Source organism: Arthrobacter sp. 10T425 (assembly GCF_056393985.1).
Genome location: NZ_JBFTGZ010000001.1, coordinates 54,651 through 111,441, shown reverse-complemented (window position 1 = coordinate 111,441; position 56,791 = coordinate 54,651). Strand labels below are relative to the sequence as shown.

At 67.3% G+C, this 56,791-nt stretch carries 51 protein-coding genes, 2 tRNA genes and 1 riboswitch (2 of these 54 only partly in view); of the genes, 11 read left to right on the top strand and 42 right to left on the bottom strand.

All coding sequences use genetic code 11. The features are described 5' to 3' along the window. From nrdE to AC1DDH_RS00540, 6 genes are all read right to left on the bottom strand, one after another. Positions 1–1,666, bottom strand: partial view of a class 1b ribonucleoside-diphosphate reductase subunit alpha gene (gene nrdE / locus AC1DDH_RS00565; protein ID WP_476947071.1) — the 5' portion only. It extends 455 nt beyond the left edge of the window; only the first 1,666 of its 2,121 coding nucleotides appear in the window; it begins with the start codon at positions 1,664–1,666; its stop codon lies off the left edge, out of view. Between the two features lie 68 nt (positions 1,667–1,734). After that, positions 1,735–2,139: a class Ib ribonucleoside-diphosphate reductase assembly flavoprotein NrdI gene (nrdI, locus tag AC1DDH_RS00560; protein ID WP_223916943.1), complete on the bottom strand. Its 405-nt coding sequence runs from the start codon at positions 2,137–2,139 to the stop codon at positions 1,735–1,737. A gap of 167 nt (positions 2,140–2,306) precedes the next feature. Further along, the gene (gene nrdH / locus AC1DDH_RS00555; protein ID WP_018773329.1) at positions 2,307–2,552 is read right to left on the bottom strand and encodes a glutaredoxin-like protein NrdH; all 246 of its coding nucleotides are present in this window, start codon (positions 2,550–2,552) and stop codon (positions 2,307–2,309) included. Between the two features lie 408 nt (positions 2,553–2,960). Next, complete coding sequence (locus AC1DDH_RS00550; RefSeq protein ID WP_476954611.1) at positions 2,961–4,403, bottom strand: class I SAM-dependent methyltransferase; 1,443 nt, start codon at positions 4,401–4,403, stop codon at positions 2,961–2,963. Further along, positions 4,400–5,161, bottom strand: coding sequence for a DUF1365 domain-containing protein (locus tag AC1DDH_RS00545; protein ID WP_476954610.1), 762 nt, complete (start codon positions 5,159–5,161; stop codon positions 4,400–4,402). The genes AC1DDH_RS00550 and AC1DDH_RS00545 overlap by 4 nt, the downstream gene beginning before the upstream one ends. Beyond that, positions 5,158–6,588 carry an NAD(P)/FAD-dependent oxidoreductase gene (locus AC1DDH_RS00540; RefSeq protein WP_476954609.1) on the bottom strand — a complete coding sequence of 477 codons (1,431 nt, stop codon included), beginning with the start codon at positions 6,586–6,588 and terminating at the stop codon, positions 5,158–5,160. Before AC1DDH_RS00540 ends, AC1DDH_RS00545 begins: the two co-directional genes overlap by 4 nt. A gap of 317 nt (positions 6,589–6,905) precedes the next feature. Here AC1DDH_RS00540 and AC1DDH_RS00535 point away from each other — a divergent pair, with 317 nt between their 5' ends. Beyond that, a complete protein-coding gene (locus AC1DDH_RS00535; RefSeq protein WP_476954608.1) occupies positions 6,906–7,826 on the top strand; it encodes a LysR family transcriptional regulator in 921 nt (306 codons plus the stop codon). A gap of 93 nt (positions 7,827–7,919) precedes the next feature. Here AC1DDH_RS00535 and AC1DDH_RS00530 read toward each other — a convergent pair whose 3' ends face one another. Continuing rightward, the gene (locus AC1DDH_RS00530; protein WP_476954607.1) at positions 7,920–9,317 is read right to left on the bottom strand and encodes an aldehyde dehydrogenase family protein; all 1,398 of its coding nucleotides are present in this window, start codon (positions 9,315–9,317) and stop codon (positions 7,920–7,922) included. Positions 9,318–9,427: 110 nt separating this feature from the next. On the opposite strand from AC1DDH_RS00530, the gene AC1DDH_RS00525 reads away from it, so the two are divergent. Beyond that, positions 9,428–9,934 carry a DUF2004 domain-containing protein gene (locus AC1DDH_RS00525; protein ID WP_026537142.1) on the top strand — a complete coding sequence of 169 codons (507 nt, stop codon included), beginning with the start codon at positions 9,428–9,430 and terminating at the stop codon, positions 9,932–9,934. 193 nt (positions 9,935–10,127) lie between these two features. Here AC1DDH_RS00525 and metE read toward each other — a convergent pair whose 3' ends face one another. Continuing rightward, positions 10,128–12,470, bottom strand: a complete 2,343-nt coding sequence (metE, locus tag AC1DDH_RS00520) for a 5-methyltetrahydropteroyltriglutamate--homocysteine S-methyltransferase (protein ID WP_476954606.1) — start codon at positions 12,468–12,470, stop codon at positions 10,128–10,130. A gap of 58 nt (positions 12,471–12,528) precedes the next feature. Further along, positions 12,529–13,503 (bottom strand): methylenetetrahydrofolate reductase, encoded by a 975-nt coding sequence (locus tag AC1DDH_RS00515; protein ID WP_476930808.1) that lies wholly within the window; start codon positions 13,501–13,503, stop codon positions 12,529–12,531. Between the two features lie 430 nt (positions 13,504–13,933). Between AC1DDH_RS00515 and AC1DDH_RS00510 the strand changes: the two genes are divergently transcribed. Then, positions 13,934–14,131, top strand: coding sequence for a hypothetical protein (locus AC1DDH_RS00510; RefSeq protein ID WP_018773338.1), 198 nt, complete (start codon positions 13,934–13,936; stop codon positions 14,129–14,131). A gap of 17 nt (positions 14,132–14,148) precedes the next feature. On the opposite strand, the gene AC1DDH_RS00505 is transcribed toward AC1DDH_RS00510, so the two are convergent. The 20 genes from AC1DDH_RS00505 to AC1DDH_RS00410 all read right to left on the bottom strand — a co-directional run bounded on the left by AC1DDH_RS00505 (position 14,149) and on the right by AC1DDH_RS00410 (position 34,600). Continuing rightward, positions 14,149–15,351, bottom strand: a complete 1,203-nt coding sequence (locus tag AC1DDH_RS00505) for an ROK family transcriptional regulator (RefSeq protein WP_476954605.1) — start codon at positions 15,349–15,351, stop codon at positions 14,149–14,151. Between the two features lie 155 nt (positions 15,352–15,506). After that, positions 15,507–16,652: a class I SAM-dependent methyltransferase gene (locus AC1DDH_RS00500; protein ID WP_476873740.1), complete on the bottom strand. Its 1,146-nt coding sequence runs from the start codon at positions 16,650–16,652 to the stop codon at positions 15,507–15,509. Positions 16,653–16,752: 100 nt separating this feature from the next. Beyond that, positions 16,753–17,868 (bottom strand): NAD(P)-binding domain-containing protein, encoded by a 1,116-nt coding sequence (locus AC1DDH_RS00495; protein WP_476954604.1) that lies wholly within the window; start codon positions 17,866–17,868, stop codon positions 16,753–16,755. Between the two features lie 14 nt (positions 17,869–17,882). Next, positions 17,883–18,242, bottom strand: coding sequence for a zinc ribbon domain-containing protein YjdM (locus AC1DDH_RS00490; RefSeq protein WP_476873738.1), 360 nt, complete (start codon positions 18,240–18,242; stop codon positions 17,883–17,885). 83 nt (positions 18,243–18,325) lie between these two features. Then, the gene (locus AC1DDH_RS00485) at positions 18,326–19,123 is read right to left on the bottom strand and encodes an amino acid ABC transporter ATP-binding protein (protein WP_476873737.1); all 798 of its coding nucleotides are present in this window, start codon (positions 19,121–19,123) and stop codon (positions 18,326–18,328) included. After that, positions 19,110–19,775, bottom strand: coding sequence for an amino acid ABC transporter permease (locus AC1DDH_RS00480; RefSeq protein ID WP_476856903.1), 666 nt, complete (start codon positions 19,773–19,775; stop codon positions 19,110–19,112). Before AC1DDH_RS00480 ends, AC1DDH_RS00485 begins: the two co-directional genes overlap by 14 nt. Before the next feature lie 36 nt (positions 19,776–19,811). Then, positions 19,812–20,633, bottom strand: coding sequence for an amino acid ABC transporter substrate-binding protein (locus tag AC1DDH_RS00475; protein ID WP_476873736.1), 822 nt, complete (start codon positions 20,631–20,633; stop codon positions 19,812–19,814). Between the two features lie 219 nt (positions 20,634–20,852). After that, a tRNA-Ala gene (locus AC1DDH_RS00470) sits at positions 20,853–20,928 on the bottom strand. A gap of 181 nt (positions 20,929–21,109) precedes the next feature. Then, positions 21,110–21,182 (bottom strand) — tRNA-Ala (locus AC1DDH_RS00465). Positions 21,183–21,344: 162 nt separating this feature from the next. Beyond that, positions 21,345–21,746, bottom strand: coding sequence for a ribosome silencing factor (gene rsfS / locus AC1DDH_RS00460; protein ID WP_018773346.1), 402 nt, complete (start codon positions 21,744–21,746; stop codon positions 21,345–21,347). A gap of 64 nt (positions 21,747–21,810) precedes the next feature. Then, on the bottom strand, positions 21,811–23,079 hold the full coding sequence (locus AC1DDH_RS00455) for a hypothetical protein (protein ID WP_476954603.1): 1,269 nt from the start codon (positions 23,077–23,079) through the stop codon (positions 21,811–21,813). Between the two features lie 7 nt (positions 23,080–23,086). Next, positions 23,087–23,770, bottom strand: a complete 684-nt coding sequence (gene nadD / locus AC1DDH_RS00450; RefSeq protein WP_476850133.1) for a nicotinate-nucleotide adenylyltransferase — start codon at positions 23,768–23,770, stop codon at positions 23,087–23,089. 55 nt (positions 23,771–23,825) lie between these two features. After that, positions 23,826–24,065, bottom strand: a complete 240-nt coding sequence (locus tag AC1DDH_RS00445) for a hypothetical protein (protein ID WP_230011093.1) — start codon at positions 24,063–24,065, stop codon at positions 23,826–23,828. Between the two features lie 80 nt (positions 24,066–24,145). Continuing rightward, positions 24,146–25,531: a glutamate-5-semialdehyde dehydrogenase gene (locus AC1DDH_RS00440; RefSeq protein ID WP_476850134.1), complete on the bottom strand. Its 1,386-nt coding sequence runs from the start codon at positions 25,529–25,531 to the stop codon at positions 24,146–24,148. Between the two features lie 26 nt (positions 25,532–25,557). Next, on the bottom strand, positions 25,558–26,745 hold the full coding sequence (gene proB, locus AC1DDH_RS00435) for a glutamate 5-kinase (protein WP_476850135.1): 1,188 nt from the start codon (positions 26,743–26,745) through the stop codon (positions 25,558–25,560). Beyond that, positions 26,735–28,324, bottom strand: a complete 1,590-nt coding sequence (gene obgE / locus AC1DDH_RS00430; protein ID WP_079555434.1) for a GTPase ObgE — start codon at positions 28,322–28,324, stop codon at positions 26,735–26,737. Before obgE ends, proB begins: the two co-directional genes overlap by 11 nt. Positions 28,325–28,441: 117 nt before the next feature. Then, positions 28,442–28,705, bottom strand: coding sequence for a 50S ribosomal protein L27 (gene rpmA / locus AC1DDH_RS00425; RefSeq protein WP_009372867.1), 264 nt, complete (start codon positions 28,703–28,705; stop codon positions 28,442–28,444). Between the two features lie 61 nt (positions 28,706–28,766). Beyond that, positions 28,767–29,075, bottom strand: coding sequence for a 50S ribosomal protein L21 (gene rplU, locus AC1DDH_RS00420; protein ID WP_018773353.1), 309 nt, complete (start codon positions 29,073–29,075; stop codon positions 28,767–28,769). A gap of 402 nt (positions 29,076–29,477) precedes the next feature. Continuing rightward, complete coding sequence (locus AC1DDH_RS00415; protein ID WP_476954602.1) at positions 29,478–31,103, bottom strand: bifunctional hydroxymethylpyrimidine kinase/phosphomethylpyrimidine kinase; 1,626 nt, start codon at positions 31,101–31,103, stop codon at positions 29,478–29,480. Continuing rightward, positions 31,086–31,183, bottom strand: a riboswitch (TPP riboswitch). (Overlaps the previous gene by 18 nt.) 147 nt (positions 31,184–31,330) lie before the next feature. After that, positions 31,331–34,600, bottom strand: a complete 3,270-nt coding sequence (locus tag AC1DDH_RS00410; RefSeq protein WP_476954601.1) for an Rne/Rng family ribonuclease — start codon at positions 34,598–34,600, stop codon at positions 31,331–31,333. A 482-nt stretch (positions 34,601–35,082) separates the two neighbouring features. Between AC1DDH_RS00410 and AC1DDH_RS00405 the strand changes: the two genes are divergently transcribed. From AC1DDH_RS00405 to AC1DDH_RS00390, 4 genes are all read left to right on the top strand, one after another. After that, entirely contained in the window at positions 35,083–35,754 is a 672-nt protein-coding gene (locus AC1DDH_RS00405; RefSeq protein WP_028277864.1) for a vitamin K epoxide reductase family protein, read from the top strand. A 165-nt stretch (positions 35,755–35,919) separates the two neighbouring features. Continuing rightward, a complete protein-coding gene (locus AC1DDH_RS00400; protein WP_476856908.1) occupies positions 35,920–36,465 on the top strand; it encodes a flavodoxin domain-containing protein in 546 nt (181 codons plus the stop codon). A gap of 64 nt (positions 36,466–36,529) precedes the next feature. Then, the gene (locus tag AC1DDH_RS00395; RefSeq protein ID WP_476954600.1) at positions 36,530–37,252 is read left to right on the top strand and encodes a dienelactone hydrolase family protein; all 723 of its coding nucleotides are present in this window, start codon (positions 36,530–36,532) and stop codon (positions 37,250–37,252) included. A gap of 41 nt (positions 37,253–37,293) precedes the next feature. Then, positions 37,294–37,914: a hypothetical protein gene (locus AC1DDH_RS00390; RefSeq protein ID WP_476954599.1), complete on the top strand. Its 621-nt coding sequence runs from the start codon at positions 37,294–37,296 to the stop codon at positions 37,912–37,914. Between the two features lie 141 nt (positions 37,915–38,055). Here the strand turns inward: AC1DDH_RS00390 and ndk are convergent, their stop codons facing one another. The 4 genes from ndk to ileS form a co-directional block, all read right to left on the bottom strand. After that, complete coding sequence (gene ndk / locus AC1DDH_RS00385) at positions 38,056–38,469, bottom strand: nucleoside-diphosphate kinase (protein ID WP_018773361.1); 414 nt, start codon at positions 38,467–38,469, stop codon at positions 38,056–38,058. Positions 38,470–38,542: 73 nt separating this feature from the next. Then, positions 38,543–38,998: a DUF4233 domain-containing protein gene (locus tag AC1DDH_RS00380; protein ID WP_476856911.1), complete on the bottom strand. Its 456-nt coding sequence runs from the start codon at positions 38,996–38,998 to the stop codon at positions 38,543–38,545. 3 nt (positions 38,999–39,001) lie between these two features. Next, positions 39,002–40,360 carry a bifunctional folylpolyglutamate synthase/dihydrofolate synthase gene (locus tag AC1DDH_RS00375; protein WP_476954598.1) on the bottom strand — a complete coding sequence of 453 codons (1,359 nt, stop codon included), beginning with the start codon at positions 40,358–40,360 and terminating at the stop codon, positions 39,002–39,004. A 3-nt stretch (positions 40,361–40,363) separates the two neighbouring features. Next, positions 40,364–43,726 carry an isoleucine--tRNA ligase gene (gene ileS / locus AC1DDH_RS00370; protein WP_476954597.1) on the bottom strand — a complete coding sequence of 1,121 codons (3,363 nt, stop codon included), beginning with the start codon at positions 43,724–43,726 and terminating at the stop codon, positions 40,364–40,366. A 444-nt stretch (positions 43,727–44,170) separates the two neighbouring features. On the opposite strand from ileS, the gene AC1DDH_RS00365 reads away from it, so the two are divergent. After that, entirely contained in the window at positions 44,171–45,232 is a 1,062-nt protein-coding gene (locus AC1DDH_RS00365) for an endonuclease/exonuclease/phosphatase family protein (protein ID WP_476954596.1), read from the top strand. On the opposite strand, the gene AC1DDH_RS00360 is transcribed toward AC1DDH_RS00365, so the two are convergent. The 3 genes from AC1DDH_RS00360 to AC1DDH_RS00350 form a co-directional block, all read right to left on the bottom strand. Further along, the gene (locus AC1DDH_RS00360) at positions 45,229–46,323 is read right to left on the bottom strand and encodes a glycerophosphodiester phosphodiesterase (protein WP_476954595.1); all 1,095 of its coding nucleotides are present in this window, start codon (positions 46,321–46,323) and stop codon (positions 45,229–45,231) included. The two genes, AC1DDH_RS00365 and AC1DDH_RS00360, sit on opposite strands and share 4 nt — an antisense overlap. Before the next feature lie 172 nt (positions 46,324–46,495). Then, a complete protein-coding gene (locus AC1DDH_RS00355) occupies positions 46,496–47,287 on the bottom strand; it encodes an SDR family oxidoreductase (protein ID WP_223917446.1) in 792 nt (263 codons plus the stop codon). Positions 47,288–47,314: 27 nt separating this feature from the next. Then, positions 47,315–47,704, bottom strand: a complete 390-nt coding sequence (locus tag AC1DDH_RS00350) for a DUF488 domain-containing protein (RefSeq protein ID WP_476954594.1) — start codon at positions 47,702–47,704, stop codon at positions 47,315–47,317. Between the two features lie 106 nt (positions 47,705–47,810). Here AC1DDH_RS00350 and valS point away from each other — a divergent pair, with 106 nt between their 5' ends. Continuing rightward, the gene (gene valS, locus AC1DDH_RS00345) at positions 47,811–50,429 is read left to right on the top strand and encodes a valine--tRNA ligase (protein ID WP_476954593.1); all 2,619 of its coding nucleotides are present in this window, start codon (positions 47,811–47,813) and stop codon (positions 50,427–50,429) included. A 90-nt stretch (positions 50,430–50,519) separates the two neighbouring features. On the opposite strand, the gene AC1DDH_RS00340 is transcribed toward valS, so the two are convergent. Beyond that, positions 50,520–50,813: a putative quinol monooxygenase gene (locus tag AC1DDH_RS00340; RefSeq protein ID WP_290370347.1), complete on the bottom strand. Its 294-nt coding sequence runs from the start codon at positions 50,811–50,813 to the stop codon at positions 50,520–50,522. 285 nt (positions 50,814–51,098) lie between these two features. On the opposite strand from AC1DDH_RS00340, the gene AC1DDH_RS00335 reads away from it, so the two are divergent. Together AC1DDH_RS00335 and AC1DDH_RS00330 are read left to right on the top strand one after the other, a co-directional pair. Further along, the gene (locus tag AC1DDH_RS00335) at positions 51,099–51,572 is read left to right on the top strand and encodes a DUF6325 family protein (RefSeq protein WP_243177222.1); all 474 of its coding nucleotides are present in this window, start codon (positions 51,099–51,101) and stop codon (positions 51,570–51,572) included. A 1-nt stretch (position 51,573) separates the two neighbouring features. Continuing rightward, complete coding sequence (locus AC1DDH_RS00330) at positions 51,574–51,720, top strand: hypothetical protein (protein ID WP_155855732.1); 147 nt, start codon at positions 51,574–51,576, stop codon at positions 51,718–51,720. Positions 51,721–52,259: 539 nt separating this feature from the next. Here AC1DDH_RS00330 and AC1DDH_RS00325 read toward each other — a convergent pair. The 5 genes from AC1DDH_RS00325 to tig form a co-directional block, all read right to left on the bottom strand. Beyond that, a complete protein-coding gene (locus tag AC1DDH_RS00325; protein WP_459386006.1) occupies positions 52,260–52,865 on the bottom strand; it encodes a mycothiol-dependent nitroreductase Rv2466c family protein in 606 nt (201 codons plus the stop codon). A 113-nt stretch (positions 52,866–52,978) separates the two neighbouring features. Beyond that, positions 52,979–54,262 (bottom strand): ATP-dependent Clp protease ATP-binding subunit ClpX, encoded by a 1,284-nt coding sequence (gene clpX, locus AC1DDH_RS00320; RefSeq protein ID WP_476856918.1) that lies wholly within the window; start codon positions 54,260–54,262, stop codon positions 52,979–52,981. Between the two features lie 131 nt (positions 54,263–54,393). Continuing rightward, complete coding sequence (locus tag AC1DDH_RS00315) at positions 54,394–55,053, bottom strand: ATP-dependent Clp protease proteolytic subunit (RefSeq protein WP_026266422.1); 660 nt, start codon at positions 55,051–55,053, stop codon at positions 54,394–54,396. 38 nt (positions 55,054–55,091) lie between these two features. Continuing rightward, the gene (locus AC1DDH_RS00310; RefSeq protein WP_028277848.1) at positions 55,092–55,730 is read right to left on the bottom strand and encodes an ATP-dependent Clp protease proteolytic subunit; all 639 of its coding nucleotides are present in this window, start codon (positions 55,728–55,730) and stop codon (positions 55,092–55,094) included. Positions 55,731–56,038: 308 nt separating this feature from the next. Continuing rightward, positions 56,039–56,791, bottom strand: partial view of a trigger factor gene (gene tig / locus AC1DDH_RS00305; protein WP_476850146.1) — the 3' portion only. It continues 642 nt past the right edge of the window; 753 of the gene's 1,395 nt are visible here — the last part of the coding sequence; its start codon lies off the right edge, out of view; its stop codon occupies positions 56,039–56,041.

Genomic DNA, 56,791 nt, shown 5'->3' with positions numbered 1-56,791 from the left:
CCTGGGTGGGGATGTGGATGTTCTTGAACAGCTCGGCGACCTTCTCGGTCTGCGGGACCCAGTCCTGCTCGGTGTATTTGTCGAAGAACTCGCCGGAGGCGTACTTGGACTTCTCGAAGCCGCCGAAGGTCTGGCCGGTCTGGATGGCCAGCAGGTTGGAGGCGCGGACCGCGTGGAACACCACCGAGTAGAAGTAGATGTTGGTGAAGTCCAGGCCCTCTTCGGAGCCGTAGTGGACCCGCTCGCGGGCCAGGTAGCCGTGCAGGTTCATCTGGCCGAGGCCGATCGCGTGGCTCTGGTCGTTGCCGCGGGCAATCGAGGGCACCGAGGTGATGTTGGACATGTCCGAGACGGCCGAGAGGGACCGGATGGCCGTCTCGATGGTCAGGCCGAAGTCCGGCGAGTCCATGGTCTTGGCGATGTTCAGCGAACCCAGGTTGCAGGAGATGTCCTTGCCGGTCTGGTCGTAGGACAGGTCATCGTGGTACGTGGTGGGCTGGGAGACCTGGAGGATCTCCGAGCACAGGTTGGACATGATGATCTTTCCGTCGATCGGGTTTTCCCGGTTCACGGTGTCCTCGAACATGATGTACGGGTAGCCGGATTCGAACTGGATCTCGGCGAGGGTCTGGAAGAACTCGCGCGCCTTGATCTTGGTCTTCTTGATCCGGGAATCGTCCACCATCTCGTAGTACTTCTCGGTGACCGAGACGTCGGAGAACGGCATGCCGTAGACCTTTTCGACGTCGTACGGGGAGAACAGGTACATGTCCTCGTCCCGCTTGGCGAGCTCGAAGGTGATGTCCGGGATGACGACGCCGAGCGAGAGGGTCTTGATGCGGATCTTCTCGTCCGCGTTCTCGCGCTTGGTGTCCAGGAAGCGGTAGATGTCCGGGTGGTGCGCGTGCAGGTACACCGCACCGGCACCCTGACGGGCACCGAGCTGGTTGGCGTAGGAGAAGCTGTCCTCGAGGAGCTTCATCACGGGGATGACACCGGAGGACTGGTTCTCGATCTGCTTGATCGGCGCGCCGACCTCGCGGATGTTGGTCAGCGCGAAGGCGACGCCGCCGCCGCGCTTGGAGAGCTGCAGGGCGGAGTTGATGGACCGGCCGATCGACTCCATGTTGTCTTCGATGCGGAGCAGGAAGCAGGAGACCAGCTCGCCGCGCTGGCGCTTGCCGGCGTTCAGGAACGTCGGGGTGGCCGGCTGGAAGCGGCCTTCGATGATCTCGTCCACCATCTGGGTGGCGAGCTTCTCGTCGCCGCGGGCCAGGTGCAGGGCCACCATGCAGACGCGGTCCTCGTAGCGCTCCAGGAAGCGCTTTCCGTCGAACGTCTTCAGCGTGTAGGAGGTGTAGAACTTGAACGCGCCGAGGAAGGTCTCGAAGCGGAACTTCTTCTTGTACGCGCGGTTGTAGAGCTCGCGGATGAAATTCATCGTGTACTGGTCGAGGGTTTCGCGCTCGTAGTACTCGTTCTTGACGAGGTAGTCGAGCTTTTCCTCGAGGTCGTGGAAGAACACGGTGTTGTTGTTCACGTGCTGCAGGAAGTACTGGTGCGCGGCCTCGCGGTCGGCCTCGAACTGGATTTCCCCGTTGGGGCCGTAGAGGTTCAGCATGGCGTTCAGCTCGTGGTAGCCCAGGCCCTTGTAGGCGGCCGGCATCTCGTGCTTCTTCTCAACAGCGGCGGCGGCGGCTGTGCCGGTGCCCGTGTGCAGGCCTGCGCCTTCAGTTACTGCTTTGTCTGCGACAGTCGTGTCCAAAACTCTTCCAATCCTTGTTGTACGCGGTTGACGTCTTCCGGCGTCCCCATGAGTTCGAAGCGATATAGGTGCGGGACCTTGCACTTGGCGGCGATGATGTCCCCTGCCATGCAGTAGTTGTCCCCGAAATTGGTGTTTCCTGCGCCGATCACTCCGCGGATCAGCTTCCGGTTGCCCGGATCGTTCAAAAACCTGATGACCTGCTTTGGAACAGATCCCTCTCCCCCGGTGCCTCCATAGGTCGGGAGCAACAAAACGTAGGGCTCCCGGGCCACCAGCGGAGCGTCCCTCGGGTAAAGGGGGATCCTGGCGGCGTCGACGCCCAGCTTCGCAACGAAGCGTGCGGTGTTTTCGGAGGTGGAGGAAAAGTAGATGAGCCGGCAGTGCGTGGTGGTGGCCGGTGCTGCTGTGCTGACCGCTTCCCCGCCGTCAGCCGTGGCAGCCACCCGATCTTCAGTTGTTACAACCACGGTGGTCACCTCATCTACCGTGAATTCTTCCCTGGTAGCGGCGTCCTGGGCTTTTCAGGCGACAGGGTGTTTCAGGCTACAGCGACGGCGGCAGCCTGCGCCAGTTCTTCGATCTTGTCCGGGCGGAAACCTGACCAGTGGTCCTGGTCGGTGACGACAACGGGGGCCTGCATGTAGCCCAGGGACTTCAGGCGCTCAAGGGCTTCCGCGTCCTGGGAAATGTCGACGCTCTGGTAGGCGATGCCCTTCTTGTCCAGCGCGCGGTAGGTCGCGTTGCACTGAACGCAGGCCGGCTTCGTGTAAACCGTAACGGTCATGGTCCTGTCCCCTTTGTTGAAGTCTTCTGTGGAGCGCAATCCCGGCTCCGGATGTCCCGCGCTGATGCTCTGCTGGAACTGTATGTCGATACTACATGTAGTGCAAGAGCCTCATGTGGACCCCAAGATGATGTATTACAAGTATGTCATTTAACCCACCTTTAATCCACAGGAGGGGGCCCTCCAAATGTCCGGATTTCCGCCATTTTGGCGGACGAAATCCACACCCTGTGGAGTAGTTAGCCACATTAATCACGCCCGCGTGTCGCACCGCAGACGGCGTGTCGCGCGCCGCCGCGGGGACCCGGATTGGTGGCGCCGGCCACTACATCTGGTGTCCGGGCACACGAAAGAGGCGGGCACCGTGGTGCCCGCCTCAAGCGATTCGTGATTGTTCTAACACCGGGGCTAGGAGGCGGAGTCGAGCACGATCTGCTGCACGTCGAGGTAGCCCGTTTCAAACCCGGCCCGGGAGTAGCAGAGGTAGAACAGCCACATCCGCTGGAAGACCGCGTCGAAGCCCATGGCCCCCACCTCGTCCTCGCGGGCCATGAACCGCTCTTCCCAGAGCCGCAGCGTCTGGGCGTAATGCTCACCCATGGCGAGGCGTTCGCGGACGCGCAGTCCGGTCTGCTTCGCCGTGATGTCCTCGATGGCGCGGACGGACGGAATGACCCCGCCCGGGAAGATGTACTTGTGCACCCAGGTGTAGCTGGTGCGGGTGGCCATGAGCCGGTCGTGGGCGATCGTGATGGCCTGGATGGCCACCTTGCCGCCCGGGGCCAGGACCCGCTCGATGGTCTGGAAGTAGGTGGCCCAGTATTCGAAGCCGACGGCCTCGATCATTTCGACCGAGACGACGGCGTCGTACTCGCCCTCCACGGCGCGGTAGTCCTTGAGCTCGATCGTGACGGCGTCGGCGTAGCCGGCCTCGGCCACGCGCTGGCGGGCCAGTTCCTGCTGCTCGCTGGAGAGCGTCACGGAGTAGACGGTGGCGCCGCGGGCGGCGGCGCGCAGGGCAAGCTCTCCCCAGCCGGTGCCGATTTCCAGGACCCGGGTGCCTTCCTTCACGCCGGCCTTGTCCAGCAGCCGGTCAATCTTGGCCCGCTGCGCTGCGGCCAGCCCGTCCCAGGCCACGTTCCGCAGGGCGTCGCCGCTTTCCGGGAAGAGGGCGCTGGAGTACGTCATGGTGCTGTCCAGGAACGAGGCGAAGAGCTCGTTGGAGAGGTCGTAGTGCCGGGAGATGTTGGAGCGGGTGTTCTTCTCCGTGTTCCGTTCCCTGCGCGGCTGGCGCGGCAGGTACAGGCCGCGCAGCTTCTGCAGCGGCTCGGGAACGAGCGTGCCGACGCGGGAGGCAAACACCTCCATGACGGCGGTGAGGTCATCGGCGTCCCAGTCTCCGGCCATGAAGGACTCGCCCAGGCCGATCAGGCCGCCGTCGCCGAGGCGGGTGGCGAAGGCAACGGGTCGGTTGATGGTCATGACGGGATAGCCGGCGGCAGCCTGGTCAGAGTCGGTGCCGGCGGGTACCTGGTCGGAGGGAGCCGTGCCCAGTGCTGCTTTGCCCAATACTGTGCCGTCCGGGTACCGGACTTCCAGCGGCAGCCTGCGCACGGCCGCCTTGAAGATGGCGTCCGCAGCGCGTCCGGCCACACGGGCCTTGAGGCTCGAGGGGACCGTGGCGATGCTGGGCCAGATGGCGGCGTCGATGGTGGCGGGAGGCTGGGGAACGGTGTACGGCACCCTGCTGGTGACGAGCCCGCTGTCGACGGCGCTGCCGTTTACTGCGCTGCTGTGAGTGGTGCCCTGTGCCCGTCCCGTACCGGATCCGGTCGCTTCGGTCATTGTCACTGAACTGCCTCCTGTGAAGGGTGGTGTGGTTTTTTGATGATGGGCAGGCGGCGCGCCCACAGTTTGATGCCTTGCCAGCGGATCTGCGCCGCGACACGCAGCGGGGCCGCGGGTACGGCGAGCGCCGCGGCCACGATGTTCCGCACGCCCGCTTCGCGCCGGACGCCGTCCATGGTGGCGATGAAGGGCTGCTGTCCCTCCCGTTCCAGGACGATCGATACGGCGAGCCGTTCGCCGGGTTCGGGGAGCTTCATGCGATATTCGCCGTCGACGTCGTTGAACGGCGAGACGTAGAACGCCTTCGGGACGCTCGCCCTGCCCGTGGCGTCGGTTTCGAGGAGATAGCAGTGCCGCTCCCCGTACGTGTTGTGGACCTCGGCGACGACGCAGCGCAGCTCACCGGAGGCACTATGGCACCAGAACACGCTCAGCGGGTTGAACACGTGCCCGAACACCCGGGCGCTGGCAAGCATGGTGATGCGTCCGCCGTCGAGCTTTATCCCCTGGGTGGCAAGGTAGCTTTCCACGTTGCCGCGCAGGGTGCCGTCCGGATCGCCGAGGTGGTCCTCCACCCGGAATCCCGCCAGCGGCCGCAGCAGGCGAGGCAGCTGCGGGAGATGGTCGACGTCGACATACCAGCTGTAGCTGCGGTAGGTAAACGCGTTGCGCAGCGGAGTCCGCCGCACATGGGCGATGGCAGTGCGGTAGATGGCCGCGCCGTGGAGGGCGGCCGGATGGATGGTGGCCGGCGCGCTCATGGCACCTCCACCGCGGCCGGCTGGACTGCGGCCGACTGGACTGCGGGCGGGGCGAGATCCGGGTCCACGGCCACCGTGCCGATGTTAACAGTGTCGCTGTTGACCGGGCCCCAGCCGCGGCCGAGCCGGGCGGCCGCCTTGAGACCGGACAGGGCGCCGTCCTCGTGGAATCCCCAGCCGTGGTACGCGCCGGCGAAGGCCAGCCGCCCGTCGCCGAGTCCGAGGATCCGCTGCTGCGCCGCCAGCGACTCCGGGGTGTACTGCGGGTGCTCGTAGACCATCCGGTCCAGGACCGTGGCGTCGTCGATCAGTTCGGATTCGCCGAGGCTGACGATGTACCGGCCGCCGTCGACGGGTTCCAGCCGTTGCAGCCGGGTCATGTCGTAGCTGACCAGGACCTTGTCCGGCCGCGCGTCGCAGGACGGCAGCCGGTAGTTCCAGGAGGCCTGGGCGTTGGGGCTGGCCGGCAGCACGGCCTCGTCACGGTGGAAGAGCGTCTGGTTCACCGAATACGGCATGCCGCCAAGGGCGGCCCTCTCGGCCGCCGAGGCGTCGGTGAGCATGCGCAGGGCCTGCGCCGGGTGGGTGGCGATGACGACGGCGTCAAAGGTCTCGCGCACGGTCCCGGCACCGAGCGCGGACGTGACGTCGACGCCGTCGGCGTGCCGGTGCACCGTGGTGACCGGGCTGGCGAGCCGGATGTCCGGCAGGGTCGCGGCGACCTTGTTGACGTAGCTGCGCGAGCCGCCGGTGACGGTCCGCCATTGCGGGGAGCCCTTGACGCCGAGCAGGCCGTGGTGGCCCAGGAAGGTGAACAGGTAGCGGGCCGGGTAGGCAAGCGCGGTGGTGGGGTCGCAGGACCAAACGGCGCTGACCACGGGGGTCATAAAGTGCGAGATGAAATAGCTGCTGAACTTCTCCTGGGCCAGGAACTCCCCCAGGGTGAGCTCGTGTCCGGCGAATGCCGTGCCTGTGGCGGGTTCGGCCAGCAGGGCGCGGGCCCGGCGGTGGAACCGGGTGATTTCCAGCAGCATCCGCAGGTAGCGGCCACGCAGCAGGGTGGACGGCCGGGGAATGATCCCGCGCCCCTTGGCCCGTGCGCCGGCGTATTCCAGCCCGCAGCCGTCGCAGCGGACGGACATGCTCATTTCGGAGTCCTGGGTTTCGACGCCGAGCTCGGCGAACAGGCGCAGGAGCGTGGGATACGTCCGTTGGTTGTGGACGATGAAGCCGGTGTCCACGCCCAGCGTGGGTCCGTTCTGCTGCGGCACATCGTGGGTGTGGGCGTGGCCGCCGAGCCGGGAGTCGGCCTCGAAGAGCGTTACCCGGTCCTGCCCGTTCAGCACGTACGCGGCGGTCAGCCCCGCCACTCCGCTGCCGATGACGGCGACGCGCCGGCCTGCCGGAATCCCTGCTGCTTGCGACACTGATCTGCTCCTGTTGTCTGGCCCGAAGTCTCTTATGGGCAATTCGGTGCCGTCGGGCGGCCGGATGAGTATGAATGTGGAATTTTTCAGTTCTGCTGTCAGACCCTCGCCAGTGACGCCGTCAGCTGCCACTCGAGTTGGGTTCCTCGGATTCTCCTGCATGTGCCCGGCCGCGCAGCGCAGACTTTCCGTGCGGACATTCCGGCAGACACATCAGCACGCAGACCAGCACGGCCGCCGGAGGGCCGGATATGCCACAATGAAGCGGGAATTCCGGTCCCGTCTCCGTGGACCCGCAACCAGGCGAAGGGCAGCCCTTGATCAACCCCGTCCATCTCCGGACCCTTGTGGAAGTGATCCGGCTTGGATCGTTTGCGGCCGCCGCCACCCGGTTGGGCTACACGGCTTCGGCCGTCTCCCAGCAAATGTCGGCACTGGAACGCGACACCGGCGTCACCTTGTTCCAGCGCGCGGCCCGCAGCATCCAGCCGACCGAAGCCGCCGTCGTCATGACCCGGCACGCTGCCAAGGTCCTGACGGACATCGAGACGCTGATGGCCGCCGCCTCCCGGGCGCAGGAAAGTCCCAGCCAGGAGCTGCGGCTGGGCATCTTCCCGAGCCTCGCCACCTATGTGCTGCCGCCGATCCTGCGGAACCCGGCCTGGAAGAAGCTCGGCATCGACCTGCGGGTCTCGGTCGCGGAACCGGCCCAGACCATCCAGGGGCTGCGGGCCGGCGGCGAACTCGACGTCGCCCTGGTGTACCAGGTGGGTCAGTCCGGCCTCGCCTGGCCGCACACCGTGGACCGGCAGTGGATCGGCGACGACGACTTCCGCGTGGTGCTGCCGGCGGCCTGGGGCATCGGGACGGATTCCAAGGTCGCCGCGCCGCATCTATCGGACATGCCCTGGATCATGCACCACCCCGGCACGTCCGACGCCACGGTGATTGAACGGCTCTTCGCGAGCTGCAACCTGCACCCCCGCGTGGTGGCCTACAGCGATGACTTCCACGCGAGCCTTGAGATGGCCGCCGCCGGGCTCGGCGCCGCCCTGGTCCCCGAGCTCGCCCTGCGGCACCGGCCTGCCGGCGTGGTGGTCCTCGATGTGCCGGAGATCCGGCTGGCACGGAATGTTTTCGCCCTGCTGATCAACGAGAAGCGGACGGCCCAGGTCCAGCTGTTCGTGGAGCTGCTGGCGGAGACGATGCACCGGCCCGGGACCACGGGAAGGGACTGAGCCGAAGGGCCCGGGCTGAAGGCGGAACGGACCGGGCAGCGGTTGGTCGAGGTCGAATGGGCCGGCGTGGAGGCCCCGTTAGGCCGGCGCCGTTCAGCGCCGCCTGGCCCGCTTCCCGACCGGCGCCACGAGTGCGTCGATGATCCGGTGCTTGGTCCGGGTGTACGGCGGGTAGATCAGTTCCAGCGTGTCCGGCCACAGCGGCTTGTCCAGGGTGGGGCGCTCATGCGAGAACGTCCGCACCGAATGTTCCCCGTGATAGGCCCCCATGCCGCTGCCGCCGACCCCTCCGAAGGGAAGCCCGGGGACTGACAGGTGGGCCGCCGGTACATCGAAGCACAGGGCCCCCGACGAGGTCCGCCCGGCGAAGGCGCGGCGCGTCTGCGGATCGTTGCTGAAGACGTAGAGTGCCAGCGGCTTGGCGCGCCCGTTGACCTCCTCGATGGCCGCGTAGAGCCCGTCCACGGGCACCAGTGGCAGCAGGGGTCCGAAGATTTCTTCCGCCATGACGGCGTCGCCGGGCGCCGGGCGCAGCAGGGTCGGCGCAAAGTAGCGGCTGGCGGCGTCGCGCTGTCCGCCGTGCACCACCGTGCTGGCGTCGGCGAGGGCCGCGAGCCGTGCGAAGTGGCGGTCATCGACGATCCGGCCGTACGACGGGCTCGCCGCCGGGTCAGGTCCGAAGAGCGCCGTAACGGCCTTGATCAGCTCGGCCTGCAGCGGCTCCAGGACCTCCTCCCGGGCCAGGACGTAGTCGGGTGCGACGCACGTCTGCCCGGCGTTCATGAACCGGCCCCAGGCGATGCGTTTGGCCGCCGTGGCCAGGTCCGTGGATGCATCGACGTAGGCCGGGGACTTGCCGCCGAGCTCCAGCGTCACCGGGGTCAGGTGCTCGGCCGCCGCGCGCATGACCACCTTGGCCGCGGCTTCTCCCCCGGTGAAGAAGATGTGGTCGAAGCGTTCGGACAGGAGGGCGGTGGTCTCCGGGATGCCGCCCTCAACCACTTCGGCGGCGCCGGCCAGGTATTCGGGAATCCAGCGGGCCAGTACGGCCGAGGTGGCCGGGGCATGTTCGCTCGGCTTGAGGACCACGGTGTTTCCCGCGGCCAGGGCGCCGGCGAGCGGGGCGAGCAGCAGTTGCAGCGGGTAGTTCCACGGCCCGATCACCAGCACCACGCCCAGCGGGGTGAGTTCGGTCCAGGCGCGGGCCGGCCGCACTGCCAGCGGCACCGGCACGCGGCGGGGCCGCAGCCAGCCTTCGAGGTGCCGCTCCAGGTGCGCCGCCTCGGCGTCCACGAACCCGATCTCTGCGAGCTGCGCCTCGGTGTGGTGCTTGCCCAGGTCGCGGGCGAGGGCTTCGGCGAAGTCCGCGTGCCGCTCCGCGAGCATGCGCCGCAGCCGGCGCAGCTGATCCAGCCGCCAGGTGAGCGGGCGGGTGGTCCCGGCGTCGAACGCGGCCCGGGCACGGCCGACGGGTGAGATTACATGCTGCATCCGATCAATGTACAGTCATGCGGCCGTCCGCCGGTCCGGTACCGGTGACTCCGGTACGGAAAACCCTGCCAACGCTGGAATGGTCCGGTTTTCAGGACTATGTTGAAGATATGAACAAGGTAGCGAGCAAGCACTTCGGCGAGGTCGAGCTCAACCACGGACGGGAGCATAATCTCACCGCCACGCATGAGCTGGCGGGCCAGACCGTGGAGCTTGACCTGAATGTCAACGCGCATGACCATTTCGATGAAGCGGCCATGCATAAAGTTGACTACCGCCTGCGCTTCCTGCCCGAACTCGTGGACCAGGTCCGCGAAATGATCGCCGAGGAACTGGACCAGGAAGGCACCAGTCCGCAGGAGTACCGCCACTTCCATTGCAACGCGATCAAGGACGAACACCTCAAGAAGGTCTTCGGCGTCGAGGACAAGAGCCAGCTGACCGACGAGGTCTTCCTCAAGGCGCTCAAGCTCGGCCACGTGGGCATCTACCCCGGCCAGCCGGAACGCTACTTCGTCCTCGATTTCACGCTGGGCCAGCACTTCACCGACGAGGTCCTCGTCGCTTCCGCGGATGAGGACGGCGTCGTCGACGACGAAATCCTCTGGGAGTCCTGACCCGGGCATCCTGAGTCGCTGGCAGTCCTGCATCGACTGCTCCGTATATGCCCTTCCGGGCGCTCAAAACGGCGGCTGCCCAGCAATCGATGATCAAGAACGTACGACGCCGGCCGGTCACCTTGGAGGGTGACCGGCCGGCGTCGTTTGTGCGTGGAGCGGGCTCCTTGACGGCTGCTTGCCTGGTGGCCTGTTACTTGGCGGCTGAGAGCAGTTCGGCGCGGACGGTCCTGGTGGCCGTGACGAGGTTGCGCAGCGACTCTTCAGTCTCGGCGTAGCCGCGGGTCTTCAGGCCGCAGTCCGGGTTGACCCAGAGCTGGCGGGAAGGGACGTGCTTGACGGCGGTGCTGAGCAGTTCGGTGACTTCCTGTTCGCCCGGGACCCGGGGCGAGTGGATGTCGTAGACGCCCGGGCCAACGCCGCGGCCGAAACCGTGGGACTCGAGGTCGTGGACGACCTCCATGCGGGAGCGGGCGGCCTCGATCGAGGTGACGTCGGCGTCGAGGCCGTCGATCGCGTCGATGATGGCGCCGAACTCGGAGTAGCACAGGTGCGTGTGGACCTGGGTGGCGTCCGCGGCACCTGCGGTGGAGAGCCGGAAGGACTTCACGGACCAGTCCAGGTACGCGGCCTGGTCGGCCTTGCGCAGCGGCAGGAGCTCGCGCAGGGCGGGCTCGTCCACCTGGATGACCTTGATGCCGGCCGCCTCGAGGTCGGCGATCTCGTCGCGGAGGGCCAGCGCCACCTGGTTGGCGGTCTCGCCGAGCGGCTGGTCATCGCGGACGAAGGACCAGGCCAGGATGGTGACCGGGCCGGTGAGCATGCCCTTCATCGGCTTGCTGGTCAGGGACTGCGCGTACTCGGCCCACTTCACCGTGATCGGGGCGCTGCGGGTGACATCGCCCCACAGGATGGACGGGCGGGTGCAGCGCGAGCCGTAGGACTGGACCCAGCCGTGGACGGTGACGTCGAAGCCATCGAGGTTCTCGGCGAAGTACTGGACCATGTCGTTGCGCTCGGGCTCGCCGTGGACCAGGACGTCGAAGCCCAGCTCTTCCTGCAGCTGAACGACGCGCTTGATCTCGTCCTTCATGAGCTGCTCGTACTGCTCCGAGGTGAGGTCGCCGCGGTTGGCGCGGGCCCTGGCGGTTCGGATTTCGCCGGTCTGCGGGAAGGAGCCGATGGTGGTGGTGGGCAGCGGAGGCAGGTGCAGGGCCTTCTCCTGGGCTGCCTCGCGGACAGCGTAGGCGGAGCGGTTGAAGTCGGCGCCCGTCAGGGCGGCGGTGCGGGCCCGGACGTCGCTGCGGCGGACGCCCTCGGCCCCGGCGCGGGAGGCGATGACGCGGGTGGCCTCGTCGATGGCGGGCTGGACGGCTGCCTCGTCGGTCAGCAGACCGGCGAGGGTGACGACTTCAACGGCCTTCTGGTCGGCGAAGGCCAGCCAGCTACGCAGCTGCTCGGAGAGTTGGACTTCCTCGTCGACGTCGTGCGGGACGTGCTGCGTGGAGGTGGAGGTGCTGATGGCCAGCTTGGCCACCGACTTCTTCAGTTCGGCGATCTTCTTCGCGGAGGCGGCGAGGTCGTTGCGCCAGATGTTGTGGCCGTCCACGACGCCGGCGACGAGGGTCTTGTTGCCCAGCGCGGCCAGGGCAGCGGCGGACGGGACCTCGCCCTTGAAGACGTCCAGGTGCAGGGCGTCGATGTCGGTGGCGGCGAGGGTGCCGAGCTGGCCGTTGAGCGCGCCGTACGGGGTGGAGACGAAAAGCTGCGGACGCCGGGCCGCGGCGGCCAGGGCCTCGTAGGAGCGGGCGACGGCGGCCTGGATTTCCACGGCCGGGGTGCCCTGGTCCACCACGAGGGCGGGCTCGTCGAGCTGGACCCAGCTGGCGCCGGCGGCGGCGAGCTTCTGAAGCAGCGCCGTGTAGACCGGGAGGACGTCCTCCAGGCGGGACAGCGGGCTGAAGCCGGCCGGGGCGTCGTCGGAGGCCTTGCTCAGCAGCAGGAACGTCACCGGGCCGACGATGTACGGGCGGGTCTCGACGCCGTTGGCGAGAGCGTATTCGAATTCCTCGACGATCCGGTTCGAGGTCAGCGCGAAGTTGGTTTCCGGCCCGATTTCCGGCACGAGGTAGTGGTAGTTGGTGTCGAACCACTTGGTCATTTCCAGTGGCTGCTGGTCCTTGTTGCCGCGGGCCAGGGTGAAGTAACCGTCGATGTCGAGCTGGCCCTGCGCGTTGAGGAGGTTCCCGAAGCGGGCCGGCACAGCGCCGAGGTGGGCGGCGGCGTCGAGCACCTGGTCGTAGTAGGAGAAGGTGCCGGGCACCGCGGCGGCTTCGGTCAGGCCCAGACCCTGGAGCCGCTTGGCGGTGCCGAGCTGGATTTCCCTGGCGGCCGCGTCCAGGGCTGCGGCGTCGATCTTGCCGGCCCAGTAGGCCTCGACGGCCTTCTTGAGTTCGCGGCGGCGGCCGATGCGCGGGTAGCCCAGGATCGAGGCGGCCGGGAACGGAGTGGGGTTGAGTGTGTTCACTGCAGTCATGGGAAGTCCTAAGTGTTGGTGGTGTGGTGCGGAGGGAAGTTGTGTTTTCCTGGGGCGCTCAGCTGGCGAGCTGGCGGCGGCTGGCCGTGTGCCGGTTGCCGCCGTTCTTGTTGCCGCGGTGCGGGCGGGGCAGCGCGAGTTTGTCCAGCACGTCCAGGGCCGCGGCGTGCTCATTGAACGTGTAGAGGTGGATGCCGGGGGCCCCGGCGTCCAGGGCTGCGTTGGCGAGATCAACGGTGGCGCTGACCCCGATCCGGGTCCGTTCGGCGTCGGTGTCGGCAGCCGCGAGGCGTTCGATGAGTTCCGGGGCCGGTTCGACGCCGGTCAGTTCCCCGAGCCGGGCGAGCCGCCGGAGGCTGGTGAGCGGCATGACCCCGGGAATGATCGGGATGGTCACCCCGGCCCGGCGTGCCCGGGCCAGGAGGTCGGCGTACTGCTCGGTGTGGAAGAAGACCTGGGTGATGGCGAAGTCGGCGCCGGAGCGCTGCTTGGCCAGCAGGACCTCGACGTCGTGCGCCTCGCTCGGGGATTCCGGGTGCCGGGTCGGGTAGGCGGCGACGCCGACCGCGACCCTGCCGGCGCACAACAGCGCCGAACGGCGCTGCTCCACGCGGCGGATGAGTTCGATCAGGTCCTGGGCGTACCGGAGCGATCCCGGCGGCGGGGTTTCTCCATCCTTGGGCCGGTCGCCGCGGAGGGCGAGGATGCCGCGGACGCCGACGTCGAGCAGTTCGCCGATGATCTCCGCCAGTTCCTGCGGGGAATTCCCCACACAGGTCAGGTGGGCCAGGGGCCGGAGCGTCGTTTCCTGCACGAGCCGGTTGACGAGATCGACGGCGGTGCTGCGGTTGGAGCCGTTGGAGCCGTAGGTCACGGACACGTAGTCCGGGTCCGTGGCTTCCAGTTCGCCGATGGTGGTCCAAAGGGATTCCGCGGCTGCGGGCGACCGCGGCGGGAACAGCTCGTAGGACAGCGCAACAGGGGCCGCGCCGGCAAGATTGGGATGGGTATCGATAAGGCTTGGTGGTGACATTTGCGTCCTTGGCTTTGAACACTGCCGCCGGGAGATCCGGAAGCCCCGAAGGACCGGAACCAGAAACGGAAACTCCGTCGTCAGTGAATTGAGTTTGGGGAACACGGAGGGAACTTCAGCAGGGCGCAGCCGCGACTGTTACGCCTGATACGAAGTTGTCCGTGAGCAAATGTCAGGCCCACATGGGGGCACCCACACCCTCCTGGGCCGCCCGGGGGCAGCTTTCAGCGGAGGATCGCTGACACGTTACTGAGGTAACTTGTATAGAACTCTAAGGCCGGGCCGTGGGGCCTTCAAGTCGGGCCCCGAATTAAGACGCACCTTTACGGCCGTTTGAGGCGCCGGGCAGAACAATGTTCGCCCAAGGCGCCATTTTCGCCCCACGCGGCCCGCTCTCCCCAACGCATCCGGGCAGGACTATCCTGTTGCCATGATCCAGCTTCCAGCCAGCTATCAGCAGTATCTCGCCGGCAAGAGCGAGAGCTTCATCAACACCGTCCGGCCAGTCCTCATGCAGTCGGCCGCAGAGAGGTTGCACGGGGTCCGGATTCTCGTGCTTCCGCATGGCCACCAGGCGCATCTGGATGACACCATCCCGTATGGGACGGTGGTTGAGGACATCGACTGAGCCCGGTTAGCCTTTGTCTAGTCCCCCAGGAGCAGCCGCTGGGAACGCGGGGCCAGCGTGTGTTCGAGCACCAGGCAGGCCGCACCGACGGCGCCGACGTCCTCGCCTACCCCCGTGCCCACGACTTCGATCCCATGGATCCTCCGGGTGGCACTGTTCGCCTCAACCAGACCGGGGACCAGCTCGAGGTAAGCCGCCGAGAGGCAGGTCCAGAACGGGCCGCCGAACACTACCCGGTCCACGTCCAGGGCGTTAGTGACGACCGACACCGCACGGGCCACGAGCACTGCGGACCCACGAATGATTTCCTTGGCCTCGTCGTTGCCGGCGTCGGCGATCGCGCACAACTCGGCGAACCGTTCCTGAACTGCCGGTGCGCTCCTGTCCTGGCGTGAACCATTCAATATCCCGGCCGCCTCAGCCTGCGCCACGAGGACCTGCGGAATGGCGGAGGACTTCACGCAGCCGCGCTGCCCGCAGTCGCAGAGGGCACCGCCCGGGTCGACGATGATGTGCCCGATTTCCCCGGCGTTGCCCGAGGTCCCGCGGACGACTTCATCGTTGAGCACGATCCCGCAGCCGATCCCGGTCCCCATATACATGAAGACGAAGCTGCCCTCGCCGCTGGGGCCCCCGGCCCAGGTTTCGGCCACGGCTGCGCTGGTGACGTCCTTGTCCATGAGTGTCGACAGGCCCGTGGCTTCCGCGAGGCCATCCCGCAGCCCCACGTGGTCCCAGCCCGGCAGCAGCGGCGGGTCCACGACGGCGCCTTCGTTGAGGTCGATGGGCCCCGGCGACGCAACCCCGAGCCCGGCGATCCGGTCCGGGTCCACCCCGGAGTCCAGGATGAGCCTCTTGATTTCGCCCGCGATGGTGTCAATGACAGCACTGGGGTCGGTGCCGGGCGGGGTGGTGATCCGTGAGTGCCGGACGACGGCGCCGAGCAGGTCCAGCACGACGAACGTGAGGACGGCCGGGTCCAGGTGCACGCCCACGGCATACATCCCCGCGGGATTCAGCCGGAGCATGGTCCTGGGCTTGCCCGGTCCGGTGCCTTCCTTGCCTGCCTCGACGATCAGGTGCTGGTCCAGCAGGCGCCGGGAAATGTTGGAGATGGTCTGCGGCGAGAGTCCGACAATCTGGGCGAGTTCCACCCGGCTCAGCCCGCCGGGCGTGCGGCGGATGGCGTCGAGGATGACTGTGAGGTTGAAGTCGCCCATCTTCGGTAGGTTGGTCCCTCGCCTCGGCGAGGGTTGCCGGAACTCGGTCACTGATACCTCTAAACGTTTTGGCCACGCACAGCAGTTGTCAGAATCGTACGTTACGTGCAGGCGTGCGCCCACACTTGCGCTTTACCGACACAAAGTTTCTTGCGTCAAGGCCGCCGGGTGCTGGCCGTGACCGTGAATTTTGGATTCCTGCCGGCCTCGCGGGTGGGACCGATCAGCCGTTCCAGGGCCGGCCGGTAGTGCAGGTGGCTGTTGAACACGGTCCAGAGCTCCCCGCCCGGGGCAAGCACCCTGCCGGCCGCTTCGATCAGCTTGATCCCCGCGCCGGAGTGGACCGCCGCTTCCAGGTGGAAGGGCGGGTTGAGCAGCACCAGGTCCGCGCTGGCGTCCGGGAGGGAGCTCATGGCGTCGTCCTGAAGCACGTCGATCCGACCGTCCAGGCCGTTGGCCCGGGAGGTGGCCAGGGCTGAGTCGACGGCAGCGGCGGACCGGTCGGTAGCGGTGACGCGGGCGCCGGGGTTGGCGCGGGCGTACATCGCGGCGAGGATTCCGGTGCCGCAGCCAAGGTCGACGGCATGGGTGGCGTGTGGCATCCGGGGCAGGAAGTCCAGCAGGAACCGGGTCCCGATATCCAGCCCGGTGCCGGCAAAGACGGCGCCCCGGGCGCAGACCGTGAGGCCCAGTTCGTCGTTGACCTCAGTGACCGGGAAGGGCAGCGCGGCCGGGACCGGCCTGGGGCTCCGGGCCAGCAGGAGCCGTGATTTCTGCCGCGCCAGCTGGGGCTGGACATCCTCGAAGTAGCGCGCCAGGACGGCGTTCATGCCCAGGCCCATGTGTTTGACGCGTCCGCCCGCGACCAGCACCACCTCGGGCGCCGCGTAGCGGGCCACGGCGTCGGCGATTTCCTCAAGTTCCGCCAGGGACCGGGGCAACTGCAGCAAGACCAGGGAGGCTCCCTCCAGCAGTTCGGCGCCCAACGGGAGGTGCTTGAAGCCACCGTCGATGCCCAGGGCCTCGGCGTTCGCCCGCAGTGCCCGTTCACCGGTGATGAGGTCCTGCTGGACGCGCACAGCGTCCGCCCCGAGGTTCAGTGCGCCGAGGGTGAGGGCACCGTACCGGTCCCCCACCACCGCGAGCCGGCCGCCGGGCTGCAGCAGGCCGGCCGCGGGCATCTCAAGGGCAGAGTCCAGCAGGAGTCTGTCCGTCGCGTCCCAGGCCTGCAGGTTGTCGGCCTCGACGTCCGGGAATCTTCTCAGCCGGGCAAAGAGGGATTCGAAGCTGTTGTCCGCCACGCGCGTTGTGCCGCCGTTTCTTCTCGGGCTTGGGTATGGGTGCTGGCAGTGGGAGCCGGGTGTGAGGCCTCCCCCGGCGCTGCTCTGCAGGTCTTACGTTTTACGTTATACCGGACCGGGCCAGCAAGGGGACGATTCCGGCGACGGCGGCCCGGCCGGCCCGGTTGGCGCCGATGGTGGACGAGGAAGGCCCGTAGCCGACGAGGTGCACCCGCGGCTCGCCCGCGACCTGGGTGCCGTTCATCGCGATGCCGCCGCCGGGTCCGCGCAGGTGCAGCGGGGCGAGGTGTTCGAGTTGGGCACGGAATCCCGTGGCCCACAGGATGACCCCGGCGGCCAGGAAGCTGCCGTCAGCCATCCGGACCCCGTCGGGTTCGATCGCGGTGAACACGGGGTGCCGGTCCAGGACGCCGCGCGCTGCGGCTGCGCGCAGGGCCGGGGTCCAGAGCAGGCCCGTCACGGAGACGACGCTCTGCGGCGGCAGGCCCTGGCGCACCCGCTCCTCGACCAGGGCGACGGCGTCGTGGCCGGCCTGCCGGTCGAACGCGGCCTCGCGCCAGACCGGTACCCGGCGCGTGAACCATGTGGTGGTGGTGACCTTGGAGATCTCATCGAGCAGCCCGACGGCCGAGATCCCGCCGCCGACGACGATGACGTGCTGCCCGCGGAATTCGTCGGCGGAAACGTAGTCGGCGACGTGCAGCTGCCGGCCGCGGAAGCTGGCCTGGCCCGGATAGATGGGCCAGAATGGCCGGGTCCAGGTGCCGGTTGCGTTGATGAGGGCGCGGGCAGAGAACCGGCCGCGGGAGGTTGCGATGCTCAGCCGCCCGGCGGGGTCATCGTCCTCGCGGCTCACCGACTGCACTTTGACCGGCCGCTCAATCGCGAGGCCGAGGTCGTGCTCGTACCCGCCGAAATAGCGGGTGAGGAAACTGGAGCTGGCCTCGGCGGGGTCCACATCGGGCTGCGGGATTCCCGGGAGGTCGCTGATGCCGTTCACCGTGGCCATGAGCAGGCTCTTCCAGCGGTGCCGCCAGGCTCCGCCGGGCCCGTCCTCGGCGTCGAGCACGATGTACGTCCCGGCCGCGGCCGGGCCGGCCGGGTCAGCGCCGGCCGGGACGAAGCCGCGGCGCTGAAGGTGGTAGGCCGCCGACAGGCCCGCCTGGCCGGCGCCGACCACGACGACGTCGGCCGCCCGCACCGTCTCTGCGGTCACGGTCGTGTCCCCGGTCAGATCTTCTTGACGACGCTGGACTTGAGCTGCATGGGGCCCACGCCGTCCACCTTGCAGTCGATGTCGTGGTCTCCAACACCGTTGACCAGGCGGATGCCGCGGACCTTGGTGCCGACCTTGATGACGGTGGAGCTGCCCTTGATTTTCAGGTCCTTGACCACGGTGACGGTGTCGCCGTCGGCGAGGACGTTGCCCACCGCGTCCTTGATGACCGCGGCCGCAGGGGCGTCGGCGTCTGTGTCAGTCTCCGCGGATGCCGACCATTCGTGCGCGCACTCCGGGCAGACCAGGAGCGCCCCCATTTCGTAGGTGTATTCGCTGGAGCATTCGGGGCATGGGGGCAGGGAGTCGTTCACCCGACCAAGTTTAGTCGCCGCCTGTGCCCATCCCTGTGCCCGCCCGAATTCCCGCCGCTTTTTCTCGCCGCTGGCGGGGCGCCTTAGAACGGGTTCAGCAGGCGGTCCACGAACTGCCGAGTGCGTTCCTCCTGCGGGTCCCGCAGTACGGTATCGGGGTGGCCGCGTTCGACCACCACGCCGCCGTCCATGAAGATGACCTCGTCGGCCACCTGACGGGCGAACGCGAGCTCGTGGGTGACCACCACCATGGTCCAGCCTTCGTCCGCGAGTTCCTTGATGACGGCCAGGACCTCGCCCACGAGCTCGGGGTCCAGCGCAGAGGTGGGCTCGTCGAAGAGCAGCAGTTGCGGGCGCAGGGCGAGGGCACGCACAATGCCGACGCGCTGCTGCTGGCCGCCGGAGAGCTCGAACGGGTAGCTGTTCTCCTTGCCGGTCAGGCCGACGCGGGCCAACAGGTCCCGGGCCTCCTGGATCGCGTCCGCCTTGGGCCGCTTCTGCACCTGGACGGGGCCCTCGATCACGTTCTCCAGGACGGTCTTGTGCGGGAAGAGGTTGTAGTGCTGGAACACCATGGCGCTGCGGTCCCGCAAGGCCAGCACCTGCTTCTTCGCCACCGGTGTGGCAAAGTCCACGGTCAGTTGCCCCGCGAATTCGGCGACGCCGGCGTCGGGCACTTCGAGGCCGTTCAGGCAGCGCAGGACTGTCGTTTTTCCTGATCCGGACGGCCCGATCAACGTGACCACTTCGCCGCGGCGGACTTCAAGGTCGATGGATTTGAGCACAACATGGTGGCCGAACGACTTGCGCAGGCCCGTGACGGTCAGGAGCGGCTCGTCCGGGACAGGAACGTCAGAGGGTTGAGGTTCAGTGGGCGACATAGCGGTCCAATCTCTTCTCCAGGACGGACTGTCCGCTGGCGAGAACGAGGCAGATGACCCAGTAGATCACGGCCGCCTCCAGATATAGCAGCATGAACTCCTGGCTGAAGGCCGCCACCTGCTGCGCCACGCGGAACAGTTCGGTGACGAGGATCAGCGACGCCAGCGACGTGTCCTTGACCAGGCTGATGAAGGTGTTCGAGAGCGGCGGAACCGAGACCCGGGCGGCCTGCGGCAGGATGATCCGCACGAGCGTCTGCCGGCGCGACATTCCGATGGTGTGGCCGGCCTCCCACTGGCCCTTCGGAACCGACAGGATGGCCGCCCGGATGACCTCCGCGGCATAGCCGCCGACGTTCAGGGAAAACGCGATGATGGCGCTGGGCCAGGGGCTGATGGTGATTCCGACGGAAGGGAGCCCGTAGAAAATGACGAACAGCTGGACCAAAAGCGGGGTTCCGCGGATGACGGAGATGTAGGTCCGCGCCACCGCCGAAACCAGGCGGTTGCGGCTCAGCCGCATGAGGGCCACCACCAGTGCCAGCAGCAGGCCCAGGCTGAACGAGGCCAGCGCCAAGGGAATGGTGCCGAAGATCGCACCCGTCAGGAGCGGGCCCAGCGATGACCACACGAGTTCCCAGTTGATGCTCATGCCCGGACGCGGCGTTTCTCTGCGGCTTGCACAGGGCTACTTCGAGACGTCGGCGTCGAAGTACTTCTGGGAGATCTTCGTCAGGGTGCCGTCGGCCGCCAGCTCGCCGAGGGCCTTGTTGATGGCATCGGTCAGGCTGGTGGATCCCTTGCGCAGGGTGAACGCGCTCAGCGACTTGTCGGTGGTCTCGGCGGCAATCTTGATGTCGGCGTCGTGGTCGGTCTTCTGGGAGTCCAGGTAGGTCAGCTTGTCGTTGATGGTGGCATCGACGCGGCCCTGCTTGAGCAGCGTGATTGCCTGCGCCCAGCCCTCGACGGCCTCGACGTTCGCGCCGCTCTGCTGCGCCAGCTTGTACCAGTTGCTCGTCAGGGACTGCGCCGTGGTCTTGCCCTTGAGGTCGTCAAAGGAGTGGATGCTGTCGTTGTCCGACTTCGTGACGAGCACGCCGGTGCTCACCGTGTACGGGGTAGAGAAGTCGTACTTCGCCTTGCGCTCGTCGGTGATGGAAACCTGGTTGGCGACGACGTCGAACCGTTTGGCGTCGAGGCCGGCGAAGATGGCGTCGAACTGCGTCTCCTGGTAGGAGGGCTTGACGCCCAGCTTCGCGGCGACGGCGTTCATGATCTCCACGTCGTAGCCCGTCAGCTCACCGCTGCCGTTGGCGTGGAACGTGAACGGCTTGTAAGTGCCTTCCGTGCCGACCTTGAGCACGCCTGCGCTCTTGACGTCGCTGAGGGAGGTGTCCGCACCGGCTGCCGGCGCTGAGCTGGCCGGGGTGGTGGACGCCGACCCGCAGCCTGCCAGGGCGAGTCCTGCAGCGGCGATGAGGCCAATAACGGAAAGTCGTGTGCGCTTCATGATGTTCCTTAGTCGTGGAGCCGGAAATGGCCTTCCAGCTAAGCCGCAGGGCGGCTGTCTCCTAGCGACGATAGCAAGGTCCAGCTCAGGGTGGAGAGCCTAAATGACAGTTTATGACGTCCGGTCATGAGACGGTCTTGACGGATGCGACTTTCGAAGTCCTGCACAGCTGCGGAGGGTACGAAAAAGGGAACCACCGCCTGGCGGTGATTCCCTTTCTGGTGGAGCTGAGGGGACTCGAACCCCTGACCCCCTGCATGCCATGCAGGTGCGCTACCAGCTGCGCCACAGCCCCTCATTTGCCTGGAAGTTTCATCCTCCCTGAAGCAACCTGAATAGCCTAAACCACAAATCGCGTTCGCGCTAATCGGCGCGCTGACTCATGGAACAGGGGTGCGGAACGGGGCACAAAATCCAACATGGAACCGGGCACAAAAAAATCCGCCGGAATCTTTCGATTCCGGCGGATTGTCCGGTGGAGCTGAGGGGACTCGAACCCCTGACCCCCTGCATGCCATGCAGGTGCGCTACCAGCTGCGCCACAGCCCCGAATTTTCGCTGCTCCGAGCATGTCTGCCGACGTGCGATGTTCCGGTTTTTTGTCCGGATTTCTCCGAAGCAACTCAAATATCTTAGACCAGCCCTCCGGAAAATTCCAAATCGGGCATATTCGGCCCGGTTTGGCGTCCGGAGGTGGCCTGAACGCGGGCGCTACTCCGTGTCGGTGCCGGCGGTGGCCTTGGCGGAGGCGTCGTCGCCGAGCTGCAGATCGACGACGGGGCAGTCTTTCCACAGGCGCTCGAGGGCGTAGAACACGCGGTCTTCCTCGTGCTGGACGTGGATGACGACGTTGGAGTAGTCCAGCAGCACCCAGCGGCCGCCGGAGCGGCCCTCGCGGCGGACGGGCTTCTGGTCAAACTTGGAGAGCTCGTCCTCGATGCCGTCCACGATCGCGTTGACCTGGCGTTCGCTCGGGGCCGAGGCAATCAGGAAGACGTCGGCCAGGGCCAGCCGTTCGCTGACGTCCAGGGCCACGATGTCCTCGGCAAGCTTCTCCGAGGCAGCGCGGGCTGCGTGGCGGGCGGTAGTGATGGATGAATCGGTTGCAGTCACGGGACTCCTTGTAGTGATGAAAAATTATGGTGATGAAAATGTGGCGCCAGTGGCGGCCTGAGACCTAGTGGGCCAGCCCGGTGACGATCAGCGTGATGCCGGCGATGAGGGCAACGATCCCCAACGCCAGGACGCCGAGCTGGAGCATGCGCAGGCGGCGCGCCCGGCCGAGTCCGGCGGTAGCGGCATCCAGGGGTTCGAGCCCGTAGGCGGCATTCGCGGCCACGGGTTCCCCGCCCACGAGTCTTTCCTCGGCCTCCCCCGCCGCGTTTGCAGCGTTTGCCGGCCGTGCCGTTCCGGCTTTCGCGGCTGCTTCCGCACGGGCCAGGACGCCGGCCCTGCCAGCGGCAGAGCCCGTGGCGGGACCTGCGGCCTTCTGGCGGGAGATGCCCGGCCGCCGCAGGCCGGGTTTCCGTGGCGCGTCCACGCGCGGACCCGGGTTGGTGACAACCGGAACGTACGACGTGGCAGGGCGCTTCATGACGGGCCGCTCCACGCCGGGAACCTTCTCGAATTCCAAGGGTGTGACCATGGCCAGGTTGTTGGCCGTGGTCGGATCGTTGCGGGGCGCCGCCGGCTGGCTGTTTTGTTCGGCAAGCTTCTGCTTGGCGGCGGCGCGGCGGTTCAGGATCGCGGCACGCTCGGCGAGGGCGATCTGCTCGGCCAGGACGGCCGGATCAACGGCATCCGGATCCGTGGCCGCAATGTGTTCCATCTTGGCCACTTGGTTCTTGGCCTGCTCCGCGAGGAGTTCGCGGGCGGCCAGCGCCTGCTCCAGGGTCATGCCCTCGGGCGTCGCCCCGCCCGGTCCGGCGCCGTCGGCCGCGGGAGCCTTGGGCGCAGCGGGGTCCATGGGCGCCGGGGCGGCCGCCCCAGCCGGGGCAGCCTCCTTCGGGGCGGCGCCCTTCGGGGCGGCGTCCTTCGGGGCCGGGGGAACCACCGGGGTGGCCCGGGTCCGCGGCGACACCGGGACAATGGTGTTGGCCTGGGTGGCCGGGGCAGTTTCGGTCGCCAGCTCCAAAAGCCTCAACTGGCGTCGCGTGGGCGGCCCTCCGCCGGCCAGCTGGCCTTCCTTCTCTGCGAGTTCCTTGATGGTCCGCAGCGCGGCGCGGTCCCGTGCCCGGACCTGGGAAGACCGCTCAGTGCCGGCGGGCACAGAATCGGCGGGCACAGAATCAGCACGCACAGAGTCCACCGGGGCGTCGGCAACGCGACGGCTCCGGCCGGTGATTTCGGCCTCCGTCGGCTCGCCCGGGCCCGGAGTGTCCAGACGTTCATCTCTGGCCTGCCGCAATTCGCGGCGGCTGCGGATGGGAGGCTGTTCCTGACTCATGGCAAACTCATTCAGTGCTGGCTGGTTGGGTTATCTCAAAGGCTGGATCGTGCTGTGCTGGGGCAGTCCCTGCCGCGCCGTTTCCGGCGTTGGCGGTCCCGGCGTGTCCGGCTTCGAGGCGATCGGCGTCGGGGCTGGCGTGGTACAGGCCATACTTGGCGATGTACTGGACCACCCCGTCCGGCACGAGGTACCAGACCGGGTTGCCTTCGGCCACCCTCGTGCGGCAATCCGTGGAGGAAATGGCCATGGCCGGGACCTCTAGGAGGCTGACGTCTTTGCGGCCCATGCCGTCCAGGACGTGGCCCGGCCGGGTTACACCCACGAAGTGCGCGAGGGACCAGAGTTCATCGATGTCTTTCCAGGACAAAATCTGGGCCAGGGCGTCCGCGCCGGTGATGAAGAACAGATCGGCGTCCGGACGCAGGGTCCGCAGGTCACGCAGGGTGTCGATCGTGTAGGTCGGTCCCGGACGGTCCACGTCCACCCGGCTCACGGTGAAGCGCGGGTTCGAGGCCGTGGCGATGACTGTCATGAGATACCGGTGCTCGGCTTCGCTGACCTTCTTGGCCATCTTCTGCCAGGGCTGTCCGGTGGGCACAAAAACGACTTCGTCGAGGTCGAACTTGGCCGCGACCTCACTGGCCGCGACAAGGTGTCCGTGGTGGATGGGGTCGAACGTGCCGCCCATCACACCCAGACGCAGGCGGCGCTGGGCGCCGCGCTGCTTCGTGGGGGCGGAAATATTAGTGACCTTGGCCGTGATCGTGCTTGTTCGGGTGCTGGCGGTGCGGGTCCGAGTGCTCCTCGACAGCCACGTGGCGCCGTCCCAGGTTGGAGTAGGACAGGGTGATCAGCAGCAGGACCACCAGGATCGCGAACATGGTGCCGCCAATGACAAACGGCGGTGCAATGAGCGGTGCGAGTTCCTCGTGGCCCGATTCGCCGGCGGCGGCGACGAAAGTGGCGATCTGCTGCGACAGCATGTTCTCCCCTAGTGAGTTCAAAATTTGACGACGGCGGAGGTGTCCGCCGTTCCGGTCTTCCGTTCCATGTTACAGCGTTGCTAGCCCCGGATCTGGCCCTCGCCCTGCACGATCCACTTGGTCGTGGTCAGCTCGGTCAGTCCCATGGGGCCGCGGGCATGGAGTTTTTGGGTGGAAATGCCCACTTCGGCGCCGAGGCCGAGCTCGCCTCCGTCGGTGAAGCGGGTGGAGGCGTTCACGATCACGGCCGCCGAATCGACCTCGGCGATGAAGCGCTCGGCGTTGGCGAGGTCGTTGGTCAGGATCGCTTCGGTGTGGCCGGTGGACCACTTGCGGATGTGCCTGACGGCCTCGTCCAGGCTGTCCACCATGGCCACGGCCAGGTCCAGGTTCATGTATTCGGTGGCCCAGTCGTCTTCCGTGGCCGGCACGGACTGGACCGAGGCCGGCAGGGCGGCGCGGATGCGCTGGTCCACGTGCAGGGTGACCCCGGCAGCCCGCAATGCGGCGGCGACCGCGGGAAGGACGGTGGACTTGGAGTGCACCAGGAGAGTTTCGACGGTGTTGCAGACGCTGGGCCGCTGGGTCTTGGCGTTGAGGAGGATGTCCACGGCCATTTCCTCGCTGGCGGAAGCGTCCAGGAAGATATGGACGTTGCCTTCACCGGTCTCGATGACCGGCACGGAGGAGTTCGTCACGACGGCCTGGATCAGCTCGCGCCCGCCGCGGGGAATGAGCACGTCCACCCGGCCGCGCGCCCGCATGAGCGCGTTGGCGCCGTCGCGGCCGTATTGGTCCACGGATTGGACGGCGTCGGCGGGCAGGCCCACTGATTCCAGCGCATCCCGGAGGATGGTGATCAGGGCGGCGTTGGTGGCAGCGGCGGCGGATCCGCCGCGCAGGATGACGGCGTTGCCGCTCTTGAGTGCCAGTCCGGCGATGTCGACGGTGACGTTCGGGCGGGCCTCATAGATCGCGGCCACCACGCCCATGGGTACGTTGATCTGGCGCAGGCGCAGCCCATTGGGGAGGGTCTGGCCCCGCACGACGTTTCCGACGGGATCGGGCAGGGTAGCGAGGTTTTCCAGTGCGGCGGCGAGTGCCGTGATGCGTGACTCGGTCAGCGTCAGGCGGTCCAGCAGGGCGGCGCTGGTGCCGGCGGCCCGGCCGGCCGCGACGTCCTTGGCGTTGGCGGCCAGGATCTGGTGCTTGTGATCCACAAGCGCCTTGCCGACGGCGCGCAGGCCCCGGTCCTTCCAGGCCCGGTTGGCGCGTGCCATCCTGTGGGCAGCGTGGCGTGAGCGGTCTGCGACCGCGTGGACGGCTGCTTCGGTCTCCGTTGCCGTGCCAGGGGCCGCTGCCGGATCCGGCGCCGCCGCGAACCCTTGGGCGGGCGCGGCGTTACCGGCGGGAACGGTGCCGGCAGGCACATCAGTCACGGCAGCGGAAGTCAGGGCCTCAGTCATGCTTCCAGTTTAGGCGTCGGGGGAACCTAGACCAGCACCAGGTCGTCAACATGAACAACTTCGCGGTCATATCCGCGGCCCAGTGCCTTGCCGAGCTCATGGGTGGAGCGGCCCAGCATCTGGGGCAGCTCGGCGGCCGAATAGTTGACCAGCCCGCGGGCAATCACCGTGTTGTCCAGGGACACCATCTCCACGGCGTCGCCGGCCTCGAAGTCGCCCTTCACCGCGGCGATTCCGGCCGGCAGAAGCGAGGTGCGGCGGTCGCGGACGGCCTTGACCGCGCCGTCGTCGAGCACCAGGGTGCCGCGCACGGATGCCAGGTGGGCCAGCCACAGGAGCCGGATCGGCTTGCGCGCGCCGTTGACGGAGAACCATGTGCCCACGTCCTCGCCGGCCAGCGCGGCGGCCGCATTGGCCGTGGATGTTACGAGGGCGTGGATACCCGACCCCGCGGCGATGCTGGCGGCTTCGACCTTGGTGACCATGCCGCCCGTGCCCACACCGGCCTTGCCGGTGCTGCCGATCGAGACGCCGTCGAGGTCGTGGGGGCCGGAGACGTGCGGAATCCGCTTGGCGCCGTGCGACGGCGGACCGTCGTACAGGGAGTCGACGTCGGAGAGCAGCACGAGCGCGTCGGCGCGGACCAGGTGAGCCACCAGGGCAGCGAGGCGGTCGTTGTCGCCAAAGCGGATCTCGTGGGTGGCTACGGTGTCATTTTCGTTGACCACCGGGACAACGCCGAGGTTCAGCAGCCGGTCCAGCGCGCGGAACGCGTTGGTGTGCTGGCTGCGGCGCATGAAGTCATCGGCGGTCAGCAGCACCTGGCTGACGGTGACACCGTGCGCGCCGAAGGCGTGGGTGTAGCGGGCCATCAGCAGGCCCTGACCCACACTGGCGGCGGCCTGCTGGGTGGCGAGGTCGCGGGGGCGCTTCTCAAGGCCGAGCGGGGCGAGGCCGGCGGCGATCGCACCGGAGGACACCAGGATGATCTCCGCGCCCGCGTTGCGCTTGTGCGCCAGGGCGTCGGCGAGTCCGGTCAGGGCCTCTTCGGAGATCCCGCCCTTGATGGACGTCAGCGAGGACGAGCCGACCTTGACGACGATCCGGCGCGCACCTGACAGCGCGGTGCGGTCCGGGGCGTTGATGGCCTGGGCCTTGAGGTCTTGAGCGCTGAGCGGCTGGGACCGGTGCTCGACGACGGCCTTACTCGTCATCGGCTTCGCCCAGTCCACTCTCCTTGAGCGGCTGCCGCGCGCGGCGGCTGCTGACGGATTCGGTCCAGATGCCGGCCTTGCGTTCGGCTTCGAGCTCGGCGCGGGCGGCGGCCTTGGCGTCGCGGCGTTCCTGCTGTTCGTCGCGCTTCTGGCCACGCGTCGGGCGGTCGCCGATGTCGGCGAAGCGCACGTCGGTGCCGCGGGGCGAGGCGAGCAGCTCAGCACCGGCCATCATGGTCGGCTCCCAGTCGAAGACGACGCCGTCGTCCTCGCCGATGACCACCATGTCGCCCGGCTTGGCGCCCTGCTTGAACAGTTCATTTTCGACGCCGAGCTTGGCCAGGCGGTCGGCGAGGTAGCCGATCGCTTCCTCGTTGGTGAAGTCTGTCTGCTTGACCCAGCGCACGGGCTTGTCGCCGAGGACGCGGAAGAGCGGCTCAAGGTTCTTTTCCTCGCGGCGGATCGTGAAGCCGGTCTCGTTGACGGCGCGGGGGCGCAGCACGGGGGCGTGTACCTTCGGCGGGGTGGCGGCGACGGCGTCGCGGGCGGCCTTGACGATTTCGGCCATGGCGAAGCCAAGCTGGCGGAGGCCTTCGTGGCTCGTCGCCGAGATTTCGAAGACCTTGTAGCCCCGGGATTCGAGCTCCGGGCGGACGAACTCGGCCATGTCCTTGCCATCCGGCAGGTCAACCTTGTTCAGGGCCACGAGGCGGGGGCGGTGGTTCAGCGGAACGACTTCGCCGTCGGACCCGCTGTAGCTCATGTCGACGGCGTACTTCTCCAGCTCGGCCTCGATGATGGCGAGATCGGAGAGCGGATCGCGGTCCGATTCGAGCGTGCCGCAGTCCAGCACGTGCACCAGGGCGGCGCACCGCTCGACGTGGCGCAGGAAGTGGTGGCCCAGGCCCTTCCCCTCGCTGGCACCCTCGATCAGGCCGGGGACGTCGGCAATGGTGAAGCGGACTTCACCGGCCTGGACGACACCCAGGTTGGGGATGAGGGTGGTGAAGGGATAGTCCGCGATCTTGGGCCGGGCGGCGGACATTGCGGCGATCAAGCTGGACTTGCCGGCGGAGGGGAAGCCGACGAGGGCGATGTCGGCGATGGACTTCAGTTCCAGGACGACGTCGCTGGATTCGCCTTCGATGCCGAGCAGCGCGAAGCCGGGCGCGCGGCGCTTCTGGGAGGACAGCGAGGCGTTGCCGAGGCCGCCAATCCCGCCGGCAGCGGCGATGTATTCGTCGCCTTCGGCCACGAGGTCGGCGATGACTTCGCCGGACTTGGACTTCACCACGGTGCCCACCGGCACCGGAAGGATCAGGGTTTCGCCGTTTTTGCCGCCGCGCCAGTCGCCCATGCCAGGGCCGCCGTTGGTGGCGTGCCGGTGGGGCGCGTGGTGGTAGTCGAGCAGGGTGGTGGTCTGGGGGTCCACGCGCAGGATGACGTCACCGCCGTTGCCGCCGTTGCCGCCGTCGGGACCGCCGAGGGGCTTGAACTTCTCACGGTGGACGGAGACACAGCCGTGACCGCCGGTACCGCCGGATACGTGCAGTACTACCCGGTCTACAAAGCTCGCCACGTGGATCTCCTCAGTGCTGTTCCCCGGACCCCCAAAGAGGCCCAAGATGATTGTAATGCGGTTAAAACACCGGTGGAGCGGACCTAATGGCCCGCCCCACCGATTTAGAACTTATTGTTACTCTGCAGCTGCAGCAGCCACGATGTTCACAACGCGGCGACCACGGCGGGTGCCGAACTCGACAGCACCGGGGGTCAGGGCGAACAGGGTGTCGTCCCCGCCGCGGCCTACGCCGGCGCCCGGGTGGAAGTGGGTGCCGCGCTGGCGGACGATGATCTCGCCTGCGGAAACTACCTGGCCACCGAAGCGCTTAACGCCGAGGTACTGGGCGTTGGAGTCACGACCGTTGCGAGTGGAACTCGCGCCTTTTTTATGTGCCATTTGAAATGCCTGCCTTCAAAAATTCTGGGGAATCTGCTGGAACCTGAACAGTAACGAAGAGTTACTTGATACCGGTGATCTTGACCTTGGTCAGTTCCTGACGGTGGCCCTGACGCTTCTTGTAACCGGTCTTGTTCTTGAACTTCTGGATGACGATCTTCGGACCACGGAGGTCTTCGAGGATCTCAGCCGTAACCGTTACCTTGGCCAGGTCCGCAGCAGCAGACGTGACTTTGTCACCGTCCACCAGGAGCAGTGCGGGCAACTCAAAGGTGCTGCCGGCTCCACCGGGGACGCGGTTCAGGGTAACGAAGTCTCCAACGGAAACCTTCTCTTGGCGGCCGCCTGCGCGGACAATCGCGTACACCACTGGGGAACTCACTTCTCTCGACGTTTATTACTAGATTTGCGTGCGGAACCAGGGGCCAAATTGTTTGGACCGGCTCACGCTGTGCCTCAACGCCGGTGGATTCCCCGGGGGAACCCATGAGCTATCCCCGGAACAAATCCATTTGGAATTCCAAGCGGACTGTTCTCAGGGTCATAACCCAAGTGTTGGCGTAAGCACCGAAGATCTAGAATACGCTAATTTTGCCTTCGGCCGCAAATGAGGCTGGTTCCGGCGGGTAGTCCGTGATAGGCGCCACAACATCTTGATGCAAAGTCCCTGCCAATGTTCTTGGCCGGGATCTTGACCATCTTGAGCTGTGTTGCCGCAACGACTTCCGGAACCGTGCCCCACCATCGTACCGGTAGTCCGGACCAGCTCGCGTCAGGCGTACAGCCGCGGCGCGTCGAAGAAGTCCACTTCGTAGCGCGATGACTGCCGGAAAGCCAGGGCCATGGCCTGCCGCTCGCTCTCCGATGCCCGCCCGGCCGCCGTGTCCGTGTACGCGATGGCCTGCCGGGTCGCGGCGGCGAAGTCCTCGTCGGCGTAGGTCCGCAGCCAGCCGGCGTAGGGGTGCTCCCCGGGGGCGCCACCGGCCAGGAACTCCCGGTGCAGCGTTGAACCGACCTCGGCGTAGAGCCAGAAGCAGGGCAGCGCCGCCGCCACGAGGACGCCATAGCTGCCGGAGACCGAGGCGGCCAGCAGGTGGTCCACATACGCTTTCGTGACCGGGCCCAGGGTGGAGGCCGTGGGGCGGGTGCTGAGCCAGGAACGGTGCAGCTCGGATTCGACTTCCAGGCAGGTCTGCGCCGAACGGGCCCAGAACAGCTGCTCGGCCTCGGTGGGGGCAATCGCCGCGGCCCGGGCCAGGACCCGGGAGTAGCCGTTGAGGTAGATGGCGTCCTGGGCGAGGTAGTACGCGAACTCGTGCTCGGGCAAGGTGCCGTCGGCCAGTCCGCGGACGAAGTCCAGGGCGTAGATCGCCTCAAGATCATCCGCGGCTCCTGCGCGCAGGGCTGCGGCGAACCCCCCCGCCGCCGGACCGTGCCCGGCCTGGAGGTGCTGCAGGTGGTGGAAGTGGTGGACCGGGCCGTTGCCCGAGCCGACGTCCAGGGCCGAGGCTCCGCGGAGCGCGCCCAGCAGCCACGGCTTGACTTCCCGCAGCGCCGCTTCCCAGTCCCCCACCCGGGCCTGCACGGTGGCCATGGCCGAGGACAGGGAGCATCCGGTGCCGTGGCTGTTGCGCGTCGCGATCCGCTCCCCCGGCACCACCACCGTTTCCTGGCCGAGCAGGCCGCCGGTGTTGACCAGCGCATCCGGGCAGCCGGTGCCGGCGGCGGCGTCGTGGCCGTCGGCGTCGTGGGCATGCCCGTCCCCCGGCCCGGCGCCCTGGAGGTGTCCGCCCTTAACCAGGACGGTGGTGCCGGCCAGCGCGGCCAGCCGCTTGCCCTGCGCCAGGGCCTCGGACCAGTCGGCAGCGACGGGTTCCTTGAGCAGGATGGCGAGTTCGGCGAGGTTGGGCGTGATGAGGTCCGCCAGCGGCAGGAGGGCCTGCAGGGCGGCCTCGGCGGATTCCTGCAGGAGACGGTCACCACTGGTGGCGAGCATCACCGGGTCCAGGACCACGACGGCGGGGCGCACCTTTTCCAGCCAGCCGCGGACGGCGTCGATCACGGCGGCGTCACCGAGCATGCCGATCTTGACGGCGTCGATGCCGATGTCGTCGCTGATGGCGTCCAGCTGCGCCGTGAGGAACGCCGCCGGGGGAACGTGGACGGCGCGCACGCCCTGCGTGTTCTGCGCTGTCAGGGCGGTGATGGCGGCCATGCCGTAGCCGCCGTTCGCCGCGATGCTCTTCAGGTCGGCCTGGATTCCGGCCCCGCCGGAGGGATCGGAGCCGGCGATGGCCAGCACGCGGGGAATGCGCGGCGGGGCCGGCAGAGACTCGTTGTGCAGAAAATTGGGCGGGAGGAACTCGGACGGATTCGATCTCGCGGACAAGGCAGACATCCCTTCGCCGGTGCTAACCGGACAGGTTCAACGGGTCTGGATCTCAGCCGGCCCGATGCCCGGCACCCCGTGTCAGTGTTCCAGCCTAGCCCTTGCCACCCGGAGGACCCGTTAACGCACGAGCGGGCCCAGGCCTGGTGGACGTATGTTACGTCTGCCCTGACCCGGACCCGCGGCCCGACCAGTCGAAATAATGACCGGACGGGGACGTGGTCAGTCGCGGAGGACTACAGCTCCGACGCTGGCACGCCGACGCCGAGGATGATCGGCTCGTTGCCGGCCGGGATGGACGCAGGCCCGGCCGCAGCGGGAGCCTTGGCCTCGTGGACCGATCCGGCCGCGGCCGGCCGGGTTGCCTCGCGGTGCTCCACGGAGGTTTCGTTGGCTGCGCCCTGGGCGCGGCTGGCACTCCGGTTGCGGCGCCCGCGGCGGCCGCGCAGCGTCGTGGTGTCAGCTGTGCGTGACGCCGGCGCCTCCGCAGCGCGGACGGCCGACGGCGCCTCGGGCGCCGTGTCTTCCGGTGCGGCAACAGCTGCTGCCTGACCGGCCGCCAGGCCGGCGGCCTGGTCCGGCTTGCCGGCCTCGGCTTCGCCCAGGTTTGCGAAGGCCTCGGTCAGCAGGTCCAGGGTCAGGGCCGGTGACGGCGCGTCCTCCGCGTGCTCGACGAAGGGCAGGGCCACCTGCTCGCCGCCAAACGTCAGCACCGTTGCGGGGCGGCCGGCTGCCTCGTCGGCGGCTGCGAGCTGCGTGACGGCGTCGACGGCGGCCTGGCGGGCCCCGGCGTCGCTGGCTGCGGCTGCCTCCCCGTCGTGCAGGTGCGCGGCGTGCGCTGCGGCAGCGATGTTGGCCAGCGCGGCACGGGTGGCCTCGGCCTTGGCGTGGCGTTCGGCCTCGGTGGGTTCGGCGTGGACGGGCGCGGGTGCGGCCGGCGCGGTCTCTCCGCCCTGGCCTCCCCGGCCGCGGCGACGGCTCTTGCGTTCCGGGCGGGCAGCAGGCTGCGCCTCGGTGCGCGGCACATAGTGCTCCGCGGCGACCGTGTTGGCGCGGCGGTGCTCCACCGGCTCGTCGTGGGTGACGATGCCGCGGCCCGCACATGTTTCGCACTGTTCGCCGAAGACTTCCAGCAGCCCGGTGCCCATCCGCTTGCGGGTCATCTGCACGAGGCCCAGCGAGGTCACCTCGGCCACCTGGTGTTTAGTCCGGTCCCGGCCCAGGCACTCCACCATGCGGCGCAGCACGAGGTCGCGGTTGGATTCGAGCACCATGTCGATGAAGTCGATCACGATGATGCCGCCAATGTCGCGCAGGCGCAGCTGCCGGACGACTTCCTCGGCCGCTTCCAGGTTGTTCTTGGTGACGGTTTCCTCGAGGTTGCCGCCGGAGCCGGTGAATTTGCCGGTGTTAACGTCCACCACGGTCATGGCTTCGGTGCGGTCGATCACGAGCGAACCGCCCGAGGGCAGGAAGACCTTCCGGTCCAGGGCCTTGTGGATCTGCTCGTCGATGCGCCAGGCCGCGAAGATGTCCGTGTCCTTGGTCCACTTCTCGAGCCGGCCCACGAGGTCCGGCGCGACGTAGGTGACGTAGGCCTCGATGGTGTCCCAGGCTTCCTCGCCGGAGACGATCAGCTTGGAGAAGTCCTCGTTGAAGACGTCCCGGACCACCTTGATGGTCAGGTCAGGTTCGCCGTAGAGCAGCTCGGGGGCGAGGATCTTGGTGGACGTCGACTGGCTCTCGATGCCTTCCCACTGCGCGCGGAGGCGGTTGATGTCGTGCGTCAGCTCTTCCTCGGAAGCTCCCTCGGCCGCGGTGCGGACAATGACGCCCGCGTCCTCGGGCAGGCGGTCCTTGAGGATCCGCTTGAGGCGGTTGCGTTCGACGTCGGGCAGCTTGCGGGAGATGCCGGTCATGGAACCGCCGGGCACGTACACGAGGTACCGGCCGGGCAGCGAGATCTGGCTGGTGAGACGGGCGCCCTTGTGGCCGACCGGGTCCTTGGTGACCTGGACCAGCACGGAGTCGCCGGACTTCAGCGCGTTCTCGATGCGGCGCTGCTTGCCCTCGAGGTTGACGGACTCCCAGTTCACTTCACCGGCGTAGAGCACGGCGTTGCGGCCGCGGCCGATGTCCACGAAAGCGGCCTCCATGGAGGGCAGCACGTTCTGGACCTTGCCCAGGTAGACGTTGCCGATCAGGGAGTCCTGCTGGGTCTTGGACACGAAGTGCTCGGCCAGGACGCCGTCTTCAAGGACACCGATCTGGATTCTGTCGTCGCGCTGGCGGACGATCATCTGGCGGTCCACGGACTCGCGGCGGGCCAGGAACTCGGCCTCGGTGATGACGGTACGGCGGCGGCCGGTGTCGCGGGATTCGCGGCGGCGCTGCTTCTTGGCTTCCAGGCGGGTGGAGCCCTTGACGGATGTGACGCGGTTGTTCACCGGCGCCTCGGCCATGGCACGCGGCGCACGGACGCGGGTCACCGTGTTGGGCGGATCGTCGCCTTCCCCGCCGGTCAGCTCGAGGTCCTGGTCTCCACGGCGACGGCGGCGGCGGCGGCGGGAGGTCACACCGTCTTCAAGGATCAACTCGGAGCCTTCGTCTCCCTCTTCTTCGGTGCCTTCCGACTCGGTGTCGGACTCGGCAGAGGTGCGGGTGCGGCCGCGCCGGCCGCGGCTGCGGCGCCGACGGCGGTTGCCGGCGTCCTCGTCCTCGTCGCCTTCCTCGTCCTCGGGCTCAGCTGCTGCGGCGGCAACGGGGGCCGGACGCACCAAAGTGCTCAGGTCCGGGGCCTGGAAGATGACGGAAGTGAGGGCACCCGGTTCCATGAACAGCGACGCGGCCGGGCTTTCCTCGGGCCGGGCTTCCGGCTCTTCGGGCTGGGCTGCGGCGGCTTCCGCGGTGGGTGCTTCCGCCGCGGGGGCCTCTTCGGCCGGGAGCGTTGCTGCGGGTGCTTCTTCGGCCTTCGGGGCGGCCTTGGCACGGCTGGCGCGGCGCCGGACCGGCTTTTCCGCAACCGTCTCTGCGGCCGTTTGTGCGGCTTCTGCGGCGGCAGCTGCGTCAGTGCCAGCTGCTGCGGGGGCCTCAGCCGCGGCAGGTGCGCCGGTTTCGGCATCGCCGGCGAAGGCAGGCAACGGTTCCGGGGCTGCTACCGCTTTCCGGGTCCGGGTGCGCCGCGCGGGCGCCTTGGCCGCAGTCCCGGCGGCAGCAGTTTCAGATACAGCAGCTTCGGGTTCAACAGTTTCAGATCCGGCTGCTTCGACGTTGGCCGACTTACGGCGGCCCCGGACGGGCTCATCTGAACCGGCCGCGTCGGCCAGGGCCGCGGCTTCGGCGACAGCCTCGGCCGCCTCCGCGGCGTTGACCTTGGCGACGGGCGCCTTCCGGCGGGTCCGTACGGCCCTCTTCGGCGCTACCGGAGCCTCTGCTTCAGCAGTTCCCTGCGCTTCCCCGGTGACTACTAGTTCTTCGTTTCCGGCTACTACCTGGTCATTATCCATATGTGGCGACACTCCTGCCCCTGATGCGCCGCCACATTCGGCGCCCCTTGGGGCAAATATGCGTCAACACCCGCAGGCATTGACAGAAGTCAATTGGATACCCTCAGGTTCGCACCGGCAGTGGGGTGCGGCAGCCCTGGAGGGCCGGCGAGATTGTTTTGGAACCCGTTGACCTACACGCCACAACCAGGTGCCGTCCAATGGCATTGCGGGACAGCTGGAATCAGAGGATCCGCAGCTCCCTGCTCATCATTGGCGGTCTTGAAACAAAATCGCCGGACCGGAATCCGGATGTGGATCGGGTTCCAGCCACGATCATTGTCTCACAGGAGCCGTGAAAGCAGGGGCAGGCGGGGCCGGAAGTGCAACAGGTTCGGCCGGGCGCGGCGGCCGGGGCCGTTCTCCGGCGCTGCTCAGCCTCCGGCGTTACAATCGGGGCAAGAAGCACCCGGTCAAGACGACTAAAAAAGGACTCAATTTCCATGCCCAGCATCTCCAGCACTGCCGGCGACGCGACCGTGCACCAACCGGGTTCCGGCCCGGCCCCCGCGGCGCGGCCCCTTCCCACGATGACCCGCGACCGCCCGTTCGCCTGGCTCCTGCTGATCACCGGCGTCATCGGCTGGCTCGCATCCGGGGCCCTGGTGCTGGAGAAGCTGGAGGTCCTGAAGGACCCGAACCACGTCACGGTCTGCGACGTGAACCCGTGGATCTCCTGCGGCCAGGTCATGCAGACACCGCAGAGTTCCGTGTTCGGCTTCCCCAATATGTTCATCGGAATCGTCGCCTTCGCCGTGATCATCACCACGGCCATGGGTATCCTCGCCGGCGCCCGGTTTTCCCGGTGGTATTGGCTGGGGCTCCAGGCGGGCGTGACGCTGGGCTTCGCGTTCGTGGTCTGGCTCTGGTCCCAGGCCCTGTACGCCATCCACATCCTCTGCCCGTTCTGCATGATCGTCTGGGCCGTGATGATCCCGCTGTTCGTCTGGGTGAGCGTCCGGAACATCTCCCACGGCGTGATTGCCCTGCCCGCCGGTCCCACCAAGGTGATCGGCGACTCCGGCTGGATCATTACGGCGCTGCTGTACGTCGCCGTCGTCGCGACGATCTTCTTCGCTTTCATCCAGGTTTTCATCGGAACCTCCGGCTACTAAACGCCCCAACCGCATCGAAGAGACAGTTAAGGCCAATGCTCGCGCTGGGCATTGGCCTTAGCCGTCTCTTCGGTGAGAGGGTCCGGGCCCATGTCGGGACTTATGGCACGACCCCGCGCGCGCAGGTTACATAAGGCTGGAGGAAGGAAGACCGGAGGCCTCTTGATGACTGTTCTAATTGCCTACGCAAGCGCCCTGGGCTCCACCCGGGAGATGGCACAACATATGGCATCCCGCATGGCGGGTGCACTGGGCGAGGTAGAGTGCCGGTCCGTGGAGGACGTCGGGGCCCTCTCCCGCTATGAGGCTGTCGTCGTCGGCAGCGCCGTCCACAACCAGGCCTGGCTGCCCCCGGCTTTGCTGTTCTTCAAACACCACGCCCGCGAGTTGGCCAGTCGGCCCGTCTGGGCCTTCAGTGTAGGGATGGCGGATGCGCTGCCCAAGCCCATACGCCGGCGCGGCGCGGCACTGCAACAGGAACGTCTGGCAGAAGTCCTGATCAAAGAAGTTCCACTTCGAGGCCACAAACTCTTCTCCGGCGTCTACCAGGCAGGCCAGATGCCGGCACCGCTCCGGGTGTTGTTCCGGCTCACCGGCGGCCGATTTGGGGATTTGCGGGACTGGGCGGCAGTCGACGAATGGACGGATCAGATTACGGCCCAACTCGCTAAACCTGCTTCGTCCACGTCTTCAGGCAGCATCACAGGCTAATGCCGTCGGGACTGCGCATCCCGGCCGCGGCGCCCGGCTCGGTGGGGCGTGCACGGGAGGACCCATGACCGTTGTGAGCATTGACGCCGAACGAGGGGACATGCCTGCCTACGCGGCGACGCCGGCCGGTACCGGTCCGTGGCCCGGCGTCGTCGTCATCCATGACGCACTCGGCCTGAGCCGTGACACCAGAGACCAGGCCGACTGGCTGGCCGGCGAGGGGTTCCTCGCCGTGGCACCTGACCTGTTTTACTGGGGCACCAGGACGGCCTGCTTGTGGTCCCTCATCCGCGGCTGGCGGCCCCTCGGTGACCTGGACGTCACCCGCGCCTGGCTGGCCGGACAGGACGGCTGCACCGGCCGGATCGGCGTGATCGGTTTCTGTATGGGCGGCGGGTTCGCCCTCATGCTGGCCCCGGACCATGACTTCGCCGCGGCAAGCGTCAACTACGGCGGACTGGATGACGAGACCGCCCGCGCAATGCCCCGCGCCTGTCCCATCGTTGGCAGCTACGGCGCCAGGGACCGCTGGCCCGGAGTGCGCAAGGTGCCGGCGCGTCTGGAGCCGCTGCTCGCCGAGGCCGGAATAGAGCATGACATCAAGGTCTATCCCGACGCCGGTCACGGCTTCCTCAACAGGCATGGCCCGTCGGACCTCACGTTCGGGGACAAGTTGCTCGCGAAGCTGGTCGCTGCCGGTTACCACGAGCCCTCCGCCGAGGACGCGCGCCTGCGCATCCTCGGGTTCTTCCGGGAACACCTGATCACTGAGGGGGAAGCGCGATGATGCACCCTGCACCGAGGGGATCCCTGCTGGCAGCGGGTGCCGTGGCCGTTTTCACCACCGGATACCTGGCCGTTGCGCGGCCACGCCTGCTTCGCTGGGGTGCGACCGTTGACGAAGCGCGGGGACCTTACCCGGGCGCCGGGTTGATTCCGGGCAGCACCCGAAGCGCGACCATGGCGGTGACCATCGATGCGCCCCCTTCCCGCGTGTGGCCCTGGCTGGTGCAGATGGGAACGGATCGCGCCGGCTGGTACAGCTGGGACCGTCTCGATAATTTCGGGCGCCGCAGCGCAGGGCGCATCCATCCGGAGTGGCAGGACATCGCCATCGATGACCGTCTGGCGGCGAAGCCCGACGGCAGCGAGTGGTGGGCGGTCGCGGCGCTTGAACCCGAGAGGTTCCTGGGCCTGCGTATGTCGGTCGATCTCCGCGGGCGTCCCTTCGACCCGGCACGAACCCGGCCGCGCTATTGCACCGACTCGCTCTGGGGATTCGAGCTGCGGGAGGCCGCGGGTGAGCGCACCCGGCTGGTAGTCAGCGGCTACTGGTCGCTACAGCCACAATGGCTGCAACCCATCCTGAGCATCACCATGCTGGAGCCCGCGCATTGGGTCATGCAGACCCGTCAGTTCTCGAATCTAGTGCGCCTCGCCAGCCGATGAGAGGTCTCCGGACCCGGAGCGGCCCGTGAAGCCCCACCCGCAGCGAGGTGCCAGAGCGCGAGGGGACAGTTAAGGCCAATGTCCGGTACGAACATTGGCCTTAACTGTCCCCTCGGTGGCGGAGGGCGTCCGAAATTCGGGCTAGAACCAGATCTTGATCTCGCGCTCGGCGGATTCCGCCGAATCCGAGCCGTGGACCAGGTTCTGCTGGACCTTCAGGCCCCAGTCGCGGCCGAAGTCGCCGCGGATGGTACCGGGCGCCGCCGTCGTCGGGTCCGTGGTGCCGGCGAGGGTGCGGAAGCCCTCGATCACGCGGTGGCCCTCGAAGATCGCGGCGACCACGGGGCCGCTGAGCATGAACTCAACCAGCGGCTCGTAGAACGGCTTGCCGACGTGCTCCTCGTAGTGCTGCTCCAGCAGTTCGCGGCTTGCGTCGACTTTCTTGAGCTCGGCCAGGGTGTAGCCCTTGGCTTCGATCCGGCTCAGGATGGCGCCGGACAGGTTGCGGGCGACGCCGTCGGGCTTGATCAGGACGAGGGTGCGCTCAATGCTCACAGCTGCTCCAATGTGTTGGGGTGGGATTTGGGTCAAGTCTACGGGGTTCGGGCCAGGTGCCCGGGATGGAGGTTCAGGCGCTCTTTCCCGGCGCGGGGCCCTGGGGGTGGGCCGCATCCCAGTCAGCTTGCTCGCGCTCCCGCTGGGCAGCTTCCCGGTCAATCCGGATGCCGGTCCGGATCCCGTACCACCACGCCACGGCGAAGAGCGCGCCGACGAGGTACATCGCCGGTTCCACGATGCCGCCCAGGATCAGCACGAGCTGCAGGACCCAGCCCAGGGCCACTCCCCACGGCTTCGAGAGGACAGCGCAGGTGAAGACGAAGACCAGGCACAGGCCGATCCCGACCGAGAAGACCAGGGCCGCAGGGTATTCGTTCCGGTGCAGTCCAAAGACGGCCAGTGTGCCGAAGAGCACCACGAACGCTTCCAGCAGCAGGACCGTGGAGGCGAACATGACCTTCGTCGACCGTCGTTTTTTGGGCATGCCCGGGCGCCATTCGCGTTGGGCTTTGGTGAGCTTCGCCATCGCTTAAGCGTCCGCCTTTCCGAGCAGGATCCGGGCGTCCGCGACGAGCGTGATGGAACCGGTCACGAGGACCCCGCCGGCGGGCTCGTCATCGGCTTCGGCCCGTTCCACGGCCCATTCGAGGGCATCATCGAGCTTCCCGGCGACGTGGATGTTCTCCTCGCCGAAGCCCAGGTCAACCGCGATTTCGGCCAGGTCCTCGGCCGGGACGGCCCGGGGCGAGTTGGACTGGGTGAAGCAGTATTCGGTGGCGAGGCCGCCCAGGGATTCCTTGAGCTGGCGCAGGATCTCCTCGGCGTCCTTCTCCCGCAGCACGCCGACCACCACCACCAGCTTGGTGAAGTTGAAGGCCTCGTGGATGGCCTCGGCGGAGACCCGGATGCCCTCCGGGTTGTGGGCCGCGTCCACGATGATGGTCGGCGCGGTGCGGACCACCTCAAGCCGACCCGGGGAGGTGACGGAGGCGAAGGCCTCCTGCAGGATCTCGGCGTCGATCGCCTTTTCCCCGCCAAAGAACGCTTCCAGCGCGGCAATGGCGACGGCGGCGTTCTCGGCCTGGTGCGCGCCGTGCAGCGGCACCAGCAGGTCCTCGTAGCGTCCGGCGATGCCCTGGATGGTGACCATCTGGCCGCCGACCGCGACGGTGCGGGATTCGACGCCGAACTCCACGCCCTCGAAGCGGAACGGCACGTTGACCTCTTTGGCCTTTTCCAGCAGGACCTGGGCCGCGTCGACCGGCTGCGCCGCGCTGATGAGGAAGCTGCCGGGCTTGATGATGCCGGCCTTCTCGTAGGCGATGTCCCCGGTGGTGTCGCCCAGCAGATCGGTGTGGTCCAGCGAGATCGGGGTGACGACGGCCACCTGGCCATCGCCGACGTTCGTGGCGTCGGTGATGCCGCCCAGGCCCACTTCGATCACGGCGACGTTGACCGGCTGGTCAGCGAAGACCGCGAAGCCCAGGATGGTCAGGCACTCGAAGTAGGTCAGCCGGGGCTGGCCCGCCGCCTCGAGTTCGCCGTCCACGATCTGCAGGTAGGGACGGATCTCGTCCCAGATCCGGACGAACGTCTCATCCGTCACCGGGGCGCCGTCGATGCTGATCCGCTCGGTGACCTTGGACAGGTGCGGGCTCGTGTAGCGGCCGGTGCTCAGGCCGTGGGCGCGCAGCCCGGCCTCGATCATCCGGGCCGTGGAGGTCTTGCCGTTGGTGCCGGTGACGTGGATGATCGGGAACGCCTTGTTCGGCTCCCCCAGGATTTCCATGGCCCGGTGCAGCGGGGCGAGCCGCGGCTCCATTTTGTTTTCCGGCGCCCGGCCCAGGAGCTCGGCGTAGACGCTTTCAACGGAGAATTCATCGGTCATGGTTTAGGCTCCAACTTTCTTGGCAACGCTGACCTGCGGGTCCTTGATGTCGGCCGCCAGGGTTTCCAGCTCGACGGTCAGGGTTTCGGTCTTGACCAGCTCCGCGTTGGCCAGCAGCGCCTCGACGACGTCCTGCTTCGCCGTGACGGACGTGCTGATCCGGTCGCTGACATTGAGTCCGGCGTCCTTGCGGGCCTGCTGGATGGCGCGGACCATGTCACGGGCCAGGCCCTCGGCCTCCAGCTCCGGGGTGACCTCGGTGTTGAGGACCACGAAGCCGCCGCCGGGAAGCACGGCGGCCGCGCGTGAGCCTTCGCCTTCCGCGGCCTCGGCCACGACGGTTTCCAGGGTGTACTCCTGCGGTTCGAGGTCGAGGCCGCCGGCGGTGACCACCCCGGCGTCGCTGACCGACCAGTCGCCGGACTTGGAGCCCTTGATGGCCTGCTGGACGTTCTTGCCCAGGCGCGGGCCGGCGGCCCGGGCATTGACCACGAGCTTCTGCTCGATGCCGAACTCCTCCGGGGAGGCGCTCTCGGCGTCCAGCAGGCGGACCGAGCGCAGGTTCAGTTCATCGGCGACGACGGCGGCGAAGCCGCCCAGCGCGTCCGCGCCCGGTGCCACGACCGTGAGTTCCTGCAGCGGCAGGCGCACGCGCAGGTTCGCGGCCTTGCGCAGCGAGGAGCCGGTGGAGCAGATCTGCTGCACCCGGTCCATCGCCGCGACCAGGCCAGGGTTGGCCGGGAACAGTCCGGCATCCGGCCAGTCGGCCAGGTGCACGGAACGCCCGCCGGTGAGGCCGCGCCAGATCTCCTCGGAGATCAGCGGCAGCAGAGAGGCGGCCACGCGGGTGACGGTCTCCAGCGCGGTGTAGAGCGCGTCGAAGGCGTCCACACTCTCGTCGAAGAAGCGCTGGCGGCTGCGGCGGACGTACCAGTTGGTGAGCATGTCCAGGTAGCTGCGCAGCTCGTCGCAGGCGCCGGAGATGTCGTAGCTGTCCAGCTGGGCGGTCATGTTCCGGACCAGGTCCCCGGTGTTGGCCATGAGGTACTGGTCCAGGGTGTCGGCGTAGCCGTCGTAGCGGAGCTTCGCGTCGTACCCGCGCCCGCCATCTGCCGCGTTCGTGTACAGCGTGAAGAAACTGTAAACGTTCCACAGCGGCAGTATGACCTGACGGACGCCGTCGCGGATGCCCTGCTCGGTGACCACGAGGTTGCCGCCGCGCAGGATCGGGCTGGACATCAGGAACCAGCGCATGGCGTCGGAGCCGTCGCGGTCCAGGACCTCGGAGACGTCCGGGTAGTTGCGCAGGCTCTTGGACATCTTCTGCCCGTCCGAACCCAGCACGATGCCGTGGCTGATGACGTTGCGGAAGGCCGGACGGTCGAACAGCGCGGTGGAAAGGATGTGCAGCATGTAGAACCAGCCGCGGGTCTGGCCGATGTACTCGACGATGAAGTCCGCCGGGTTGTGCGTGTCGAACCATTCCTCGTTCTGGAACGGGTAGTGGACCTGGCCGTAGGGCATGGAACCGGAGTCGAACCAGACGTCCAGGACGTCCTCGACGCGGCGCATCACGGACTGGCCTTCTTCCGGAGTGCGGGGGTCATCCGGGTTCGGGCGGGTGAGCTCGTCGATGAACGGCCGGTGCAGGTCCACCTGGCCGGCCTTGTTCAGCGGCAGGCGGCCGAAGTCGGCCTCGATTTCGGCCAGGGAGCCGTAGACGTCGGTGCGCGGGTAGTCCGGGTCGGTGGACTGCCAGACGGGGATGGGGCTGCCCCAGTAGCGGTTGCGGCTGATGGACCAGTCGCGGGCGTTGGCGAGCCACTTGCCGAACTGGCCGTCCTTGACGTTGCCCGGGATCCAGTTGATGTCCTGGTTGAGCTCGGACATGCGGTCCTTGAACTTGGTGACCTCGACGTACCAGGAGGACACGGCGCGGTAGATCAGCGGGTTGCGGCAGCGCCAGCAGTGCGGGTAGCTGTGCTCGTAGCTGGCCTGGCGGACCAGGCGGCCCTGGGCGCGGAGCACCTGGGTGATGGGCTTGTTGGCCTCGAATACCTGCAGCCCGGCGATTTCGGCGAGGTCGCCGTGGCCGAAGAGCGGCAGGAACTTTGCGCCTTCGTCGACCGAGAGGACAACGGGGATGCCGGCCTCTTCACAGATCTTCTGGTCGTCTTCGCCGTAAGCGGGAGCCTGGTGGACGATGCCGGTGCCGTCGGTGGTGGTGACATAGTCGGCCACGAGGAAGCGCCAGGCGTTCTCGGTGCCGTACTTTTCGGCGTCGTGGAAGTAGTCCCAGAGCGGCTCGTAGCTCAGGCCGTTGAGCTCGGCGCCGGTGTGGCGGGAGGTGATGGCGGCTTCCGCGGCGGCGGCGCCCTCGGCCCCGTCGCCGTAGCCAAGGTCCTTGGCGTAGGCGGCCAAAAGGTCGGCGGCGAGCAGGAAGCTGCCCGTGACGGGGGCGTCGGCTGCCGCGGCCTTGATCCCGTGCGGGCCGGCCGGCAGGACCACGTAGCTGATGTCGGGCCCGACGGCGAGCGCGAGGTTGGTGGGCAGCGTCCAGGGCGTGGTGGTCCAGGCAAGTGCCTGCACCCCGGCGAGCTGCCTGGACAGCTCCGACTCCCCCGCCGTGATCGGGAACGTGACCGTGACGGTCTGGTCCTGGCGGTTCTTGTAGACGTCGTCGTCCATGCGCAGCTCATGGTTGGACAGCGGCGTCTCGTCCTTCCAGCAGTACGGCAGGACGCGGTAGCCGTTGTAGGTCAGGCCCTTTTCGTGCAGCTGTTTGAAGGCCCACAGCACGGACTCCATGTACTCGACGTTGAGCGTCTTGTAGTCGTTCTCGAAGTCCACCCAGCGCGCCTGGCGGGTGACGTAGCTCTTCCATTCGTCGGCGTACTTCATCACCGACGCGCGGCAGGCGTCGTTGAATTTGTCGATGCCCATGGCCTCGATCTGGGTCTTGTCCGTCATGCCCAGCTGCTTCATGGCTTCCAGCTCGGCGGGCAGGCCGTGGGTGTCCCAGCCGAAGCGGCGCTCCACGCGGCGGCCGCGCTGGGTCTGGTAGCGGCCCACGAGGTCTTTGGCGTAGCCGGTCAGGAGGTGGCCGTAGTGCGGCAGGCCGTTGGCGAAGGGCGGGCCGTCGTAGAAGACGAACTCGTTGGACCCGTCCTGACCAGCATCCCGCTGGTCGATGCTCGCCTGGAAGGTGCCGTCCTGGTCCCAGTATTTGAGGATGCGCTCTTCGATCTCCGGGAACTTCACGGAGGCAGACACACCGGAGGTGTTGGAAACTGCGTTGGAAGCCGCGTTTGACGCAGAGGTGGTGGAGCCGGCGCCTGTGGCGGAGGCCTTGGGGTAATAAGTCATCTCGACATCCTGGGTTGAGCTGGTGAACACATGCATTCAGGATGCGAGGACGGCCCTGTTGTCTTCCGACACCACGGACCGCGGTACCACCTCACTTACCGCCACCGGTCCGCTCCCCTTCGCGAAAGGTTCTGCACCGGCGTCGGCCGCTCATTACTGCTGTGACGGGCTTACCCGTCCGGTTCTACTGGCCCGTGCACGCACCGTGGCGACTAAATCTCCACCTCACGCGAGGGTGTTCTTCCGGAAGCTCACCGGTGATGGCCGGGTCAAAGCTGCTACGTCGATGGTACCGGAGAAAATAGTGCGTTTCACTGCCCCGCTGCAGAGACGGGCAGTGCGACTGCATTTCACAGCTACTAACTCCGCTGTGAGGGGCGACGCCGGCGGTCCGACTGCATAGACTCATGCCATGACCGTCCCCCGGCCGCCCCGGGCCTACCCGTGAAGCGCCGCAGCGCCAGCCGCCGGTGGCAGGTGTCCTCTGTCCTCTGCGCCGCGCCCGTTGCGGTGGTATCCATCTTCCGGGCGGTCCCGGGGCCCTGGCCGGCCCCGGTGGTCCAGCTCGTGGCCTTCACGCCCTGGTTCGCGCTCCCTGCGGGCGCGGCCCTCCTGCTCGCGCTGCCGGGGCGGCGTCCCTGGGCGGCCCTCCCGGCCGGCGCCCTCCTGGCCCTCCAGCTGCTGTGGCTGTTCCCGCCGGACCGGGTGGCGGACAGGCTTCTGCCCCGGCAGGCGGATTCGCTGCCTGGCGAGCAACGGAGCACGGGGCAGGCACAGTCCACAGCCCCGGCGCCGACGGCGGAACTTACGGTCATGAGCCTCAACGCCTGGAAAGGCCAGGCGGACGCCGCGGAAGTTGTCCGGCTGGTGCGTGAAAACGGTGTCGGGCTCCTCGCCGTCCAGGAACTCTCCCCGGACCTGGAAAAACGGCTGGACGCGGAGGGGCTGGACGCGCTGCTTCCGCACCGGATCAGCCGCTCGAGGGACGGCGCGGGCGGCGGCGCCGTGTACTCCTCACGCCCGATCATTCCGGTGGACTCCGTGGACGGTTCCGCCTTCCACATGCCAACGGTGCAGCTGGAGCTCGACGCCGGCGGCCGGCCGGCCCCCCTCACCGTGACCAACGTGCACACCAAGGCTCCGGTGTGGGGCCGGGCCGGGCAGTGGCGGAGTGAATTGGCTGCCCTGGGCCGCCTTGCCGCCCGTCCCGGCAGCATGCTGCTGCTGGGCGACTTCAACGCCACCCTCGACCACGCCGAGTTCCGCCAGATCCTTCAGGGCCCTGACGGCACCGGGCCCGGCGGCCCCCGCGTCGACGCGGGCGCCGCCGCCCTGGCACGGCTGGTTCCGACCTGGCCGATGGCCGGGCCCCCGCTGCCGGGCGTGGTGATCGACCACATCGTGACCAGCCCGCAGGTGGGCAGCAGCGGCTATGCCGTGCTGCCGGTGGCCGGGACGGACCACGCGGCGGTCCTGGCCACGTTGTCCGTCCCCGCGGCGGACTAGCTGCGCGGCAGTTTCATGCCGGACTCGGCCATCACGTCCCGGAGCCGGTCCGGGTAATCCGTGATCAGCCCGTCCACGCCGGCACCGATGAGCGCCCGCATGGTGGGCTTGTCATCAACGGTCCACGGAATGACCTGCATGCCTGCCGCATGGGCACGGCGGACCATGTCGGCGGTGACGTAGGGAACATAGCCCGGATCCGTCACGGCGCCGTCCTGCGGCGTGCCGTGCACGGGAGAGATGGCGTCGAAGCCCAGGGACGAGGCTGCGGCGACGAGGTCACCGCCGAAGTCATCGGCGTCGATGCCGCCCAGCCACGGCGACTTGCCGGGCTGGCCTGCCTGGAGGAAGTCCTTGTTGGTCAGGGCCACGGTGCGGATCTGGGGATCGCGCTGCTGGACCAGGCGCAGTGAGCCCCAGTCGAAACTCTCGATTGAGACGCGGCTCTGCATGTCGGCGGCCTTGATTTCGCGGAGCGCGACGTCGACGAACTGCTCCCGCGGGGCCGTTTCCTGCGGCGCCCCTGCCTCGACCTTGGTTTCGATGTTGAACTTCACCTGGCTGGCGCGGTGCGAGTCCGCCAGGGCGAAGACCTCGGCCAGCGTGGGCATCTTGGCGCCCGGCGAGGCCACCTGGCCCGGGAACTGGGGCAGCGTGAGGGTGCCGCAGTCCAGGCTGCGGACCTGCGCGAACGTCAGGTCCTTGATGTATTTGCCCACGTAGGGGAACTGTGGGTCGTTCGGCGTGACAGGAGCCGTATCCAGGCACTTCTGGCCGCTGATCTTGCGGTCGTGGGTGATGACCTCGTGGCCGTCCTTGGTGATCTGGAGGTCCAGTTCGAGGGTGGAAACGCCGGTCTCGATCCCCTTGGCGAAGGACGCCAGGGTTGACTCGACAGTCAAGCCGATGCCGCCTCGATGGGCCTCGAGGTCAAAGTGGTTGCCCTGGCTGTTGGGGTTCGTGTCGGCCGCGTGGGCCTCGGCGGCGTTTGCCTGGGCGGCGTTTGCCTGGGCAGCGTTTGCCTGGGCAGCGGCGGCGAGGAGCAGGGCTGCGCTGAGTACGGCAGCGCCGAGCTTCGTCGGGGTTCGCATGGGAAAGTTCTCCACTCTGGTGGTGTGCAGTTGCATGCGCCACCTTGCCCAACCCCGGCCAACTCCGGACCAGCGCAGCCTGACCTGCGCCCCACGCCTCGGTGAACGTCAGGTGTCGCAGCCGGATGTCCCGGCCCCTTGCCCCGCCCTTGGCCCCGCTCCTGGCCCCGCCCTACTGGTTCTTGCGGATCAGCTTGTAGTTGGCCGCCTGCGCCACCGGGCGGATCACGATCTGGTCCAGGTTGATGTGGTGCGGCGCGACGACGGCGTAGCGGACCACATCGGCCACGTCCTCGGCGGTCAGTGGCTTCTCGACTCCCTGGTACACCTTGGCCGCCGCGTCCTGGTCGCCGAGGCGGTTCAGGGCGAATTCCTCGGTCTGCACCAGCCCGGGGGCCACCTCGATCACGCGGAGGTTGTGCTCGGCCTCTTCGAGCCGCAGGGCGCCGGTCAGGGCGTGCTGGGCGAACTTGGCCGCGTTGTAGCCGCCGCCGCCCTCATAGGCCGCGAGCCCGGCCGTGGAGGTCAGGTTCAGCACGGTTCCCTCGCCGCAGGCACGCAGCATGGGCAGGAACGCGCGGATCAGCTTCATGCTGCCCAGCACGTTGACCTGGAACATCCATTCCCAGTCCTCGGTTTTGGCCCCGGCGACCTTGTCGGCGCCGCGGGCACCACCGGCGATGTTGATCAGCGTGTCGATGCCGCCGGCGCGGGTCACCTCATCGAGCAGCCGGGCCACATCGGCGTCGTCGGTCACATCGGCGGGAAGGGCGACGGCGCCGGTTTCGGCGGCGAGCGCTTCGAGCCGGTCGGCACGGCGGGCGACGGCGAACACGGTCCAGCCTTCCTTGCGGAGCGCACGCACCGTGGCCTCGCCGATTCCGGTGCTGGCGCCGGTGACTACTGCTGCTTTGGCTCCTGCTGCAGTGAATTCTTGTGTGTTGTTGTCGATTCCCTCAGTCATGGCACCACAGTAACGGCAATGCCGGGCTCATTTCCTGCTGCTGCTGCCGTGCTCCAGGAACTCCTGCAGCACCCGGGCATGGGCGGTCTCCGGGTCCCGTGCACCGAACAGCAGCGTCACTTTCCCGTGCTCCGCCGCGAGTCCGTACAGCGTCTGCACGGCCGGGTTGCCCTCGAGCTCGGCTTCGTAGGCCGCCCGGAAGTCCGCGAACCGTTCCTGCATGTGCCCGAATTCCTTGCGCAGCGGTGCAGACGGTGCCACGTCCTTGAGCCAGAGCTCCAGGTGGGCCCGTTCCTTGCTGACTCCGCGGGGCCAGAGCCGGTCCACCAGGACCCGGCAGCCGTCGTCGTCGGAAGGGTCGTCGTAGATGCGCTTGATCACGAAGGTTCCGGCAGAATTACCCTGAGAATTGCCCATCTGCGCATGCTACTTCACGTTACTTGGGCGGCGCCCACACCCGGAGATCCCGCCGCCGGCCGCATCCCGTACATCAGGGGATGGGAGTTAGTGGAAGAATTGGCCCATGGCTGAAGACAATCAGGGTACAGACACGCCCACCACCGCCCCCATCAACGTTCCGGACAAGCCCGCCCTGGAGGGGCTGGAAGAGGCGCTTACGCAGCGCTGGCTTGGCGAAGGGACCTACAAGTTCAACCCGGACACCACCCGGGAGCAGGTCTACTCGATCGACACTCCCCCGCCCACGGCATCGGGATCCCTCCACGTGGGACACATGTTCTCCTACACCCAGACCGACGTCCTGGCGCGCTATCAGCGCATGACCGGCAAGAACGTCTTCTACCCCATGGGCTGGGACGACAACGGCCTGCCCACCGAGCGCCGCGTGCAGAACTACTACGGGGTGCGCTGCGATCCCGCGATCGCCTACGACGCCGGCTACCGCCCCCCGGCCGAGCCCGCCAAGAACCAGCGCGACTTCGACGTCATCTCCCGCAAGAACTTCATCGAGCTGTGCGAGGAGCTCGCGGTCGAGGACGAGAAGGTCTTCGAGCACCTGTTCCAGACCCTGGGCCTGTCCGTGGACTGGGATCTGACCTACCGGACGATCGATGACAAGTCCCGCGCCATCTCGCAGCGCGCTTTCCTGGCCAACCTGGCCGCAGGCGACGCGTACATGGCCGAGGCCCCCACCCTGTGGGATGTCACGTTCCGCACCGCCGTGGCCCAGGCCGAGCTCGAAGACCGCGAAGTCGCTGGCGCCTACTACCGCTACCCCTTCTTCACCGAAGACGGCGAAAAGATCTTCATCGAAACCACCCGCCCCGAGCTGCTGGCCGCCTGCGCCGCGCTCGTGGCCAACCCCGACGACGAGCGCTACAAGCCGCTGTTCGGCAAGAAGGTCACCTCTCCCCTGTTCGGTGTCGAGGTAGAGGTCAAGGCCCACCCGCTGGCCAAGGCAGACAAGGGCTCCGGCGTCGCCATGGTCTGCACCTTCGGCGACCTCACCGACGTCACCTGGTGGCGCGAACTGCAGCTGCCCACCCGCGCGATCGTGGGCCGCGACGGCCGCATCATCGGCGAGACCCCGGAGTGGATCACCACCGAAGAAGGCCGCGCCAACTTCGCGGCCATCGCCGGCAAGACGGTGTTCAGTGCCAAGGAGTCCGTGGTGGAGCTCCTGGCCGCCGCGGAACTGCTTGACGGCGAGCCCAAGAAGATCATGCACCCGGTGAACTTCTTCGAGAAGGGCGACAAGCCCCTCGAGGTCGTCACCTCACGCCAGTGGTACATCCGCAACGGCGGACGCGACGAGGACCGGCGCGAACGGCTGATCGGCCGCAGCAACGAGATCGAGTTCCACCCCGCCTTCATGCGCTCCCGCTACGAGAACTGGATCTCGGGGCTCAACGGCGACTGGCTCGTGTCCCGCCAGCGCTTCTTCGGCGTGCCGGTACCGGTCTGGTACCCCCTGGATGCCGACGGCAACCCCGAATACGACGCACCGATCGTCCCGTCGGACGCGCAGCTGCCCGTGGACCCCGCGGCAGATGCGGCCCCCGGCTACGAGGAAGCCCAGCGCGACGTGCCCGGCGGCTTCACCGGCGACGCGGACGTCCTCGACACCTGGGCCACGTCCTCCCTGACCCCCCAGATTGTGGGCGGCTGGAGCACCGACGAGGCGCTCTTCGCCAAGGTCTACCCCTTCGACGTGCGCCCGCAGGGCCATGACATCATCCGGACCTGGCTGTTCTCCTCCGCCGTCCGCGCCGACGCGCTGCAGAAGACCGCACCGTGGAAGCACGCGGCCATCTCCGGCTGGATCCTGGACCCGGACCGGAAGAAGATGTCCAAGTCCAAGGGCAACGTCATTGTGCCCACGGATGTGCTGGAGGAGTACGGCTCCGACGCCGTGCGCTACTGGGCTGCCTCGGCCAAGCTCGGCGCGGACACCGCCTACGAGATCGCGCAGATGAAGATCGGCCGCCGCCTGGCCATCAAGCTGCTCAACGCCTCCAAGTTCGTCCTGAACCTGGGCGCCACCGAGGACTCGGTCGTCTCCGGCGACCTGTCCGTGCTGAGCAACCCCTTAGACCGGGCCGTCCTGGCCCAGCTCGCCGACGTCGTCGAGCAGGCGACCAAGGCATTCGAGGGCTACGACTACGCCCGGGCGCTGCAGATCACCGAGAGCTTCTTCTGGAACTTCACCGACGACTACGTGGAACTCATCAAGGACCGTGCCTACGGTGCGGCAGGCGAGGAGCAGCAGGCATCCGTGCTGGCCGCCCTCGCGACGAGCCTGGACACCCTCCTGCGGCTCTTCGCGCCGTTCCTGCCGTTTGCCACGGAGGAAGTCTGGAGCTGGTGGCGCACCGGTTCCGTGCACCGCGCCCAGTGGCCCTCCGCCATCGCGGTCGACGGCGACACTACCCTCCTGGCCACGGTCGGCACCGCGCTCAGCGGCATTCGCAAGGCCAAGTCCGAGGCCAAGGTCAAGCAGCGCACCGAGGTGCTGTCCGCGACGATCACGGCCTCGGAATCCCTCACGACCCAGCTCAAGGCCGGCCTCGCCGACCTCAAGGCCGCGGCCAACGCCCGTGAACTGGCGCTTGTCGCCGGCGAGGGTGAACTGGCCGTCAGCGACGTCGTGCTGGCACCTGCCGAGCCGCCCGTCCAGGCGTAGTCTCCGGCGGAAACAACACGAAGGGGCCCTCGGCCCGGTTCAGAGAAGCAATTCTGATCCGGCGGGGCCCCTTCGGCGTCGCGGGGAGGCTCAGACCGCGAAGGACGTCTCGAAGTGCGTCAGCACCGGCGGGGCGGCCAGGAGTTCTGCCAGCCCGCTAGCGCCGTCGCCTGCGCGCCAGGCGCGATAGGCGGCGTCGTGTTCCATCGATACCCACTGTTCGACCACGAGAAAATGCGCCGGATCCGCGCTGTCGACCAGCACGTCGACCCCGAGGCAGCCGTCAAAGGCGCGCGTATCGGAGAGAATATCGCGGAGCACCGCGGGCGCCGTGGGCAGGGCTTCGGCTTTGACGTTCAAGTCGAGATGGGCTGTAACGGGCATGGCGCTCCAATGTTCGCAGGTGGGGACAGGACAAAACCGGGTACAACCGGGCGGGTTGCCCGGAGATCACGGCACGGGGACCGCTGCCCCGTCATTGGAAGCAACAGCCGGGCCGCCGGGCTTGTTCCTTCGGCCCGGAACCCGGGGCAGCTCAAGCAGATCTACCGCTGAGGCGTGAGGTCACCCGGCACGGGTGAGGCGCCGCACCTCACCGGGGGCACAGAATGAAGGTGCAGCGGTCCGTCGGATCGCCTCGAACCCCAAGAAGAAGCGGAGGTCATACGCATGACTGAGACACTCGATGAACTGGGGCCGGTCGACTGGATCGTCGTTGAATTCCCCGGACCCGATTTCGGCAAGGGCCAGATCGCCCCATTCCTGGAGGACCTGGTCCAGCGTGACCTCGTCAGGGTGCTCGACATGGTGTTCCTGAGGAAGATGGAGGACGGCACTCTCGAGACGGCGGAGATCTCCGATCTGGACCCGAGCGAGCTCGGCGAGGTGCGCACGGCCGAGGCCGACCTGGCCATGGTGCTCTCTGAGCAGGATGTCATGGACCTGGCCGAGACGATCGCCCCCGGCCACTCCGCCGCGGTGCTCGTCTGGGAGAACCTGTGGGCGGCCCCGTTCGGCACGGCAGTCCGTAAGGCCGGCGGCCAACTCGTGGCCAGCGGCCGGATCCCGACCCAGGCCGTCATCGCCGCCTTCCAGGCCGACGCCGAAGACCAGTCCCCTGAAGAAGCGATAGAAGGAGCCTGACATGCCACTGGCAGCACGACGCAGACGCAGGACCGCAGCCGCCGTCGGCGGGGCCGTTGTCGTCGCCCACGGGATCAACCGTCGCGGCGACCGGCGGGAAGACCGCCGTGACGACCGCGGCGACCGCCGGGAAGACCGCCGCGACTAACACCCGCGGCTGACCCCCGCGACTGACAACGCGGAGCCGGCCCCGGGCACCCGCAGGTGCGCATGACTCCTCCCGGGTCGTGCGCACCTGAACAATGCCCGCTCTGCACCCCGGAAGCGCCCCTGGACGGCGATCTGACGAATTTGGTCACACTGCTTTGGGCCGCACTGTTTTTGGGCAAGGTGTTTTTGGGCAAAGCAAAGTGTTTTTGGGCAAAGGGGAAGCCCCATCAGCGTTAGCCGTTGGTGGGGCTTCGACTTTTCGATTGTCACGTGACGTCTTAGACAATCTGGCGGGATCCTTAGACTTCCAGGTCTTCCTACCTCGTCACTGGTAGCCATCATCTGACTTTGCCGAAGGCTGCGTCGGATGAGTGTCACTGAATCTTTGGTTCCTGCGTCCCTCTCCTTTCGAAGTGGGTAAGTTCTATTGTTGTCCTCCGGCCTGCTGTGCACAAGAGCCCCGGCAGAACTACATCGGAGTAGTTCTGCCGGGGCTCCCGGGAGGCCGGGCAGCGGCCCGGCCCGGCGTGTTCAGGCCTAGTTAAAGACCGGGCTTTCGGTACGGCTGCGCTTGATTTCGAAGAAGTACGGGAAGGATGCCAGGGTCACCGTGGCGTCCCAGATCTGTCCTGCTTCCTCGCCGCGCGGGATGCGCGTCAGGACCGGGCCGAAGAAGGCCGTGCCGTTGAAGGCGACGACGGGTGTGCCCACGTCCTGTCCGACCAGCGAGATGCCTGCCTCGTGGCTGGCGCGCAGCTTTGCATCGAATTCGTCGCTCTGGCCCGCGGCGGCAAGCTCGGCCGGCAGTCCGGCCTCGGCCAGCGACTTGGCGATGACCTCGTCAATGTCCTTGATGCCTTCGTTGTGGATCTTGGTGCCCATGGAGTCATAGAGCGCCTTGATGAATTCGGCACCGTGCTGTTCAGCGGCGGCGGTGATGACGCGGACCGGAGCCCACGCCTTCTTCATGAACTCGCGGTACTGCTCGGGCAGTTCCTCGCGGCCCTCATTGAGCACGGCGAGGCTCATGACATGCCACTCGGTCTTGATGTCGCGGACTTCTTCGACTTCACCGATCCAGCGGGAGGTGACCCAGGCGAAGGGGCACATCGGGTCGAACCAGAAGTCGGCTTTGTTGGTCATGGTTTCAGACACAGGTGTTCTCCTTAGGGAAGTCTGCGGGGAAAGCGCCGGCGCGGATCACGCACACGGCGCGCTAAAAACTACAGCGACCTTGGCCGCGTTAATATTCCGGATCAGGCGGATTTGCGCCGTTTGACCTCGTCGTGGGCGATCATCGTGGGCGTCGCCTTCTTGGTCACGACCTCTTCGGTGATCACGACGCTGGCGACGTCGTCGCGGCTGGGGAGGTCGAACATGACCGGGAGCAGGACTTCCTCCATGATGGCGCGCAGCCCCCGGGCCCCGGTGCCGCGCTCCAGCGCCTGGTCGGCAATGGTGTTGAGGGCCTCGTCCTCGAAGATGAGCTCGACGCCGTCGAGCTGGAACATCTTCTGGTACTGCTTGACGAGGGCATTCTTCGGCGTCGAGAGGATCTGGATGAGCGCGGCGCGGTCCAGGTTGGAGACGGTGGTGATGACGGGCAACCGGCCGATGAACTCCGGGATCAGCCCGAACTTGAGCAGGTCTTCCGGCATGACCTCGCCGTAGGAATCCGTGGTGTTCTTGACCTCGTTGAGCGGGGCGCCGAATCCGATGCCCTTGCGCCCGGACCGCGAACCGATGATGTCCTCGAGCCCCGCGAAGGCGCCGGCCACGATGAAGAGCACGTTGGTGGTGTCGATCTGGATGAATTCCTGGTGCGGGTGCTTGCGTCCGCCCTGCGGCGGGACCGAGGCCACCGTGCCCTCGAGGATTTTCAGGAGCGCCTGCTGCACGCCCTCCCCCGAGACGTCCCGGGTAATGGACGGATTCTCGCTCTTGCGTGAGATCTTGTCGATTTCATCGATGTAGATGATGCCCTGCTCGGCCTTTTTGACGTCGTAGTCGGCGGCCTGGATGAGTTTGAGGAGGATGTTCTCAACGTCCTCACCGACGTAGCCGGCTTCGGTCAGGGCCGTGGCGTCGGCGACGGCGAACGGGACGTTGAGGCGGCGGGCGAGGGTTTGGGCCAGATAGGTCTTGCCGCAGCCGGTGGGTCCGATCAGCAGGATGTTGGACTTGGCGATCTCGACGTCGTCGTGGTGCACGCCGTCGGCGAGGCTGCCGCTCTTCGGCGCGTGGCCGGCCTGGATCCGCTTGTAGTGGTTGTACACCGCGACGGCGAGCGAACGCTTGGCGGGTTCCTGGCCAATCACGTATTCCTGCAGGAAATCAAAGATTTCGCGGGGCTTGGGCAACTCGAAACTGCCCAGGTCAGCTACTTCCGCGAGTTCCTCTTCGATGATCTCGTTGCAGAGTTCGATGCACTCGTCGCAGATGTAGACGCCGGGCCCGGCAATGAGCTTGCGGACCTGCTTCTGGCTCTTTCCGCAGAAAGAACACTTCAGCAGATCTGTGCTCTCGCCAATCCGAGCCATGTGTGAACCCCTTTAGTAGCTTGCTGCTGGCTGTGACATGTTCCACTCTAGGTCACTTTGGGCCCGTTGGGTGGAAAGCGGACGCCGGTGCGGCCAAGTAAAAATGCCGCACCGGCGCCGCGGATTGCTGATTAGCGCGCGATTGCCTGGGGCTTGATCTTGCGGGAATCGAGGACCTGGTCAATGAGGCCGTACTGCATGGCCTCGGCGGCCGTGAGGATCTTGTCCCGCTCGATGTCGTTGTTGACCTGTTCCGGCGTCCGGCCGGAGTGCTTGGCCAGCGTGTCCTCGAGCCAGGAGCGCATGCGCATGACCTCGGCGGCCTGGATCTCGAGGTCCGAGGCCTGCCCGCCCTGTCCGCCGGACAGCGAAGGCTGGTGGATCAGTACGCGGGCGTTCGGCAGTGCGAGGCGCTTGCCCGGCGTGCCGGCCGCGAGCAGCACGGCGGCGGCGCTGGCCGCCTGGCCGAGGCAGACGGTCTGGATCTCGGGCCGGATGTACGTCATGGTGTCGTAGATCGCGGTCATGGCGGTGAAGGAACCGCCAGGCGAGTTGATGTAGAGCGTGATGTCGCGGTCCGGGTCGGTGGACTCGAGCACCAGCAGCTGGGCCATGACGTCGTCGGCCGAGGCGTCGTCGACCTGGACGCCGAGGAAGATGATGCGGTCCTCGAACAGCTTGGTGTACGGGTCCTGGCGCTTGAAGCCGTAGGGGGTGCGCTCTTCGAACTGGGGCAGCACGTAGCGGCTGCTCGGCAGGTTGCCGGCAGTCGAACCGAAGTTGTAGTTCATGTTCATTGCTCCTGAATTCATTGCTGTCTACCTGCCGGTCAGTTCTCGGTGGCTGTCGCAGCGCCGCCGCTGTTCCCGGAGCCGTTGGCGTTGGTTCCGCCGCCGCCTGCCACGGATCCGGCGTGTGCGGCGATCTTGTCGAAGAAGCCGTATTCGAGGGCTTCCGGGGCCGTGAACCACTTGTCGCGGTCGTTGTCCTTGAGGATGGTGTCCACACTCTGGCCGGTCTGGTCCGCGGTCAGCTCGGCCATGACTTTCTTCATGTGCAGGATCAGCTCGGCCTGGATCTTGATGTCCGACGCCGTGCCGCCGATGCCGCCGGAGGGCTGGTGCATGAGGATGCGGGCGTTGGGGGTGGCGTAGCGCTTGCCCTTGGTGCCGGAGGAGAGCAGGAACTGGCCCATGGACGCGGCGAGGCCGGTGGCGACCGTGACAACATCGTTCGGGATGAACTGCATGGTGTCGTAGATGGCCATGCCGGCGGTGACGGAGCCGCCGGGTGAGTTGATGTAAAGGTAGATGTCCCTTTCAGGATTCTCCGCCGAGAGCAGCAGCAGCTGGGAGCAGATCGCGTTGGCGTTATCGTCGCGGACCTCGGAGCCGAGCCAGATGATGCGCTCTTTCAGCAGGCGGTTGTAAATGTAGTTATCCTGGGCTGCCGGATCGACCGTGGCCATCCGGGGTGCCCCTGCTTGCTGTGACATATGTACTTACCTCTCGCTGGCGACGGTGACGCCACTGGACGACATCACTGAACTTTCCTACAGCGACACTAACCGTTTTCACGCCCGCTTTGTTCGCTGGCGCCGGGCTGTTCGCTGACGGCGCACGATTGCCGGGACCCCGCGCGCCGGGTCCTGGATGCGGGCCCTTCCCGGCTCCCGAACAGACCGTGCCGGCCGGGCATGGCCGCAGGCGGGGGCTTAAAACAGACGGCCCCCGGATCGGTGATCCGGGGGCCGACTGTTCTAAGTCTCAGTGACTGCTAGAACTTCACTGCTGCGGGGTCATCGCTCGGCGTGGCCTCGGTGCTGGCTTCTGCCGAAGCCGCTTCGTCCTCAACGGTCTCGGCGGCCGGGGCGGCTTCGTCGCCGGGGCGGACGAAGTCGCTCAGGTCAACCTTGTTGCCCTCGGAGTCGGTGACCTCGGCCTGGCCCAGCACGACGGCCAGTGCCTTGCGGCGGCGGACCTCGGAAACCATCATGGGCACCTGGCCGCTCTGATCGATGATCTGGGCGAACTGGTTCGGATCCATGCCGTACTGGCTGGCGGTGGTGACGATGTAGTCGATCAGCTCGTTCTGGCTGACGTTGACTTCTTCCTTCTCCGCGATGGCGTCGAGGATGATCTCGTTCTGGAAGGCGCGCTCGGTGTTGGCCTTGACCTCGGCGCGGTGCTCCTCGGTGTCGTGCTCGCCTTCACCGTGGGCGTTTTCGGCGTTGAAGTGCTGCTCGAGCTGCTCTTCGACGATCGACGCCGGGACGGGAACCTCGACGAGCTCAACGAGCTTGTCCAGGACCTTGTCGCGGGCCTCGACGCCCTGGTCAACAATCTTGGACTCGGCGGCCTGCTTGGCGAGGTCCTCACGGAGTTCGGCGAGGGTGTCGAATTCGCTGGCGAGCTGGGCGAAGTCGTCGTCGGCGACGGGGAGCTCGCGCTCCTTGACGGCCTTGACGGTGACCTTGACCTGAGCGGACTCGCCGGCGTGCTCGCCGCCGACCAGCGTGGTGTCAAAGAT

Bases quoted from the DNA above. Each gene is read 5' to 3' on its own strand.
- clpX (WP_476856918.1), bottom strand. From the start codon at position 54,262: ATGGCTCGGATTGGCGAGAGCACAGATCTGCTGAAGTGTTCTTTCTGC.
- AC1DDH_RS00405 (WP_028277864.1), top strand. From the start codon at position 35,083: ATGCCCAGCATCTCCAGCACTGCCGGCGACGCGACCGTGCACCAACCG.
- AC1DDH_RS00335 (WP_243177222.1), top strand. From the start codon at position 51,099: ATGACTGAGACACTCGATGAACTGGGGCCGGTCGACTGGATCGTCGTT.
- AC1DDH_RS00485 (WP_476873737.1), bottom strand. From the start codon at position 19,123: ATGTCGCCCACTGAACCTCAACCCTCTGACGTTCCTGTCCCGGACGAG.
- AC1DDH_RS00330 (WP_155855732.1), top strand. From the start codon at position 51,574: ATGCCACTGGCAGCACGACGCAGACGCAGGACCGCAGCCGCCGTCGGC.
- AC1DDH_RS00445 (WP_230011093.1), bottom strand. From the start codon at position 24,065: ATGCTGTCGCAGCAGATCGCCACTTTCGTCGCCGCCGCCGGCGAATCG.
- AC1DDH_RS00315 (WP_026266422.1), bottom strand. From the start codon at position 55,053: ATGAACTACAACTTCGGTTCGACTGCCGGCAACCTGCCGAGCAGCCGC.
- metE (WP_476954606.1), bottom strand. From the start codon at position 12,470: ATGACTGCAGTGAACACACTCAACCCCACTCCGTTCCCGGCCGCCTCG.
- AC1DDH_RS00455 (WP_476954603.1), bottom strand. From the start codon at position 23,079: ATGAGTCAGGAACAGCCTCCCATCCGCAGCCGCCGCGAATTGCGGCAG.
- AC1DDH_RS00375 (WP_476954598.1), bottom strand. From the start codon at position 40,360: ATGACCGATGAATTCTCCGTTGAAAGCGTCTACGCCGAGCTCCTGGGC.
- rpmA (WP_009372867.1), bottom strand. From the start codon at position 28,705: ATGGCACATAAAAAAGGCGCGAGTTCCACTCGCAACGGTCGTGACTCC.
- AC1DDH_RS00415 (WP_476954602.1), bottom strand. From the start codon at position 31,103: ATGTCTGCCTTGTCCGCGAGATCGAATCCGTCCGAGTTCCTCCCGCCC.
- AC1DDH_RS00510 (WP_018773338.1), top strand. From the start codon at position 13,934: ATGATCCAGCTTCCAGCCAGCTATCAGCAGTATCTCGCCGGCAAGAGC.
- AC1DDH_RS00530 (WP_476954607.1), bottom strand. From the start codon at position 9,317: ATGCAGCATGTAATCTCACCCGTCGGCCGTGCCCGGGCCGCGTTCGAC.
- AC1DDH_RS00515 (WP_476930808.1), bottom strand. From the start codon at position 13,503: ATGTCACCACCAAGCCTTATCGATACCCATCCCAATCTTGCCGGCGCG.
- AC1DDH_RS00440 (WP_476850134.1), bottom strand. From the start codon at position 25,531: ATGACTGAGGCCCTGACTTCCGCTGCCGTGACTGATGTGCCTGCCGGC.
- AC1DDH_RS00380 (WP_476856911.1), bottom strand. From the start codon at position 38,998: ATGGCGAAGCTCACCAAAGCCCAACGCGAATGGCGCCCGGGCATGCCC.
- AC1DDH_RS00355 (WP_223917446.1), bottom strand. From the start codon at position 47,287: ATGACTGAGGGAATCGACAACAACACACAAGAATTCACTGCAGCAGGA.
- AC1DDH_RS00545 (WP_476954610.1), bottom strand. From the start codon at position 5,161: ATGAGCGCGCCGGCCACCATCCATCCGGCCGCCCTCCACGGCGCGGCC.
- nadD (WP_476850133.1), bottom strand. From the start codon at position 23,770: ATGGGCGGCACGTTCGACCCCATCCACCACGGACACCTTGTCGCGGCC.
- AC1DDH_RS00480 (WP_476856903.1), bottom strand. From the start codon at position 19,775: ATGAGCATCAACTGGGAACTCGTGTGGTCATCGCTGGGCCCGCTCCTG.
- AC1DDH_RS00310 (WP_028277848.1), bottom strand. From the start codon at position 55,730: ATGGCCACGGTCGATCCGGCAGCCCAGGATAACTACATTTACAACCGC.
- AC1DDH_RS00360 (WP_476954595.1), bottom strand. From the start codon at position 46,323: ATGCGAACCCCGACGAAGCTCGGCGCTGCCGTACTCAGCGCAGCCCTG.
- AC1DDH_RS00350 (WP_476954594.1), bottom strand. From the start codon at position 47,704: ATGGGCAATTCTCAGGGTAATTCTGCCGGAACCTTCGTGATCAAGCGC.
- AC1DDH_RS00475 (WP_476873736.1), bottom strand. From the start codon at position 20,633: ATGAAGCGCACACGACTTTCCGTTATTGGCCTCATCGCCGCTGCAGGA.
- AC1DDH_RS00400 (WP_476856908.1), top strand. From the start codon at position 35,920: ATGACTGTTCTAATTGCCTACGCAAGCGCCCTGGGCTCCACCCGGGAG.
- AC1DDH_RS00410 (WP_476954601.1), bottom strand. From the start codon at position 34,600: ATGGATAATGACCAGGTAGTAGCCGGAAACGAAGAACTAGTAGTCACC.
- AC1DDH_RS00525 (WP_026537142.1), top strand. From the start codon at position 9,428: ATGAACAAGGTAGCGAGCAAGCACTTCGGCGAGGTCGAGCTCAACCAC.
- AC1DDH_RS00395 (WP_476954600.1), top strand. From the start codon at position 36,530: ATGACCGTTGTGAGCATTGACGCCGAACGAGGGGACATGCCTGCCTAC.
- AC1DDH_RS00325 (WP_459386006.1), bottom strand. From the start codon at position 52,865: ATGACCAACAAAGCCGACTTCTGGTTCGACCCGATGTGCCCCTTCGCC.
- nrdH (WP_018773329.1), bottom strand. From the start codon at position 2,552: ATGACCGTTACGGTTTACACGAAGCCGGCCTGCGTTCAGTGCAACGCG.
- proB (WP_476850135.1), bottom strand. From the start codon at position 26,745: ATGACGAGTAAGGCCGTCGTCGAGCACCGGTCCCAGCCGCTCAGCGCT.
- ileS (WP_476954597.1), bottom strand. From the start codon at position 43,726: ATGACTTATTACCCCAAGGCCTCCGCCACAGGCGCCGGCTCCACCACC.
- valS (WP_476954593.1), top strand. From the start codon at position 47,811: ATGGCTGAAGACAATCAGGGTACAGACACGCCCACCACCGCCCCCATC.
- AC1DDH_RS00340 (WP_290370347.1), bottom strand. From the start codon at position 50,813: ATGCCCGTTACAGCCCATCTCGACTTGAACGTCAAAGCCGAAGCCCTG.
- AC1DDH_RS00505 (WP_476954605.1), bottom strand. From the start codon at position 15,351: ATGGGCGACTTCAACCTCACAGTCATCCTCGACGCCATCCGCCGCACG.